Origin of the sequence: Streptomyces sp. NPDC004327 (genome assembly GCF_042873935.1) — a bacterium.
Lineage (GTDB): Bacteria > Actinomycetota > Actinomycetes > Streptomycetales > Streptomycetaceae > Streptomyces.
The window spans coordinates 618,397-676,067 of the sequence record NZ_JBIAME010000005.1 but is presented as its reverse complement, the minus strand read 5'-3'; the positions used below and the strand labels follow the sequence as shown (position 1 = coordinate 676,067).

34 protein-coding genes and 1 pseudogene (2 of these 35 only partly in view) are annotated in these 57,671 nt (G+C 69.6%); 16 read left to right on the top strand and 19 right to left on the bottom strand.

Annotated elements, in window-relative coordinates:
* Together ACFYU9_RS20650 and ACFYU9_RS20645 are read right to left on the bottom strand one after the other, a co-directional pair.
* Positions 1-87: the beginning of a UvrD-helicase domain-containing protein gene (locus ACFYU9_RS20650; protein ID WP_389345649.1), read on the bottom strand. The gene continues 2,082 nt to the left of window position 1, outside the view; 87 of the gene's 2,169 nt are visible here — the first part of the coding sequence; it begins with the start codon at positions 85-87; the stop codon falls past the left edge of the window.
* 38 nt (positions 88-125) lie between these two features.
* Complete coding sequence (locus ACFYU9_RS20645; protein ID WP_389345648.1) at positions 126-1,943, bottom strand: RNA polymerase sigma factor RpoD/SigA; 1,818 nt, start codon at positions 1,941-1,943, stop codon at positions 126-128.
* A 127-nt stretch (positions 1,944-2,070) separates the two neighbouring features.
* On the opposite strand from ACFYU9_RS20645, the gene ACFYU9_RS20640 reads away from it, so the two are divergent.
* The 3 genes from ACFYU9_RS20640 to ACFYU9_RS20630 are packed head-to-tail and all read left to right on the top strand — an operon-like array spanning position 2,071 to position 8,124.
* A complete protein-coding gene (locus ACFYU9_RS20640; RefSeq protein WP_389345647.1) occupies positions 2,071-5,190 on the top strand; it encodes a helicase-related protein in 3,120 nt (1,039 codons plus the stop codon).
* Positions 5,187-7,025, top strand: a complete 1,839-nt coding sequence (gene drmB / locus ACFYU9_RS20635) for a DrmB family protein (protein ID WP_389345646.1) — start codon at positions 5,187-5,189, stop codon at positions 7,023-7,025. The genes ACFYU9_RS20640 and drmB overlap by 4 nt, the downstream gene beginning before the upstream one ends.
* A 4-nt stretch (positions 7,026-7,029) precedes the next feature.
* Positions 7,030-8,124, top strand: coding sequence for an AAA family ATPase (locus tag ACFYU9_RS20630; RefSeq protein WP_389345645.1), 1,095 nt, complete (start codon positions 7,030-7,032; stop codon positions 8,122-8,124).
* 6 nt (positions 8,125-8,130) lie between these two features.
* Here ACFYU9_RS20630 and ACFYU9_RS20625 read toward each other — a convergent pair whose 3' ends face one another.
* Both ACFYU9_RS20625 and ACFYU9_RS20620 read right to left on the bottom strand, forming a co-directional pair.
* Positions 8,131-8,640: a hypothetical protein gene (locus ACFYU9_RS20625; RefSeq protein WP_389345644.1), complete on the bottom strand. Its 510-nt coding sequence runs from the start codon at positions 8,638-8,640 to the stop codon at positions 8,131-8,133.
* Between the two features lie 56 nt (positions 8,641-8,696).
* Entirely contained in the window at positions 8,697-9,089 is a 393-nt protein-coding gene (locus ACFYU9_RS20620) for a hypothetical protein (protein ID WP_389345643.1), read from the bottom strand.
* Positions 9,090-9,196: 107 nt separating this feature from the next.
* Here ACFYU9_RS20620 and ACFYU9_RS20615 point away from each other — a divergent pair, with 107 nt between their 5' ends.
* Positions 9,197-9,799: a hypothetical protein gene (locus ACFYU9_RS20615; RefSeq protein ID WP_389345642.1), complete on the top strand. Its 603-nt coding sequence runs from the start codon at positions 9,197-9,199 to the stop codon at positions 9,797-9,799.
* A 34-nt stretch (positions 9,800-9,833) separates the two neighbouring features.
* Here ACFYU9_RS20615 and ACFYU9_RS20610 read toward each other — a convergent pair whose 3' ends face one another.
* The 3 genes from ACFYU9_RS20610 to ACFYU9_RS20600 form a co-directional block, all read right to left on the bottom strand.
* A complete protein-coding gene (locus ACFYU9_RS20610) occupies positions 9,834-13,019 on the bottom strand; it encodes a DEAD/DEAH box helicase (protein ID WP_389345641.1) in 3,186 nt (1,061 codons plus the stop codon).
* Positions 13,012-13,830 carry a hypothetical protein gene (locus ACFYU9_RS20605; protein WP_389345640.1) on the bottom strand — a complete coding sequence of 273 codons (819 nt, stop codon included), beginning with the start codon at positions 13,828-13,830 and terminating at the stop codon, positions 13,012-13,014. The genes ACFYU9_RS20610 and ACFYU9_RS20605 overlap by 8 nt, the downstream gene beginning before the upstream one ends.
* A gap of 204 nt (positions 13,831-14,034) precedes the next feature.
* Positions 14,035-14,499 carry an ATP-binding protein gene (locus ACFYU9_RS20600; RefSeq protein ID WP_389345639.1) on the bottom strand — a complete coding sequence of 155 codons (465 nt, stop codon included), beginning with the start codon at positions 14,497-14,499 and terminating at the stop codon, positions 14,035-14,037.
* A gap of 120 nt (positions 14,500-14,619) precedes the next feature.
* Between ACFYU9_RS20600 and ACFYU9_RS20595 the strand changes: the two genes are divergently transcribed.
* From ACFYU9_RS20595 to ACFYU9_RS20585, 3 genes are read left to right on the top strand one after another with little or no spacing between them, the layout of a single operon-like run.
* A complete protein-coding gene (locus ACFYU9_RS20595) occupies positions 14,620-14,952 on the top strand; it encodes a helix-turn-helix domain-containing protein (protein WP_389345638.1) in 333 nt (110 codons plus the stop codon).
* A complete protein-coding gene (locus ACFYU9_RS20590; protein ID WP_389345664.1) occupies positions 14,906-15,469 on the top strand; it encodes a DUF5753 domain-containing protein in 564 nt (187 codons plus the stop codon). Before ACFYU9_RS20595 ends, ACFYU9_RS20590 begins: the two co-directional genes overlap by 47 nt.
* Complete coding sequence (locus tag ACFYU9_RS20585) at positions 15,466-15,660, top strand: DUF397 domain-containing protein (protein WP_389345637.1); 195 nt, start codon at positions 15,466-15,468, stop codon at positions 15,658-15,660. Before ACFYU9_RS20590 ends, ACFYU9_RS20585 begins: the two co-directional genes overlap by 4 nt.
* A 3-nt stretch (positions 15,661-15,663) precedes the next feature.
* Here ACFYU9_RS20585 and ACFYU9_RS20580 read toward each other — a convergent pair whose 3' ends face one another.
* From ACFYU9_RS20580 to ACFYU9_RS20565, 4 genes are all read right to left on the bottom strand, one after another.
* Positions 15,664-17,310 carry a hypothetical protein gene (locus tag ACFYU9_RS20580; RefSeq protein WP_389345636.1) on the bottom strand — a complete coding sequence of 549 codons (1,647 nt, stop codon included), beginning with the start codon at positions 17,308-17,310 and terminating at the stop codon, positions 15,664-15,666.
* Positions 17,311-17,414: 104 nt separating this feature from the next.
* Positions 17,415-21,566 carry an Eco57I restriction-modification methylase domain-containing protein gene (locus ACFYU9_RS20575; RefSeq protein WP_389345635.1) on the bottom strand — a complete coding sequence of 1,384 codons (4,152 nt, stop codon included), beginning with the start codon at positions 21,564-21,566 and terminating at the stop codon, positions 17,415-17,417.
* Positions 21,566-24,655 (bottom strand): helicase-related protein, encoded by a 3,090-nt coding sequence (locus tag ACFYU9_RS20570; RefSeq protein WP_389345634.1) that lies wholly within the window; start codon positions 24,653-24,655, stop codon positions 21,566-21,568. Before ACFYU9_RS20570 ends, ACFYU9_RS20575 begins: the two co-directional genes overlap by 1 nt.
* A 51-nt stretch (positions 24,656-24,706) precedes the next feature.
* The gene (locus ACFYU9_RS20565; RefSeq protein WP_389345632.1) at positions 24,707-29,929 is read right to left on the bottom strand and encodes a DEAD/DEAH box helicase; all 5,223 of its coding nucleotides are present in this window, start codon (positions 29,927-29,929) and stop codon (positions 24,707-24,709) included.
* Between the two features lie 201 nt (positions 29,930-30,130).
* Between ACFYU9_RS20565 and ACFYU9_RS20560 the strand changes: the two genes are divergently transcribed.
* Entirely contained in the window at positions 30,131-31,096 is a 966-nt protein-coding gene (locus ACFYU9_RS20560) for a serine/threonine-protein kinase (RefSeq protein ID WP_389345631.1), read from the top strand.
* A gap of 8 nt (positions 31,097-31,104) precedes the next feature.
* Here ACFYU9_RS20560 and ACFYU9_RS20555 read toward each other — a convergent pair whose 3' ends face one another.
* From ACFYU9_RS20555 to ACFYU9_RS20540, 4 genes are read right to left on the bottom strand one after another with little or no spacing between them, the layout of a single operon-like run.
* Entirely contained in the window at positions 31,105-34,077 is a 2,973-nt protein-coding gene (locus ACFYU9_RS20555; RefSeq protein ID WP_389345630.1) for a pPIWI_RE module domain-containing protein, read from the bottom strand.
* Between the two features lie 40 nt (positions 34,078-34,117).
* The gene (locus tag ACFYU9_RS20550; RefSeq protein WP_389345629.1) at positions 34,118-37,726 is read right to left on the bottom strand and encodes a hypothetical protein; all 3,609 of its coding nucleotides are present in this window, start codon (positions 37,724-37,726) and stop codon (positions 34,118-34,120) included.
* Entirely contained in the window at positions 37,719-38,897 is a 1,179-nt protein-coding gene (locus tag ACFYU9_RS20545) for a hypothetical protein (RefSeq protein WP_389345628.1), read from the bottom strand. The genes ACFYU9_RS20550 and ACFYU9_RS20545 overlap by 8 nt, the downstream gene beginning before the upstream one ends.
* The gene (locus tag ACFYU9_RS20540) at positions 38,894-40,519 is read right to left on the bottom strand and encodes a PD-(D/E)XK nuclease family protein (protein ID WP_389345627.1); all 1,626 of its coding nucleotides are present in this window, start codon (positions 40,517-40,519) and stop codon (positions 38,894-38,896) included. The genes ACFYU9_RS20545 and ACFYU9_RS20540 overlap by 4 nt, the downstream gene beginning before the upstream one ends.
* Positions 40,520-40,664: 145 nt before the next feature.
* Here ACFYU9_RS20540 and ACFYU9_RS20535 point away from each other — a divergent pair, with 145 nt between their 5' ends.
* Complete coding sequence (locus tag ACFYU9_RS20535; RefSeq protein ID WP_389345626.1) at positions 40,665-42,146, top strand: serine/threonine-protein kinase; 1,482 nt, start codon at positions 40,665-40,667, stop codon at positions 42,144-42,146.
* Positions 42,147-42,150: 4 nt separating this feature from the next.
* On the opposite strand, the gene ACFYU9_RS20530 is transcribed toward ACFYU9_RS20535, so the two are convergent.
* Positions 42,151-44,178 carry an N-6 DNA methylase gene (locus tag ACFYU9_RS20530; RefSeq protein ID WP_389345625.1) on the bottom strand — a complete coding sequence of 676 codons (2,028 nt, stop codon included), beginning with the start codon at positions 44,176-44,178 and terminating at the stop codon, positions 42,151-42,153.
* Between the two features lie 418 nt (positions 44,179-44,596).
* Here ACFYU9_RS20530 and ACFYU9_RS20525 point away from each other — a divergent pair, with 418 nt between their 5' ends.
* A complete protein-coding gene (locus tag ACFYU9_RS20525) occupies positions 44,597-45,667 on the top strand; it encodes an LLM class flavin-dependent oxidoreductase (protein WP_389345624.1) in 1,071 nt (356 codons plus the stop codon).
* A gap of 16 nt (positions 45,668-45,683) precedes the next feature.
* Positions 45,684-46,294 (top strand): annotated as a pseudogene (locus ACFYU9_RS20520) (LLM class flavin-dependent oxidoreductase).
* 63 nt (positions 46,295-46,357) lie between these two features.
* On the opposite strand, the gene ACFYU9_RS20515 reads toward ACFYU9_RS20520, so the two are convergent.
* Together ACFYU9_RS20515 and ACFYU9_RS20510 are read right to left on the bottom strand one after the other, a co-directional pair.
* Complete coding sequence (locus ACFYU9_RS20515; RefSeq protein ID WP_389345623.1) at positions 46,358-46,756, bottom strand: DNA-binding protein; 399 nt, start codon at positions 46,754-46,756, stop codon at positions 46,358-46,360.
* The gene (locus ACFYU9_RS20510) at positions 46,753-47,037 is read right to left on the bottom strand and encodes a hypothetical protein (protein ID WP_389345622.1); all 285 of its coding nucleotides are present in this window, start codon (positions 47,035-47,037) and stop codon (positions 46,753-46,755) included. Before ACFYU9_RS20510 ends, ACFYU9_RS20515 begins: the two co-directional genes overlap by 4 nt.
* A 724-nt stretch (positions 47,038-47,761) precedes the next feature.
* Between ACFYU9_RS20510 and ACFYU9_RS20505 the strand changes: the two genes are divergently transcribed.
* From ACFYU9_RS20505 to ACFYU9_RS20485, 5 genes are all read left to right on the top strand, one after another.
* Positions 47,762-49,348, top strand: coding sequence for a sigma-70 family RNA polymerase sigma factor (locus tag ACFYU9_RS20505; RefSeq protein ID WP_389345621.1), 1,587 nt, complete (start codon positions 47,762-47,764; stop codon positions 49,346-49,348).
* Positions 49,349-49,752: 404 nt separating this feature from the next.
* Positions 49,753-52,110, top strand: a complete 2,358-nt coding sequence (locus ACFYU9_RS20500; protein WP_389345620.1) for a non-reducing end alpha-L-arabinofuranosidase family hydrolase — start codon at positions 49,753-49,755, stop codon at positions 52,108-52,110.
* Between the two features lie 38 nt (positions 52,111-52,148).
* Positions 52,149-54,773 (top strand): RICIN domain-containing protein, encoded by a 2,625-nt coding sequence (locus tag ACFYU9_RS20495; RefSeq protein WP_389345619.1) that lies wholly within the window; start codon positions 52,149-52,151, stop codon positions 54,771-54,773.
* 408 nt (positions 54,774-55,181) lie between these two features.
* Complete coding sequence (locus ACFYU9_RS20490; protein WP_389345618.1) at positions 55,182-56,555, top strand: cryptochrome/photolyase family protein; 1,374 nt, start codon at positions 55,182-55,184, stop codon at positions 56,553-56,555.
* A gap of 202 nt (positions 56,556-56,757) precedes the next feature.
* Positions 56,758-57,405, top strand: a complete 648-nt coding sequence (locus ACFYU9_RS20485) for an RNA polymerase sigma factor (protein ID WP_389345617.1) — start codon at positions 56,758-56,760, stop codon at positions 57,403-57,405.
* 93 nt (positions 57,406-57,498) lie between these two features.
* Here ACFYU9_RS20485 and ACFYU9_RS20480 read toward each other — a convergent pair whose 3' ends face one another.
* Positions 57,499-57,671, bottom strand: the final stretch of a protein-coding gene (locus ACFYU9_RS20480) for a MerR family transcriptional regulator (RefSeq protein ID WP_389345616.1). It continues 1,006 nt past the right edge of the window; the window shows 173 of its 1,179 coding nt (coding positions 1,007-1,179); its start codon lies beyond the right edge, outside the window — the gene reads right to left on this strand; it ends in the stop codon at positions 57,499-57,501.

Below are 57,671 nucleotides of genomic sequence, written 5' to 3'. Positions count from 1 at the left end.
CATCGCCTTCCGTACGCCTGCGCGGACGGGTTTCTCCAACTGCTCGAACTTGTCCCAGAAGGTATTGGCGAACGCCAGCTGCGGCAACGGACCGTCCCTCCCCGTGCGGTACGACGCGGCCCACCCTACTCGTGAGGCGCGGGATCGTGCGGCTCGCTCTGCTCGGTGAGGCCGTGGCCCATGAGGATCTGGCGCAGTCGCGTGGACGCCGCCGATCCGGGCAGCCTTCCGTCCGCGATCGCGCGAATGATCCGGGCGCCCTGCGGTCCTGCACGGTGGTCGAGCGCTGCACGCCCGAGGCCGGCAACCATCCGCTGGGCGGCCAAGGCCAGTCCCCACGCGGAATGCTCGTCTTCGTTCTCGGTGGCGGACTGTTGGGCGGTCGGCCGGAGGACGTGGTGTGGGCGGGTGGGGCGAGGTGCGGTCGCCGCAGCTGAGTGTGCCTGCCGTTCCTCGACGAGCAGCTCCTTCACCCGGTTGCGGGCCTTGGTCTCGATCTGCCGGATGCGTTCTCTTGTGACTCCATAGTCCGATCCAATGGCTTCGAGGGTCTGGACTTGCTGATCGATCAGGCCGGAACGCCGCCGCAGGATGTCCGCCGACTTGGCGTCGAGCCTTGCCAGGAGACGCTGCTCGACATCGTCGCGCGACCACTGGAAGCGCAGCTGCTCCTCGGGACCTTCTGAGGGCAGTTCAAGGGAGAGGACATCCGCCAGATTCGCGCCCTCGAACAGTTCACGGTCGAGCGAGTCGGTCACCCTGCTGATGCGTCGGATCTCCTCGACTCGCGTCACCGTGAGCCCTGTGGCCAAGGCGACAGCCGCCGGCGACGCCGACTGTCCGCATGCGCGAAGCCGAGCTTCTGCGGCGGCTGCTTTGTGCATCTCCTCATGGAGATGTACGGGGATGCGAATCGCACTGCCGTAATCGGCGACGGCGCGGCTCATCGCCTGACGGATCCAATGGTAGGCGTAGGTGGAGAACTTGAATCCCCGGTTCAGATCGAATTTGCAAACGGCGTGCATCAGCCCCAGCACGCCGTAGTGCACCAGATCCTCGTCCTCCACACCTTGGCCCGTGTACTTCTTCCGTACCTCGTGGACGAGGCCCATGTTGTGTTCCACCATGGCGTCGTACGCTCGCCTGCGGACGTCCTCCCAGGAAAGAACGGCGAGATCCCGTTCGGTCAGTGGTGTCCGCGCCGCGTGACCGCGTTGCCCGCGCATCAGCAGGGCGAGGCCCACCTCCTCTTGGGCACTGAGGAGGCGTTTGGCCGGGCGACGGAGGAATCGACGCTGCTCCAGCAGGGCAGTTGCAGCGGCGATTTCCGCCGAGTACTTCCCCTTCAGGGTTGGGGAGGCCGGTGCGGGCAAGGGCGAGGGTGCCTCCTGCGCACGTTCCGCCCGACGCCCTTCGGGAGGATTCGTCAGGTCTTGCGCAGGCTGCGTACGAACGGTGGGAGGTTCCGGCTGCTGGGCTGTCATGGCCGTCGCCAGGAGCTGCGTCTCCCCGATGTCGAGCCCGCACAGACAGCCCACGCCCTGCGCCAAGCGGTCTGCTGCAAGCCCCGTGCCCATGTATCGCCGGGCCAGTTCAAGCGCGGTCGTCACTCTCGGGCTGAGGCGAACGGCACGCTGTTCGGAGGTGCCCGGTGGTCGGGTTGTGGTCGGAGGCGAGGGAGTTGGGTGCAGGGTGGTGCTGGTGACCCGTCGGGACGGGGCGGCTGTTTTGCCGGCGACCTTGAGGCCGAGTGACGTCAACTGCTGTGCCAAGCGATCGAGCTCTTCGTCGCGCAGTCCAAGTCTTGACGTCGCGGCAAGGAAGTCATCGCGCTTCACCACCCCATCCGTCGACAACTCGCGCAGCCGCCGTACGAGCGTCCCCAGCGCTGCCCTCAGTCCCTGTTCCCTGTCGTCACGGGACCCTGGTGTGATGCCTGCCATGGGACGACTGTGGCACGTGACTCGGACAATCGTCGGCTGATGGTTGCGAATGCGCGCTACGATCACGGGACTTGGGGTGTGGGTCCGGTGTCCTCGCACAGACACGGGCCGATGGGGAGGGCACGAGTTGGAGCCGCGTGACGAGCTGACCGCCTACCTGAGCCGACAGCTGATGGGGCCCGCGGAGGGGGAGCGCGAGGTTCTGCTGTTTCCTCCGGACCGGCAGTATCTGGTCGGCACTCTGTACCCCCAAGACGCCGACCTGCACCGTCAGCTTCATCAGTCCGGCGACATCGCGGACGATAGTCACGATACCGACCGAGCCCGCGAGGACAGCAGCCCGGCGGACGATCCGCTGCCGGCCGCCAACGCCTGGCTTCCCTCCTCGCTCGGCATCAGTTTCTACACCGACGTGAGCGCAGTGCGGATCGTGTGCTCAGCGGCCCGCTATGTGACCGAACAGGGCGAGCGAACCCGCCAATGGCGGCGAGATCCGCTGCCGGAAGAGACGAGGATTGTGCGGCCTAACGATGTGCGGCCGATCCCCATTTTTGGCGGAAGAGCGGAAATCCGGCCGGTCTGGCGCCCGTTCAAGGAAGGCCACCTCGTCACGATCGGTATCGTCAACGCGGCCCGCTCCGATGAGGGGCGCGACACCCCTGCCTGGGACCGGATGCTGTTCCAGGTCGGCCTGCACATCGCGGTTCCGGGCGGGCACATCCGCCAGTATCCGAGTTCCACCCTGACCAGCCGGGACGAGGAGGAGCAGGAGCTGCGCCTGCAGTACCGCCACGTTCGCACTCATGCCATCGGTCATGGTTGCGCGGTCCGCGAGCTGACCGTCGGCGACGAAGTGGTGGGGGTGAAAGCTGACGTACTGCCGGAAGTCGACGTGCCGGCGGTCCGGGCGGCCGGCCCCTCCGGCCTGCCCGTCCTCACTCTGGCGCACCTCTCTGACGAGCGGGTTCCGCTCGCTGCACTGCGAAAAGACCTGAAGGAGTTCGCTGCCGGCTACCGCACCTGGTACGAGCAGCAGCAGGCCGCCGATGTCCCGCCGTGGGGGCGGAAGGCAGCCGATCGGATCCTGAAACGCATTCACGCCGCCGTGATTCGTATCGAATCCGGGATCGAGACGCTCTGTGACGCCGACCGCCCCGAGATCCTCACCGCCTTCCGCATGGCCAACCGAGCGATGGCGCTTCAAATGCGGCACGGCAAGCGTGATCAGGCCGGCGAACGCCGGGAACGCCGGACGCCGATGTTCATCGAGCCGGAGCCGGACCCCGCGTACTCCTGGCGCCCGTTCCAGCTCGCCTTCTTCCTGCTGGCACTGGACGGCGCCGTGGACGAGCGCCATCCCGACCGGGACACCGTCGACCTGATCTGGTTCCCGACCGGCGGTGGCAAGACAGAGGCCTACCTGTTGCTTGCCGCCTTCGTCATGGTGCTGCGTCGCTTCCGGGCGGAAGGGGACGGCGGCGGCACGGCCGTCCTCAGCCGGTACACGCTGAGCCTGCTCACGACTCAGCAGTTCCAGCGCGCCGCCACGATGGTCTGCGCCCTCGAACGGCTTCGCCGTCCGGACCAGGAACGACTGGGCGGAGAACCGTTCTCCATCGGCCTGTGGGTCGGCGACACCACAGTCGCCAACAGCTATGCCGATGCGCACAAGCGGTTCCAGGACCTGCGTGACGCCGCCCATCCCGAGGAAGCCTTCATCCTCGATCGCTGCCCCTGGTGCGGGACGCGCATCCTGCCGCGGGCCAGGTCCGCCGACATCGGGGACTACGGCATCCGCGCCACCGAAGCCTCCTTCGCGTTCTACTGCCCGCGCGACGAGTGCGAATTCCACGACGTCCTTCCCGTCGCCGTCGTCGACGACCACCTCTACGAGCGCCCGCCGACGTTCGTCCTCGGCACGGTCGACAAGTTCGCCCGTCTCGCCTGGGAGCCTCGGGCGGGCGCTCTGTTCGGTGCAGGTACGGAGAACCGCCCGCCCAGCCTGGTCATCCAGGACGAACTGCACCTGCTCACCGGCCCGCTGGGCTCGTTGACCGGACTGTACGAGTCGGCCGTCCTCTCTTTGTGCTCGTCCGGAGGACGAGGGCCCAAGGTGGTGGCGTCCACGGCGACGATCCGCCGCTCGGGAGAACAGGTGCGCCGCCTGTACGGCAGGGACGTCCAGCTCTTTCCCTCTGCCGGGCTCGACGCACGCCATTCCTACTTCGCCGAACCGGACACGAGCCGGCCGGGCCGCCGCTACCTGGGTGTCATGGCTCAGGGACACACGGCGGGCCGTGCCGCAGTCGCCACCGGGGCGGCCATGCTGCAGGGGGCGTACGAACTCCCGGAGGAGCACCGCGACGCGTACTGGACCCTGGTCGCGTACCACCACAGTCTGCGGGAACTGGGCCGCACCGTCACCGCGGCAGGTGATGACATCCCCGCGCAGCTCACGGGACTTGCGGCGGGGAAGGGTGCCCGAGAGCTCACCGACCGACAGGTGCAGGAGCTGACCAGCAACCTGCCGCGCGCCGAACAGCCGGTCCTGCTGGACCGGTTGGAGAAGACGTGGGACCAGTCCGACGCCATCTCGTTCCTGGCCTGCACCAACATGCTGTCGGTCGGAGTCGACGTGAAGCGGCTGGCGCTCATGCTCATGCTCGGCCAGCCCAAGACGACCGCGGAGTACATCCAGGCCAGCAGCCGCGTAGGCCGTGACAAGGTACCCGGTCTCGTCGTCACGTTCTTCAACGCCACCCGTCCACGGGACCGCTCTCACTATGAGACCTTCGGCGTTTATCACCGTTCGCTGTACCGGCATGTCGAGCCGACCAGTGTCACTCCGTGGTCCGTTCCGGCCCGGCGCCGGGCGCTGCATGCCGCCCTGGTCGTGCTCATCCGGCACCGTCTCGGTCTGGCCGCCGAGAACCAGGCGGGCGAACTCCTCGATCACCTGCCCCGCGCCGTCGCGCTGGCGGAGGAACTCGTCGCGTGGGTGAAGGAGAGCGACCCGCGTGCCGAGGACGCTGTACGGGACGACCTGGACGAGCTGCTCGCCGCATGGCAGGAGCACGCCCAGCAGGCCCGTGACGCCGGTGCTCCGCTCTACTACCGCAGCCAGGGGAAGGGCCACCTGAACCTGCTGAAGAACTTCGAGCAGTACGGCGGGCTCTGGGAGACCCCGCATTCGCTGCGCACGGTGGACCGCGAGTGCCAGATCACGGTGAAGGGAGCCGACCGGTGACCCGCAAACTGCGCGTCCGCCAGGCCCAGACGGTTCTGCCCTTCGGGGTCGGCGCCGTTCTCGACATTCAGGGAGAGTCGTTCGTCGCCACAGGCATCGGGGACTGGCCGCACAAGCGTCAGCCCGTCGACTCGCCCCGGCTGGCCGCACGGCTGCGGGTGAGCGGCTTCTTCGCGGCTCCGGCGACACTCAACGACCGCTATGACAACCCCGACGCGCCCGGAGCCCCCTACATCCGCTTCCCCACCTGGCTGTTCTGCGGCACATGCCGTCGGATGCGACGCTGGCGTATCGCGGACGAGACCCCGGGTACGCCGCCGCGGTGCCCTCAGTGTGCGCCCAGGCGGCCGCTCGTCCCCATGCGGTTCGTGCAGATCTGCAAAGCGGGACATCTCTCCGACGTCGACTGGTGGTTCTGGGCGCACTCTCCGCTGGCTCCCGAAGAACGTCAGGCCTGCTCGTCCAGGGAACACCTGAGCTTCCGCGTCTCCGGGCGAGCCGCAGGCCTCGAAGCCCTCTCGATCGTGTGCACGGCGCCGAAGTGCCCTGGTGCCTCCAGGGACCTTCTCTCCGTCCTCGGCACGCATGGCCTGCGCTGCTCAGGCCGCAATCCCTGGCAACGAGCGTCGGAGAGCGCGGACTGCCGCGAAGCCGTGCAGGTCGTCCAGCGCACTGCGGGCAACCTCTACTACCCGGTGGTGCACTCCGCCCTCGACATCCCTGAAGCAGACGGAACGGCGGCTGTGGAGAGCGAGGCAGCGGAAAAGGTACGCGCCAGTGCTCTCTGGCTCGCCCTGTGCACCGCCCCGGACGGTCCCAACGCGCCGGCCCTGCGCGACATGATCAAGCAGGAGACCCAGGCCGAGGACGCCCTGATCGACACCCTCCTGGGCGAGGAGACCGGCGCCGCCGTCGCCCCCGGGGCCGCACTCGACCGCCCGGTGTACCCCGATCTCTCCAGTGAGGAGTGGGCCGCGCTCACCGCGCCCACTCCGGAGGCCACCCGCGACTTCGTGGTCCGACGCACCGACCTCGGGTTGGCAGGGGAGACCGAAGCCCCCTGGTCCACGCTGCGCGATCGGGTCGGCGAGGTGGTCCTCGTCGACCGACTGCGGGAGGTCCGAGCCCTCCAGGGCTTCACCCGGGTCGCCCCCGACGCGACCTTCGTCCCGGCCGACACCTCGCGCCGCCTGCGGTGGCTGCCGGCGGTGGAGGTGTACGGCGAGGGGGTCTTCCTCACGCTCGACGCGCGGCGCCTCGCGGCCTGGGAGCGTGAAGAGGCTGTTGTGAAGCGGGTCCGTGACATGCGGGGCGACCTGGAGCGCAGCTTCCAGAGGGACCGTCTTGAAGCGCACACCGGAACGGTCATGGCCCCCCGCTTCGTCCTGCTCCACACTCTCGCCCACCTCCTCATCCGCCAGATGTCCTTCGAGTCCGGCTATACGACGGCCAGCCTGCGCGAGCGGGTCTACGCCCGCGCCGACAGAGACCAGGCCGGTCTGCTCGTCTACACGGCGGCGGGCGATGCCGCCGGCACTCTCGGCGGCCTGGTCCAGCAGGGTGAAGCTCCGCACCTCGCCGAGACGCTGCTGCACATGATCGAGACGGCGGCCTGGTGCTCGGCCGACCCGTTGTGCGCCGAGCATTCCGGTCAGGGCTTCGGGAACCTCAACCGGGGCGCGTGCCACGCCTGCGCCCTGTTGCCCGAGACCAGCTGCGAAACAGGCAACACTCTCCTGGACCGCGTGCTCGTCGTCGGCGGAGGGGGCGTACCAGGCTACTTCGAGGACGTGATCAGTGCGGCCCGGGCGACCGCCGCGGGGATGGGGGATTGAACGGGTGACGCTGGACTTCCTGTCCCTCGCACCGGACCAGCGGGACCTGCTGTCCGGACTCCCGTTCGAGGGGTGTCACCTGGTCACCGGCCCGCCGGGGTCCGGCAAGAGCGTCCTCGCGGTGCAGCGCGCGGTCATGCTCGCGCTGACCGGTGAGCCGGTCGCCATGCTGACCCGCTCCAATCTCCTGCGCCAGTCGCTCGAACCGCTGGCGGCGGCCCTGGGCCCGGGCGAAGGCCTTCAGGTGTCGACGGTCCACCGCTGGCTGCACGCCTGGCACCGTGCTAGTACGGGCAGCGCCGCTCCTCAGGCCGACGACGGTTGGTTCGACTGGGCGGCAGTCATCCAGCAGGCCGCGTTGACGCCCACGACGACGCAGCCGTTCCTCGTGATCGACGAGGGGCAGGACATGCCGGTGGACTTCTACCGGCTGTGCCGTCTGATCGGTGCACGGACGACCGTCTTCGCCGACGAGTGTCAGCGCATCACGGACACGCAGTCCACACTGGCCGAGATCGGCACCATCCTCAGCGGCCCGAACCGTCACGACCTGACGGTCACGCACCGCACCACCCACCAGGTCGCCGGGCTGGCCGCCCGCTTCCACGTGGGCGGCTCCCCGCCTGCGCGACCGGACAGGCAGGGCCCGATGCCCTCGCTGCACCGCTATGACAGCGCCCAGCAGGTGGCCGCGCACATCGCCGAGTACGCCGGCACCCACCCAGCACACCGCGTCGGTGTGGTCCTGCGCCACACCCGCCACCAGATGGATCTGGTCGGCCGTCTGGAACGCCTTCTCCCGCCCGCGCGCCTCCAGGCATACGTGGGCGAGGCGACCGGCCGCTACCGCACCCTCGACCTCGATCGTCCGGGGGTGACGGTCCTGAACCGGGCGAGCGCCAAGGGTCTCGGATTCGACGCGGTCTTCGTGCCCGACACCCACCTGGACGCCGGCGAGGACCCCACCGCGGCCGACCTGCGGATGCGGTATTACGTCCTGATCACTCGCGCCGCCACCCACCTGTTCCTGGGGTACGCGGGAGAGGCGGAGCCTCCGATTCTCGCGACGGTCCCGCGTGCCGAGCTGGTCCGCTCGTAGCTCGCCTCACCGACGCGGGAGGGCGTAGTCCCCGACGACGTCCTTGTACGGCTTGAGCAGCGGCTGCAGTTCACGCTTGACGAGCGCCGCGTCGGCCTCGGGCAGCTTCAGGGAGGCCCTGCGCATCCGGATGCTCCAGTTGCGGGGCTCTGGAAACACCTGGAGGTGGTCGACCAGGTCCCTCAGCACCACGCCCTCCCTGAAGGGTGTCAGGCCGTGAACGCGGAGACGGCAGCCTTCCGTGAACCGGCGCTCGTGGAACGTCACCGGCCGGTCCAGTGTGCTCACTTCGCTGGTGAGCGTGGCCAGGCCGGCGACCCGGCCGAGGTCCCGGGTCGGGTTACCGAAACAGCCGCGGGTTGTGTAGAGCAACACCTCATCACCCTTGCTCACGGCGAGCGACTCGCGGGTCCGGCCTGCGGGGAAGGCCATGCGCTGGCTCTCCAGGACCCAGGCGAGGGGCTCGTGGTCGCTGATGATCAGCAGGTGGGTGGCGGGGGCGTCCTGTGGGGTCATGGGTGTGCGCATCCTTTCGGTGGATCGACGGGCGCGAGGTGCGGGAACGTGGCGGTTCACACGCTCCGCGGCGGCCTGCGCAGGGACTTCAGCTCCTCGCCGGTGCGCGTGACGCGCCAGAAGGACCAGCCGTTCACGCTCGGGTTGCGGTCGGGGTTGATGGCGTGGATCACGGCCATGGCCGCCGCACTGGGGGAGGAGTGGGTCTTTCCGGCACCGGGTCCGGCGGTGACCGTCAGCGCTCGGGTGGCCGGATCGAAGAGACCGGAGACGCGCTCCCCGCGGTATACGGCGTGCACACGGACCTCCTCCGGCTCGGTGCCGGCCTCCTCCGCCGAGCTCCACGACTCCACCAGCCGGCTGACCACCTCCGAGGGGCTGCATCCCATGACGCGGGCCGCGAAGATGACCTTGCTATGTGTGAGTTCATCCAGCTCAATAGTCGGCATAGTGCTATTTAGCGCTGAAGGCGTCTTCGTTGTCAACCTTTGGAAGCGTGTCGTGCGGAAGATCCCTAGGATTCCGTCAGAAGCATGCGGATCGCGGGGGTGGGGATGTGACGGAGACGGTCGAGACGTACGAGGACGACCTGGACCGGGGGCTGCGCAACGTCGAGCTGGCCGTACGAGCTGTGCAGCGGGCGTTCGGCGAGATCGGGCGCTGCAACGACCTGCTCGACCGGGCGCAGGAGACCGGTGGGGAAGTTGCTCGCGAACTCGAAGCCCTGCTACGGCAGCGTGACCGAGGCGCCGTTCTCGCTGTGCTCGACCGACTTGGCGTACTCGCCGCCGAAGTGGCTCGCTCGGAAGCCGATCGGGCCGTGGTGACCCGCATCCTCGACGGTGAGGACGACGGTATCGGCGACGACCTCGACGACTGGTCCGTTCCGACCCTGGCCGAACATGACCTGCCGCGTGTTCCTACGGTCCACGACGCGGAAAGCCCCCGGGACGTGACACTGGAGGACATGTGGGAGCGGGACCGCGCGCTCACCGCCGAACGGCAGCACGTCGGACAGGAGCGGATCCGGATCACCTCGGAGCACCTGCGCACGGTGGTGGGCCGGGCGGTGGAGTCCTTCGGGACGCCGGACGCCACCGCCGAGCTGCTCTCGGAGGCACGGCGCGCCTACATCTTGTGGGCCTCCTGCGTGCGGTGAGCGCCGGAAAGGTGGATTCCGGCACTCGGATTCCTCACTGCGCCCCGTCCAGGATGCGCCAGACCCTCCGGTAGGCGGGACCCTTCGGGCCCAGCACCGACCGCCAGGCCGCCGTGGGTAGTGCGCTCAGTCGGGCGCGGGCCTCGGCCAGAGCGACGTGACTCTCCTCGCCCGCGACCGCCACGGCCATACGCGCCGCCGCCGACCGGGGAACCCCCGCGAGACGCATGGCGATCGCGTCCTCTGTCCGCACGCCGTAGAAGGCATACGACGGGATGTTCCGCAGCTCGCGCTGCGTGTCCGCGTGCAGCTCGGCGAACTCCCGCCCCAGCGTGAGGGACTGGAGGGCGGACAGCCCCCAGGAGACCGTGGGCGCCAGGTCGCCGAAGAGTCGTTGGCAGCACTTGGTGATCGCCTTGAGGTTGTCGGACTCGCCGGCCTTCCGGAAATGGTCGGCGGCCAGCTGTGGCACGGACGCGCCGTTCACCCAGTCCTGTATGACCCGGGCGATGAAGTCGCCGGAGCGGCCCTCGTGTTCATCCGTGATCTCGGCCAGATGATTCCTGAGTTCGGGGACCTCCAGCATCACACCGACGAGCTGTGAGAGTGGTCGTCGATCCCCCTGGAAGAGCGGCAGCTCCCACACGTCGGGGGCGATCCTCGTCTCGCTCAACCGGCCGAGCGTGGCTGCCACGCTCTCCCAGGAGAAACCCGTACTGTCGACAAGCCCCAGGGCCTTCCCGGACAGCCGCTCCGCGTAGGCCCGCACGCTGCGCGTCAGCTCCGTCGCCCAGCCGCGGTTCCTGCGCCGCAGATCCTGGAAGCCCAGGGTGCCGCGGAGAATCTGCTCGGCTTCCTCGGCGAACTCCTCGTGGTCTCCGATCTGCCGGTACGTGTGGGCCAGATACTGGACGAAGGCGGACCACTGGGGGAGATGCGCCAGTGTGTGTAGGTCGAGGTGGCCGTACGTGGTCAGGGCGGATGACACCATGTCGATGAGGGTGGAGTTCAGGTCGTCCACCTTGCGGTCGACGAAGTCCCTCAGCTTTCCGGCCCTTGTCTCGTCCGTGGCGGCGAGTGCGATCAGACCCACTTCGCCTTGCTCGACCCGCCCCGCGCGCCCGGCCAGATTCCAGAAGTCCGGTGCCGGGATGTCGACCCCGTAAGGGAACTGGTGGGAGGCGAGGACGACATTCGCCACCGGGAAATTGACGCCCTGAGCGATGGTCGTGGTGGAGACCAGGTGGGTCAGGTCCCCTGCCTCCACCAGGTACTCGGTGAGGGTCCGGATGTCGTCCGGCAGCCCTCGATGATGGATGCCGATGCCTTTGGCGAGCAGTCCCGCCAGAGGGAAGTTCGCACCGAATTCCGCCCCGACGACATCCTGAACCGCTCGGAGGTCCTCGCCCACGTCCGTCAGGTCCGCACGCCCGCCGGCGATGGTCTTGGCGATCGACCAGGCATGGTCCGGTCGCTGCGCGAGCGTGATGGTCTGCCCCCGCTCGGCCAGGACCGTCGCAGTGGCCGCCGCGAGCTTCCCGGGGCTGCTCGCCTGCGACCACGAGAGCCCGAGCGGGCGGAATCCGTCCAGGGGCAGCATGTCCGAGACGCTGAGTGTCCTCCGGCTGGTGACGAGAGTTTCCAGAGCCACGCGGAAGCCGCCCGCCCCAGGAGTGTGCTCGCGCCGCGCCAGGGCCAGGATGCGGTCGTTGGGCGTCCAGTCCACCGAGAGGCCGACCGACTGCCGGCTCTCGCTGTCCAGCCACTCGGCGATCACGTCTCCGTTGTCGATGAAGGGCGTCAGGAGCAGGAAGCCCGCGTCCTGGGTCTCCCGGTTGACGGTGGCGAGCAGCAGCTCCAGCTTGATGCCCCGCTCGTCCACGCCCAGATGGTGGGCTTCGTCGGCGACGACCAGACACAACGGGCGCCCGATCTTCTCCTGCCACCCCGACCGCAACAGCAGGTCCAGCTTCTCAGGGGTGGACACCAGCACCCGGAAGCGCCGCTCGCTCCGGTCCGTGAGCATGTCCGCTTCCAGACCGTCGAACTCCAGGGCGGGGCTGACCCGCTCCACCCCAATTCCCAGACCGGTGAAGTCGCGGCGCAACCGACGGGTCACTTGGTTGACGAGCGCCCGGTTCGGTGCGATGTAGGCGACCCAGCCCTGCTGCTTGTCGTACGCGTTCAGGGCCTGGAGGATCCGGAACTGGGCGATCAGCGTCTTGCCGGCGCTCGTGGGCAGGCTTACCACCACGCTCCGGTGCGCCGACCTGATCAGGCCCTGTTCGGCGAGGGCCACGCGTTGCGGCGGCAGCACCTCGAAGATCGGGCGCGGCCGCCCCCGGTCGACGAGCGACGCCACGAAGGCATTCACCTCGGGGCTGACGGCCCGCGCCACCGTCCACAGACTGTTGTCGATGATCTGGTCGGCCGTGGCGGTCAGCAGTCGTACGAGTACTTCCAGATCGGGATCGGCCGATGCGGTGGCCGCTTCCAGCGCGCGGTCGCAGTGCGACTCGACGCGCTCGCGGACACCGTAGTGGCGGCTCTGCCGGCGCTGGCGCAGCAGACTGCCGGTCGCCAGGTACTCGGCGAGCAGCTCCGCCGTCTTCAGCAGGTGGTAGTGAGCGGCCAGTGCCCAGGCGGCGGGCCGGGCGTCGTCACCCGCTGCCGAGAGGTACGACTCCTCGGACCCCGCCTGCTCGCTCCGAAGCCGTGCCAGGAGCTGGTCCAAGGCGTCGAGGTCGTCCCACCCGCGCTTGCGCAGCAACAGCAGCCACGCGTCGGCTGTGCCACGCCGGACGTGTGACTCCCAGTCCTCCTCCGCATCCGGTACGGAGGGCAGCTCGATGTCCGCGAGCAGCCGGGCCGCGAGCGGTGTCTCGTCGGCGATCCAGCCCAGGCAGACCGTACGCAGCAGTTCGAACCGCGCCTCCAGGGAATGGGGCTCCCGAAGCCGGGCCCGCGCCAGCGCGAACATCTGCCCGCACAACCGCCGCGTGGAATCCGCCTTCGGATCCTCCGCGATCGCGTCCCACGCCAGCAGATCCAGGGCGTCCACGGCGAAGTCGACCGCTTCGCGCTCCTCCGGTGGGCCCTCTGGAACCTCACCGTGCACGGCCCGCAGCGCGGAATCGATGAGAACGCGGTGCGCCCGCTCGCCGGCCTCGTCCACGAGAGCGGGATCCAGGGCGTCTTCCAGCCAGCCGAGGTCAGCCAACGTCGAGCACCCCCACGTGCTGGGGCCACGTCGTCATGGCCACAGGGAGGTACCAGGCGGTCAGCAAGGCGTGCATCGGCTCCACGACCGTCTTCGCCAGGACCGCGGCACGGTCGCTCAGGTCCTTCGGTTCCGGTGTGGTGTCACGCACCAGACAGCCGAAGAGCTGGATGTCCTTGCCCTTCGACTTCACCCAGCGACCGGCCGCGGTCTGGTAGGCGGCCCTGTGCTCGGGGGTGCTGCAGCGGGAGCGCAGCCACTTCATGAGGGTGAGGTGGTCGTCCGGTCCGGACAACCGCTTGAGCTGCTCGATCATCCCGTCCGAGCCCGTCATCACACCGGGCGGGCTCGCCTCCTGGGACGAGGACTTGACCTCACCGAACAGCAGCCGCGCCGAGCCGTCCGCCACACACAGACCGACCAGATCGGCCCCAGGCAGGCTCGCTTTGCGCGTACGGCGGTCACGGGCCCCGTCCCACACCCACAGCGCCCCGTGCCAGTGTTCAAGCAGCACCTCGGCGAGGGCTTCGCCGACCTGCCAGGGCAGCGGCTGCGGCTCACTCTCCAGCAGGGTGCTGATGAACTCCGTCTCCATGTCCGTCGTGGCCAGGGAGCGCAGCTCCGTAACGAGGTCCCGGGTGGCCTCCAGGTCCCCGACCCGCTCAGCCCACGGCCCCGCACTCAGGCTCTGCATCACGGCGGGCGTCAACTCCACACCCCTCCATGACACGGCTTCGTGCGCGCCGCCGCCGTACATCTCGATCCCCTGCGGAATGTGCGGTACCGCGCCCATGGCGCTGCCTTCCCCCACCCGTACGTCCTTCCCCCACGCGGCACCCCTGTGCCGCCGCCCCACCACCGGCCGACGGCCGGCCCGGCCCGGATGCGGGCGGGCATCGGGCCGCGTGGTCCCACCACTTCCGGGCCTGACGGTGTGACCAGAATTCTCTCCACCTCCCCTGCGTGTTGTCCACGTGGCGTGTTCGCCTGTGGACGGACTGTCTCGTATGCGACCTCAGATGAGTGGGAGACATGCCCAAACCGTCTTGCCGGAGGGCGGGTACGGGGCGGCGCCCCAGCGGGTGGCGAGCGCGTCCACGAGCAGCAGTCCGCGGCCTGTCTCGGCGAGGGGTGCCGGGGGCGGGCCCAGGGGAGGGAGCTGGGGTGTCCGGTCGCCTCGCGGGTCGGTGACCTCGATACGGAGCGTGCCCGCGTCGGTCTCGGTCACGGCGAGCGTGAGCCGGAAGCCACGGCCCCTGATGCGGCCGTGAGTCACCGCGTTCGCGGCGAGTTCGGCGACGACCAGCGCGGCGGACTCGGCGGTCGCGCAGGCCGGCGGCCAGCCCCACGCGGTCAGTTGGTGGACGGCCAGCAGGCGGGCGAGGCGGGCGCCGCGCGGGGTGGCGCTGAGGAGTTGGGTGAAGTGGAGGGCGGACGAGGCGTGCGGGGTGGCTCGGTGGGTGGAGACCTGTGCATTCATGTCACCGAGCGTGGTCGGGCCGCTCTACCCTGACCAGAGGAGCCCTCGGTACGGAGGGTGGTTGTACGGGTGCGGGCCGTGTCCTGTACGGGGTGTCGGCCGTGACGTCAGGGGGTGCGGGTGCCGGAGCCGGCGGAGTCGTACGAGGAGGAAGAGCAGAGCAGTGCTCTGAACCGGGCGATCGGGAAACAGCTGAAGTTGCTGCGGGAGCGGGCTGGGCTGACGCAGAGGGAGTTGGGCGATCGGCTCGGGTACAGCAAGGACCTGATCTCGTCGGTCGAGAGGGGGAGGCGGACGCCGCAACGGGAGTTCCTGGAGGCGGCGGATGAGTTGTTGGGGGCCGGGGGGCTGCTGAAGGCCGCGATCGAGGACGTGGAGGAGGCCAAGGCGCAGGCGAGGGTGAGGCATCCGGCGTGGTTGGGGGTATGCGCGGCTGGAGCGAGAGGCTGTTGAGATCAACGACTACAACTGCCAGGACATCCCGGGGCTGTTTCAGACCATGCCGCGGATCCGAGCCCTGTACGAGATGCGTAAGCCACTCTTGGATGAGGAAACCATCGAGCAGCGGGTGGTCTCTCGACTGGCCCGGCAGGAGATCCTCTCGAAGTGGCCTCCGCCGATGATCTCTTCTGTCATCGAGGAGTCGGTTTTGCGGCGCCCTCTGGGAGGGCGGGATGTCCACCGGGAGCAGTTGGAGCAGTTGCTTCGGCTCGCCAGGATGCGCAACGTGGAACTCCAGGTGATGCCGAACGACCGCTCCGAGCACGCTGGGATGGGCGGATCCTTCATCTTGCTGACGCCGAAAGGGAAGTCTCAACTGGGCTATACCGAGGCGCAGAGCTCCAGCAAACTGATCACTGATCCGGAGGAAGTTCGCATCCTGGCCGCGCAGTACGGCAGCATCAGGGCGCAGGCACTTACGATGCAGGAGTCCCTCGCCTTGATCGAAAAGTTGGTGGCAGAACTATGAGCACTGCGGAACCCGCACACCTGGCTTGGTTCAAGAGCAGCTACAGCGGCAACGAGGGCGGCGCCTGCCTGGAGGCCGCTGTGGCGCCCGACACCATCCACGTCCGTGACTCCAAGGCGCCCGCCCGTGCCCAACTGGCGTTCGGCGCCTCGGAGTGGACCGCGTTCGTACGGTTCGCCGTCACACGCTGACGGTCACGTCTGCGTGTTGTCCGGGTGCGGGCCGATGTACCCTACGTACACGAGTCCCGTGCCCGGACCGTCGTCGTGGAAGTACAGCCGGGGTGACACAGTGTTGCCGCCACCGATGCGCAGGTGGGCCTGCATGAACAGCTTCCCCTCCCCGGCGACCGTCGTGGGCACGGGGAAGGTGCGCTGGCGGCGCCAGTCGGTGTTGTTCCCGACCGTCTCCGACTCCTTCATCTTCACCTTGCCGGACGGGAAGGGGTTCTCGCAGTCGTCGGGCAGGTTGTCGCACCAGTGGCGGAAGTCGCCGCCGGTGGTGCCGGAGGCGGATGCGGCGGCGTAGTCGTTCAGGGCGTGCAGGGCGTCCCAGGCGACGGTCACCCAGTTGCCGATGCACTGGGCGTCGAGGTCCTTGGTCTTCTTCACGTTCCCGGTGAACCGCAGGTGGGGGAACTCGTCCATACGGTTCAGGATCTCGGAGAACGCACCGGGCTGGTCGGTCGGCTCGGGAGCCGGGGTGTGCGCGAGGGCGTGGAGGCCGGCCTCTTCGAGCTGCTTCTGCAGGAAGCGGACCTTGCGCTGGGCGTCCTGGAGGTCGCCGTAGAGCTGGTCGTTCTCGACGATCTGGTCGAAGTCCCGGTCCTCCGCCTGCTTGAGCCGCTTCCGGAATTCCCGGAGTTCCACTGCCCGGGACTCCTCCTGCCCCTCGGCGTCCTTCAGCAGTCCGTTGGCGGCCTTGAGCTCCTTCTGGAGCTCTTGAAGGCTGGCACTGTCGGTGGCCGGCCGAGGCCGGGTGCGCTGGATGGGAAGGGTGTCCAACGGCTCGGGGAGGGGGTGGCTCAGAGCCAGCTGCTGAGGCAGGGAGGCGAGGATCGCCGCCGCGCGCCTGAGGTTCGCCTCGATGGTGGTCCGGGACATCACCGGGTGGCGCTGGGCGTCGGGCCGCCATGCCGGGTCGACGCCGGGACGGTAGGTGCGGATACCGCCGCCGAAGACGGGGTGGTGTTCGAGAGCGGTGTTGAAGGCCGCTTGGGCCTCCGGCCGGAGGACGTACGTGACGGCCAGGCCGGTGAGGTGCCGGAAGACCGGTTCGACGACCTGTGCCGTCCATGCCTCGGCGTCGCGCCCGTAGGGGACACTCGCGACGATGATCGGGAGCCTACGGTTCTGCTCGCAGAGTTCTTCGATGACCTCGTCCACGTCGTCCGGCTCGATGAACTTCGGCACCGTGCCGACGTCCGCGAGTCCGTCCTGGGCGGGGAGTGCGTCGAGCAGGAGCTTGGCTATGCCGGGCGTGTTGGCTCGGATGTACGGCTGGTCCGGCGCGGGCTGATGCTCGATGTCGACCTGGAGCCAGGTCCGGCGGGCTTCATGACGGCTGCCGGAGCGGACGACGACCGTGGACTGCCACGTGCCGTCCTTCTCGTTGCGGGTCTCGCGCAGACGCCAGCGCGAGTACGAGCCGTGTCGGCCGGCTGCGGCGTCGTGGTCGAGGGTGACGCCCTCGGCTATCTCGTTGCGGCCCTCGTCGAGTGCGGACGTGTCGTACCGCTTCATGTCACCTAACCAGAGGTGCAGCTGGCGGTCGGCCTCCGCGGAGACGGTGACGAAGTCCTTCTCGGTCGAGACGACCATGCGGTAGTTACGGGGGTTCATGGGCGGCTACCTGTGCGGGTGTCGTGGGCGGGCGAATGGCGAATGGAGACGGCGAGTACGCCGCGCTGCCCGTCCGGGTTCGCGGACGGGCAGCGCGGCGACGGCTACGCGGGGTGGCGGGGGCCCTGGCCGGGCGGCGGGTCGAGGAGGGTCTGGTAGGGAGTGCCGGTCCGCTGGGCCTCGGCCATACGGTCGTAGATGTCGAGGATGAGGTCCTTGGTGCGGTAGGTGCCGTGTGCGGCCTCGTCCGTGCGCTTGACGACCGGGAACGTTTCCATGACGTGGGCTGCCTCGTTGCGATCGAGGCCATAGAGATGGAAGAGGGCAGCATCCAGTTCTGCGCGCAGCCAGTTGCGGCGCTCCTCATCCCAGCGGAACGGGGCGCCGTGGTCACCTAGGTCCCTTGCCAGTGGGGCCATATCAGTGGCCGAGTAGCTGAGCTCCAGAACACGCGCGGTGAGCCAGTCGCCAATCTTCTGATCGGTCCGCCAGGGAACTGCCGATTCCCGCTGCTCTGGGCCAAGGATCGGCAGCTGACGCATCACAAAATACTTGAGGTGCGTGCCGCCCACCTTCTGGCGAGCGATGTAGTCCACGACGAACGAGGCCATTGCCGCCAGCAGCGCTACGGCTGCCGGAGCGCCGGCAACTGGCAGGGCCAGCAATGTACCTCCCTCGAATGCCGCCGTGATGCGTGTGGCAGTGGCGATTAGAGTGCGGGCATCCGTGCCTCTGCAGATGTCACGCCACCCGATGAACCACTCGTGATGCCAGTCCTTCTGCGCCAGCCGTGATGCCACTCCCGGTTCCTTGACTGGATCGCCCTTCCGGTCCTTCCTTCCCGCGTCCACATCGAACTCCGGCACCCAGTACCGAGGCATCGGCACAACCCCTGGATCGTCATGCTGTTCCGGCGTCAACCTCGGTAGGGTCCCCATGTTGGCTTGAGCCTCGGTCTGGCCCTCGTACGTGCCGAGGCGGTGGTCGAAGTGGTGGAGCATCTTCGCCTCGTACAGCGGGAGGTACCGCTGGCCGTTCCGCTCGAAGACGTTGCCATCCAGGGTCCACCCGTCGGCCGACAGCTGTTCCTGCGTACGGAACAGGTGGGAGTCGTTCGACATGTCGAACATTCTCATGAAGGACAACCCCCACGGGTTGCCGTCCGGATCGCCCTCCCTGATAAGGACCGGCACCCGCCGGTAGATCCCCAGCGTGATCTCCGCGTCCCGCCGCGACCGGAACACCGGCAACGTCCCCGTGTTCGGGTTGACCAGCAGGATCTCCTCTGGCGGCATCGCGAAGCGGCGGCTCGGCAGGTCCTCCATGTAGCGGGTGCCGAAGGCGAAGGACGCCTCCCGCACCCGCTCCTCGCGTCCCGCCACCGTCAGGAGGCAGAAGCGGACCCGGTGGTCTACGTCCCGGCTCAGCAGGAACGCCTCGTTCTCGAAGTCCAGGAAGGACGCAAGCCGCGTACTGCGCACCAGACTGGAGAAGAACGGGGCCGTCGTGGCGTCCGTCGCGATGCCGGTCGGCAGGACCAGGCCGAAGCGCCCGTGCGGGGCGATGCCCAGGGACGCCGTCTCGGCGAACACGGCGTACGTGTTCACGTCACCCCGGCCGGCCAACGGGAAACGCCCGGAGTCCCGCAGGAGGTGGCTCACGCCTTCGGACTGGCGCTTGGCCGCGGCGAAATCCTCGAACAGGGCGCGCTCGGTGGGCTCCTCGCTCGTGGCCAGCGCCTTGATCAGCCGCTCCCGCGCCGCCTTGTTCTTTGCCGTCGCGATTTTCTCGCTCCGCGTGGCGAAGAACTCCTGCTCCTGGAGCTTGACCCGCTCCCACGGCGGATTCCCCAGCACACAGCTGAAGCCCCCACCCCATCCGGTCCTCTCGTCCACCCCCACGGCCGAGCCGTCCGCGTCCTCCGGCACCGAGAACACCTCGGGGAACTCCAGGTGCCAGTGGAAGAACCGGTACTCCTCCCGCAGGCGTTCGACCTCGTCCTGCGTGCCCTGCGGCAGCTTGGCCCAGCCGCCCTCCCGCAGGTCGAGCAGGCCCTGGAGCGTCAGGGCCGGCGGGCGGGCCTCCTTCGTCTTCTCCCAGACGAACGCCGCGCACCACGCGTCCGCGAGGTCCCGCTCCCGTACGTACTCCGAGTCGGGGTCCTCGGTCAGCGACAGGTACGCGTCCCGCTGCCGGTGGACGTACTCCAGTGAGTCGTCCCGGGCGTTGGTGATGTCCGACGCGGCCCGTGCGATCGTCGCGTTCGACGCGGTCAGCGCGGTCGACGTCGAGAACAGTTCGACCTGGTCGATGCCCTTCTGCCGGTCCTCCCAGGCCTCCCGCTCCGTCTTGTTGCGCTTACGCAGCCCCGTCACGAACGTCTTGTCGTCGCCCTCGATCACCGTGAAGGCGCCGTCCGGCAGGCCCTCCGCCAGCAGCTTCGGCGTGGCGCCCACTAGCCCGTTGCCGTGCTTCAGGTGCGCGTCGAGGAAGCTGAGCGGCTTGCCGGGTTCCAGGGACTCGATCCAGAGGGAGACCTTGGCCAGCTCCACGGCCATCGGGTTGAGGTCGACGCCGTAGATGCATCGGCCGATGACATCGCGCAGCGCCGACCGGGTCGCCTCAGCGCTGGGCTCGGGTGAGTCCGTCTGTACCGCTGCGAGGCGCTTGGCGATGCGGCGGGCCGCCGCCACGAGGAAGTGGCCGGAGCCGCACGCCGGGTCGCAGACCGTCAGGCGGAGCAGTGCCGCCTCCTGCTCCTCCCTCGTCGTGCCCGACTTGACCGCGTCGTCTATCACCGGGTCGAGGGTGGAGTCGAGCAGGCAGTCGATGAGCGACGACGGGGTGTAGTACGAGCCGGTCGTCTTGCGCTCGTTGCCGGCGAGGGTGCGCAGCTCGAAGGTGTTCGCCGCCGGGTTGAAGCGCGGAACGAGTTCCAGCAGGGACTCGTAGATGGAGCCCAGTTCCTCCGCGCCCAGGTGGCGGTAGTCCACCCGGCGGGGGCGGTTCAGCTTCGGGTCGCGGACCACCGACAGCGCCTTGACGGCCGTGAACAGGGCCTCGTTGGACAGCTCCAGGCCGTCCAGGACCCTGTCCTCCTCCGTATGCTCGAAGAGGCCGCCGAGGCCCGGCAGGCCGAGCTCCGGGACGCCGCCCTCCGAGCCCAGGCCCTTCAGGACCAGGCTCAGCGCCTGCCACTGATCGCCGTGCGGTCCGCCGGTGCGGCGGATGGCCGTGCGGCGGAGGCGGGTGGTCGAGAAGTACTTCTCGTAGCGCTCGCGGACCTCGTCCTCGGCGTCGTCGGGGATCAACAGCCCCCGGTCCTCGGCGACGAAGAGGAAGAGCAACCTGTACACCAGGTGCAGCAGCGCCGGATGCATGGTCCGGACCGTGACCTCGGACTCGTGCAGTTTCTCGCGGAGCGCGGTGTTCGCCGGGTGGGCGATGAAGCCGCTGCCCAGGGTCACCAGCGCCTTCTCGACGCCCAGGCGGAGCTGGGCCAGCGCCCGGGTGCCGCTCGCGATCGCTTCCGTACGCCACTTCTCCAGCCAGCAGCCGGCCGGGCCCTGCTCGCCGTGCGGTTCGAAGCGGGAGCGGTGGGTCAGGCGCCACAGGAGGAGGAAGTCGGCGAAGCGGTCGCCCTCGAAGATCGCCTCCAGGTCGAACTCGACGTGCGCCGAGCCGACCATCGACGTCGAGTCGCGCAGCAACCGGAGCAGCCGCCCGTTGGAGATCAGACCCCACAAGGCCTGGTCACCGCTGCGGTTGAGGTACTCCTGGAGCAGAGACTGGGGGACGGGGCCGGGCAGGGACGCCGTCTTGCCGTCCAGCTCGACGTTCCAGCCCGCCAGATGGACCGGAACACCCTGCCAGACATGGCTGACGGCGAAGCTCTTCTCGCCGTCACCCGACGGCAGTCCGTCCGCGGGTGCGTCCGGCAGCCGCCCGTACCCCAGCTGCTCGAACAGCGGAAGCAGCCAGCGCTCGACGGTCACGCCCACCGCGGCGATGGACGCGCTGTCGAGCGCGCCGTCCCTGGCGAGAGCGTCCTGGTAGGCCGTCCACACGCCCTTCAGGTACGCCCACGAACGCTCGGCCGCGTCGCGGACCGTGTCGTTGGCCGCGAACAGGCCGTAGTCGGAGGGCCGGGCCCCCGGGATGTCCTTGCCGTCCCGGATCCGAGTCAGCATGTCCGGCGGAAGGAGGCCGCCGACTGTGAGGACGGAGTCGGTGACGATGGTCTTCGCGAGGCTCATCAGCGTGCTTCCCCGTTCGTGTCGGCGCCGTTCGTGCCGGCTCCGGTCGTGCTGGTGTCGCTCGCGGCCGTACCGTCCGTACTGCCGAGGGAGGCGACCGGCAGATAGTGGTACACGCCGAGTACGTCGGGACGGCCCTGGACCTCCACGCGCAGACCGCGCCGGGCCGGGCCGGTCGCGCCGCGTACGTCCCGGAAGGCGCCGCGTACCCGGCGGTGCGAGTCGAGGAGGCGGTCGGCCAGCTCCTCTCCGCGCTGCTCCAGGACAGGCATCAGGGACTCCAGCGAGCTCAGGATTCCCTCGATGCGCTCCTGCGCGAACTCCCTCTTGGTGTTCCCCGCGGCGCGCGTGTCCAGGAGGGCGATGGCCTCCTCCTCCGGCAGCCAGTCGGGGTTCGCGGCCCCGCCGCGGAACGCCATCAGGCGGGCGTCCTCGGCCAGTTGCTGACGATTCACGCCATCGCGGCCCGGCAGAGTGATCTGGAAGCGGTAGCGGACCAGGAGCAGGGTGGTGCGCTTGGGGACCGCGGTCGTACGGACCACGCCGCAGCGTCGGGCCGGACGCTGCCACACGGGCATCTGGTCGTCGAGCGCCGCGTCGAGGACGAAGCGGGCGACCGAGGCCACCACCGGGTCGGTGCGGGTGAGGGCCACCTCGCCGCGCGGGGCGGTCGGCGCGTCGTGGAAGACCACCGGGCGCGGGTGGCGCGGGCCCAGCGAGGAGCTGAACGCGTCCCGCAGCGGCGCCGGCAGCGCCTCGGAATTCATGGTGAAGCCGTCGGCCTGGCCGCGCAGCGGGCCCGCCACACCGCGCAGGGCGGTGAGCGCGTGGCGAGTGAAGCGGCGCACCTCGTCGCCGGTGCCGAGCGAGGCCCGCACCTCGGCGACCTCCTTCGCCACCTCGTCCTTCTTCACCGCGTTCTGCGCGTACCGGGAGCGGGAGGCCGTTTCCCGCTCAGCGGCGCTCTGCCAGGCGTCGTGCAGCTCGGCCGTCTGCTTGCCGGCCGCCGACTCCACCGTGAACAGGCCCTCCTGCTCGTACGCCGGCCGTTCGCCGCGCAGGATCAGGCCCTCCAGGACCGCCTGCATCACGTTCTCGGAAGAGTCCGGGACGGGGACGGAGATGCCGGTCGCCTTGCGGATGCGGGCGTGCTTGCGCAGCAGGACATCCAGGACGATGCCGTCGATCGCATTGTCGGAGCCGTACAGAGTGATCGCCTTGACGATGTCCCGGCGCTGGCCGAAGCGGTCGACGCGGCCCTCGCGCTGCTCGTGACGGGTGGGGTTCCAGGCGAGGTCGTAGTGGATGACCGCGTCGAAGCTCTCCTGGAGGTTCACGCCCTCGGAGAGGCAGTCGGTGGCCACGAGGACGCGACGCTCCGGGGGTGCCTGGCCGTCCTCGCTCTCCTCCGTCAGCTCGGCGATGCGGGTGACGCGCTGGTCCGGGGAGAGCTCACCGGTGACGGCCTCGATCGCGTACGTCGTCTGCTGGGCGCCCTTCTTGCCCTTGCCGCCCTTGTTCAGGGCGGCGTCGAGGTGAGTCTTGACGTACTCGGCGGTGGAGATGAAGCGGCAGAAGACGATCGGGTTGTAGCCCTCGTCCAGAAGTTCCTTCACCGCGGTGATCAGCTGCTTCAGCTTGCGGTCCCTGGCTGGGCCGGCGAGCTCCTTCGCGGCCTCGGCCATGGCCAGCAGTCGCGCCTGGTCCGCCTCGTCCAGGCCTTCGGCGCCCGGATCCGTGGCGCCCGGCGCGAGCAGCGCGCCGGGGACGGCGTCCGCCGACTCGGCGGACTCGTCGTCGGCGGGGTCGGTGACGGTCCGGATGCCGATCGCGTCGGCCTCGGTGACCGAGTCGGCGTCCTGCACGCCCGCCCGGGTGTGCAGGGTCTTGCGCAGGGCGGCGGGCGAGGAGCCCAGGGCGCGCAGGAGGGCGAGCGCCGACCACCAGCGGACGCGCTGCTGGAGGGCGCCGTCCGCGCTGCGGACCGTCTCCCGGGCGTAGGAGATGACCTGGTCCAGGAGCTGCCGGTAGTCGGCGTGCAGGGTGTAGTCGACCTCGGCGGAGAGGCGGTCGCTGGGGAAGTTCGCGTCGTCGCGGAAGTCGTCCCGGATGTCCGCGCGGCGGCGCTGCACGAAGTGCCGGGCCAGCAGGTCACGGCCCGCGTCGCGGTCGAGGCTCACCGATTCCAGCCGCTTGTCGAGCAGGCCGAGGAGGTTGCGGAACGGCTCTTCCTTGCCGCTGTGCGGGGTCGCAGTGACCAGCAGCAGATGGCGCTCCGGCTGGTCGGCGAGGGCACGCAGAAGGGTGTAGCGCTGCTGGCGCTGCTGCTTGCCGCCGCCCTGGGCCGCGGTGTCCGCGACGCACGTGTGGGCCTCGTCCACGATGACGAGGTCGGGACAGTTCTTGATGAAGTCGTCCCGGTGGCGCGGGGACTTGATGAAGTCGGTCGAGACGACGTAGTTGCGGTCCGGGCGGAACACCGAATGCCCGTACATCCGGCTGCGCTCCAGCCGTCCGATCGTCGAGGACAGCACCAGCTCGGACTCGATGCCGAACTTGCCACGCAGCTCCGCACGCCACTGTTCGGCCAGTGCCGGACTGCACAGGACGACAAGGCCGCGGGCGTCGCCCTGGGCCAGCAGCTCGGCCGCGATCAGGCCGGACTCGACCGTTTTGCCGATGCCGACGTCGTCGGCGATCAGCAGCCGCACGGTCTCCTGGCGCAGCGCCATCAGCAGCGGCACCAGTTGGTAGGGGCGCGGTTCCACGGAGATGCCGGCGAGGGAGCGGAACGGGCCCGCGCTGGAACGGAACCCGATCCGCAGGGCGCTGCGCAGCAGCCCGGCCGCCGACTGGTCGCCCAGGTCCGCCGGGCTGGGCGGGGCGAAGCGGGCGTGCTCCACCGGCTCCAGGGCGGTCAGCACGCCGGCGATGTCGTCATCGGTGCCGCCCAGCGGTCGCAGCACCAGCAGCTCGGGCGTCGACTCGGGCAGCACGACCCATTCGCGGCCGCGGGCGCGCACCAGCGAACCGACCGCGAATCGTGCTCCGGCCGCCTCCTCGCGCGCTGTGGTGGTGGGCGGCGTCATCGATGGGACCTTTCAGGCGAAGTGGTGGGGCGGGGGAGTGGGGTACGCGGCTCAGTCACCGGCACCGAACACCGAACCGTACCTGTGGACGACCTCGGACCAGTCGTCGTCGTGGCGGAAGCGGATGACCTCCCACCCGTCGTCGTACAAGCGCTCCTGGGCGTCCTCGTCACGCTGGGCCTGCAGTTCGTCGTCGTGGTGCGGACCGTCGATGAAGACCGCGACCGGGCCCATCTTCGTGTCGTACACGAAGTCCGGGCGGGAGAGCGCACTGGAGACGAAGAACTGCTGCTTGTCCGGCAGCCGCAGACCGTTGTCGGCCAGGAACGACACGAACCGCTTCTCCAGCCTGCTGTCGGCACCGTCGATCAGCGTCTGCGTGTGCTCGTTCCGCGTGATGCCGGGGCCGGCGTCGGTCACCCGGGACCCGGCGAAGCGCAGCAGCAGGTCCTTGACCAACTGGCGGTCGATGACCTGGTGGTGGCGCTGGTTGCCGAACGACAGCAGGCAGTCGTAGCAGCCCATCTCGCAGGCGGGACCGTCCTCGCGGCCCCCCGTGTCGCTGCCGTCCGGGCGGAAGTGCGCGATCTCCAGGGCGCGGGCGGCGGCCCGCCGCAGCGCGCCGGGTTCGGCCTGGAGGCGGCGTAGAACGCCTGCCCCGCCCTCGGCGCTCTCGATGAACAGAATGCGGTCGCGCGCCCCGTCCAGCGGCGGCAGTTGCTCGGTGTCCAGCTCGCCGTCCTCCAGCTGGAACTCGGCCTCGATGCCACGCTCCAGGGCGTACTGGAGTGTGATCGCCACATCCGGGGCGACCGGTTCGGCGAGCTTGAGCACCAGGATGTTGCGGGTGTCCTGGACGTACGGGATCACCGGGACCTTGCGGTCCGCCTTCTCCGCGCTCTCCAGGCCGTCCTGCTCCTCGGAGGTCAGCTTGCCCGGCTTGTCCTGGTCCTTCTTGGCGTCCAGCCACTTGCCCTCGATGGGGTCGAGCCAGAAGCCCGAGCGCTGCTTGCTGCGGCGGTAGCCGAGGTTGGTGAGGCGGACCGTGGCGCTGTCGCCGTACGTCAGCTCGGCGAGCGCGGCTCCCCCCGCTTCCGTGGCTGCCGCGCCCAGCGAGCCGTCACGGGAGCCGTGCTTGTTGAACTTGTACGACACCTCGACGAAGTAGCCCGTCCGCTGGCGCTCCTCCTCGTCGGATGAGATCCGGTCACGGCGCTTGGTGAAGACCGTGCGCAGTGGAAGGAGGTTGTAGCGCGCGTCGGAGAGTTCCGCCTTGCAGAAGTCGCAGGTGTTCTCCAGCTCCTCGCCCACGTGCAGATAGCCGCAGTGCTCGCACACCTTGGCCTCCTCGGTCTGCAGATCGCCCGAGGCGCTGGTGGGCAGCTGGACGCGGTCCACCTGGAAGCGGCTGCCCTCGTGGTAGATGAAGGCCCCGGGGCCGAATTCCCGGATCGCGATGAAACGCGAGCGCTGGAGGTAGTCGCCGTCACGGCCGCCCCGCGCGGCCCGGCCCGTGCCCGGGATGAACGCGGCCAGCGGCAGCCGGGGGAAGGAGTAGCCGGGCAGGAAGCCCTCGGAGGCCAGGTAGCGGTACGGCGTGAAGTCCGATAGCAGCGTGCTGCCGTTCCGGTCCTCGTTCTTCAGGAGCTTCAGCTGCGTCTCCGCCTGGTGGCGGCGGCGCTCGGCCTGAGCCGAGGCGTCCTTGCCCAGAGTGTTGTCGAGGATCCGCCGGTGCTGGGTCTCCCGCTCCTTCAGTGCCTTGCGCAGCAGCTCACGCCACCGGCCGAGCGCATGGTCGAATCCGCCCGGTGCCATCCGGACGGTCCGCTCCAGCCAATGCTCGTCCCACCAGGAGGTGGCGGTCAGCCGATCCATCGAATCCTTGAGTACGGCGGTGGCCCGGCGCAGCGCACGCCGCTGCGCTGCGGGGTCCTGGACCTTTTCGACGTACTGCGGGTAAATCCGCAGCGAGGGCGCGTCGCCGTCGGCGTCCACGAAGTGCGGAATGCGCCTGCCCAGCTCGACATTCGTCTCGGCCAGCCATATGGCGTGAATGTGCGAGCGCACCAGATCCTCGTTGGCGAGGTCCAATCGGGGCGGGGCGACCGCACCCGCAACCATCTGGTCCGAGCGGCGGAAGTAGTACTGGTCGTGGCTGTTGCCCGTGGCGCAGTACGTGGTCACCAGGGCGGGCTGCCCCGAGCGGCCCGCCCGGCCGCTGCGCTGGGCGTAGTTGGCGGGCGTGGGCGGAACGTTCCGCATCGCGACCGTGTTCAGGCTGGCGATGTCGACGCCCAGCTCCATCGTCGGGGAGCAGTAGAGCACCGGCAGGGGCGTACCGAGACGGAAGTCGGCCTCACGGTCCTCACGGACCGGCGCCGGCACCTGCGCGGTGTGCTCCTTGGCCACCAGTCCGGCCAGTGCGGAGCCGACGTTCTGATAGAGGTTCTTGAAGAACGGGTTCACACGCGGGCCCTGGCCCTTGCCGTATGTACGGCGCAGCCGGTCCACGGCACCGAACTCGTCGTCCCGAGCCGTCCACACCACGGTGGTGTGGTTGATGCGGTAACCGGGCGCCTCACCTCGTCCGGTGGGGACCTCGGTCAGGAGACCCGCCTCCGCCAGGACACCCGCCAGATCGACGATCAGCTCCTGCGCCTCTGCCATGTCCAGTGGCCGCCCCAGCGCCGGGAACTGGCCCGGCCTGCGCAAGAACCGGCCGAAGCCGGACCGGGCGGTCAGGTTGATCTCTCCACGCGGCCGCCCCGGCCGGCCGGGGCGAACGTACGCGGTACCGGGCGGGGGCGGGGTGCGCTCCGTCTCGGCGAGCCCCCACGTGTCGTTGAGCAGGTACGACAGCCTGCGCAGCTCGTCGTACTCGGACTGCTCGAAGTACGGGAAGTCCACGGCCCGCACGCGCCGAAGCTCGTCCAGGAGGATGCGGGAGAGCTCGGCCCGCTTGCCCGGATCTGCCGATCGCAGCGGGGAGCAGGCCCCGGCCCAGCGCTCCTCGTCCTCGGAGATCTCCTCCAGATCCGCGTACTCCAGGCGCAGCAGGCCGGTCTGCTCCAGGTTGGGCATGGTGACCCGCCAGCCGCGTTCCAGGTCCAGGTACAGCCGGTACTCGACGACCTTGGCCAGGGCCCGCAGGGTGCGTCCCGCCTGCCTGGACGGCTCCTTCGGGTTCTGTGAGTAATCCTGCGGCGTCAGGCCCAGCTTGGCGACCACCGCGGGAGCCACGTCCTCGTGCAGCAGTCCCTCTTCGCCGGCGTCGACCATGGCTTGGTAGAGCCCGCCGCGCAGCTGGGTGACGAGAACGAAGTCGTTGAAGTGGCCCGCCTGGAGGCTGGCGTCCTGACGGTTGTCGACGAAGGTGAGCAGCTTGCGCGCGTCCTCGTCGAGTTCGGAGGGCGGGAGCTCCTTGAGGTGGCGGACGATGCTGGAGCTGATGAGGGAGGTAGCAGTCGAGCGGCCCTCGCGGTCCATCGTCATCAGCTTGGCGAAGTCGTTTCCGCGCGCGGACTCGTAGCTCACGCCGCAGTTGAGGCAGAACATGAACGGCATCGGGATGTAGGCGGCGTACAGGCCTTGTCCGCGGTCGACCACCGATCCGTCGGGCTTCACCCAGACCTGCTGCGGGACGCGTTTGCGCCGGCTGTCGGCGAGTACCTGGACGCTCTTCTTGTCGTCCGTCACCACCCAGCTGTCCGGGAAGCGCTGCTCCTCGATGGCCTTGCCCGTCTCCTCGGGCCACGGGTTCTCGGCGCTGACGTACAGGTAGCCGTTGTCCTCGTCGTCCTCGGTACGGGGCCGGAAGGCGAACGAGCCGTCCTTGCGTTCCTCTCGGGCCACTGTCAGATACTCCTGGCCGCACTCGCGGCAGAAGGACAGCGGCAGCAGGATCTTCTCCTTGGCACCCGGTACGCGGAGCTGGTAGGTGCGGCTGATGTGCCGGGTGTTCTCGTCCTCCAGCGACACGTGCACCGAGTTGCCCTTGGACAGGAACTGGTGCAGCCGGAACGCGAACAGCGGCCGGCCCGCCTTGTTCTTGGCCTGCGAACCGGCGTGCAAGGTGTCGCGGATGGCGGTGACGCACGCCTCCTCCGGCTCGCCCGTGCGGGCGGCGAGCTTCTTGGAGGCGGCCTTGACGGTCGTGGGATCGGCTCGGACGAGAGCGCCCTTGTCCGGGCCCTCGGTGAGCGTGCGCAGACCGAACTCGGTCTCGATCCAGGAGGCGAGCGGGTCGTCCTTGAGTTCCGGGTAGGAGGTCGAGGGGGTGTTGGCCCGTACCCGGTCGGCGAGTTCGGCGTCGGTCGGCTCGTGCTCGGAGGTGGCGCGGACCAGGGTCTCGCCGACCACATGGTCCGGGGTGACGGGGGTGGAGAAGAGGGTGGTCGCCACCTCGGCGACGGCCTGGCGCCGGTCTTCCAGAGTGCCCTCGGTGGACATGGTGGCCGAGGTGCCCACGCACTGCAGGTCGTCCGCGGCCAGGGCGTCACGCACGCGGCGGACAAGGAGGCCCACGTCCGCGCCCTGGCGGCCGCGGTAGGTGTGCAGCTCGTCCAGGACCAGGAACTTCAGCCCCTTGGCAGCACGCATCAGCGCCTTGCGCTCGCGGGGCCGGGTGAGCATCAGCTCCAGCATGACGTAGTTGGTGAGGAGGATATCCGGCATGCTGTCCAGGATCCTGTCGCGCTCCTCCTCCTTCTCCTGGCCGGTGTAGCGCTCGAAGGTGACCGGTTCCCGGCCCTCGCCGTAACCGTGGCGCAGGAACTTCTCCAGCTCGAACTTCTGGCTGTTGGCCAGGGCGTTCATCGGGTAGACGATGATGGCCTTGACGCCGGAGGCCGCGCCCTCCTGATTGGCCCGCAGCACTCGGTCCACGATCGGGACGATGTAGCCGAGGCTCTTTCCGGAGCCCGTGCCCGTGGTCAGGACGTAGCTGCTGCCAGAGCGGGCGGCCTGCACGGCGTCCCGCTGGTGCCGGTGGAAGGTGATCGGCAGGCCCTGCTGCGGTGAGCCGTCCCTCTCCTTGCCGACGCGGAAGATCCGCTCGCACTCCGGGTGCAGCAGACCCTCCTGTACGAGCTGGGTCACCGTGCCGCCGGGCTCGAAACTGGGGTTGAGCGACAGCCACGGGTGGGGCCACTGGTCGCCCTGCACAAGAGCCTCGTCGACCGTGCTCTTGATCCGGTCGTTCTTCAGGACGACCGAACTTGTGGTGAAGGAGCGGTAGTCGGCGATCAGTTGCTCGTGCACCTTGAAGACGTCCACAAAACCCTCACTCGTTCCCGCGCCGACCTGCGACTTTCACCGTAACGGGTGGGGCGGGGCGGCGGGCTGGAATGGTCGAGTCTCCATCACATCACCGTCTGTGAACTAAGTCAATGCATTGAATGGGCTGGTGTGTTTTCACGCTGCGGGTTCTGGGGTGCGATTCCTCGCCGTGCATGACAGTGGCACACTCGGTCACCTATGGACATCGGAACACTCATCGCCAAGCGCTATCGCATCAAGAGCGCCATCGGTCGAGGCGGCATGGGACAGGTGTGGATGGCGGACGACGAACACCTGGGCCGAGGCGTCGCCGTCAAGACGATGACACCGCTCGTCGGCCTCACGGTCGCCCAGATCGCCCAGGACGCCGCGCGCTTCGAGCGAGAGGCCAAGGCGGTCGCCAAACTCGACCACACCGGGCTCGCGGCCGTGTACGACCTGGGTGTCGAAACCGGTACGCACTACCTGGTCATGCAGTATGTCCAAGGCCTTGACCTGGGGGACTACATCGCGGAGCGCGAGCCGCTCTCCGTGGCGGAAGCCGCTGCGGTGGGCGTGCAGATCTGTTCCACCCTGGCCGCGGCCCACGCCCGCGGCGTCGTCCACAGGGACCTCAAGCCAGGCAATGTCCGCATCCGCACAGACGGCGTCGTGAAGGTGCTCGACTTCGGTGTGGCCGCGATCCTCGACGCGGACACCAAGAAGCTCACCACGACCGGGGAACGGCTGGGCAGCTTTCTGTACATGGCCCCGGAACAGGTGATGGGTGAACCCGTCGACCGGCGCACCGACCTCTATGCCCTCGGCTGCCTCATCCACGAGATGCTCACCGGCAGGCCGGTGTTCGAGCACGAGTCCCCGCTTGTCGTGCCGAGTCTGCACACGGGGACCGAGCCGGAGCCGCTGAGATCCCTGCGACCGGACGTGCCGGAGGAGATCGAAACCCTGGTCCTGGACATGCTGGCGAAGAAGCCGGCCGACCGGCCTGCTCACGCGGGCGAGGTGTTCCGGCGCCTGGCCGCACACCTGCCCGCGCCGGGAACCCCGGAAGACGCCCTGGTGCCCTGGGCGGAGGCCGATCCCCGCCGGCCCTTCCTCCACCCCATGGCACCCGACGCGCGGCCCGTCCGGCAATGGGCGAGAGAGTCGGACGGGCCGCACTAGCCGACTTCTCAGCGCGGCTCGGCTCCCCTACTCTCCTCGGCAGGGCCCGGCTGCAGCGGGATGTCCAGGGTGAGCTGCTCCGGCCCGGGGGCGGTCTCGACCCCCGGCGCCGCCGCCGTGTCCGGATCGGCGTCGGCCGCCGCGTCGGCCCCGGAGCCGGCCGGGTCCTCGTCGTCCTCGTTGCGGGTCGGCAGCACGTACTCCTGGGCCAGACCGGCAAGGTGCAGGGGCAGCGGCAGGCTCAGTGCGTCCGGCAGATCGGGGGCCTGCCGGAGCTGATGGACGGCGACGGCCAGTGCCTCCGGTACGTCGCCGTCGCCGGGGTGACACCCGAGTACGGCCAGCTCCACCAGGCCGGGGTTCCACGCGGCCTTGTCGGTGTCCACGGTCACGTTGCCCTTGGAGTTGACGCGCGGAGCCAGCTTGTCGGCCGCCACCGACAGCTTGAAGGTGCGCGCCTTGGGCGTCGTCGACCAGAACACCCGGGCGGACTCGGCGTCCGCCGTCGGGTCCGTCCACAGATGGGCGGCCAGACCGTTCGCGCCGTCGGGGTTCATGGCCCACCACTGCGCGGTCTCCCGGTTGCGCGCCGTACGCACCCGCACGAGCCGCAGGTCCGGATCCAGGCGCCGCGCGGGGGCGTGACCGTCGCGGAACTTGTCCACCACTACGGTGCCGTCCTGCAGCCACGTCCAGTGAGAGCGCATGTTCTGCCCGTGAGCCAGCAGGAGGGTCGGCGTCCCCCGCAGCGTGCGGCGGACCCGCTGCAGCCATTCCTCGGTCGCCTGTCGCTGCTCGGTCATGTCCGCCCACCAGGACAGCCGGGCGACCGGGGCCTCCCCGTCACGCGGGACGGGCACCGTGCCGGTCGGCACCTCGGCCCGCTTGGTCAGCCGAAGGAGCATCACCGGGTACGGAACCCAGGCGCGCGCCTCGTCGTCCCAGCCCTCCACCCTCGCCAGACCCGTACCGGACGGGTCCGGCGTGACCAGCACGGCGACAGGCACGTACCCGGCCCACCTGGTGCGACTGCGCCGGTTCTTGCGCACCATCCACACCGCCGCGTACCGCATGCCCTCCGGCAGCTGGTCGCCCAGGCTATGCTCCGGGTGGACGCGCACACCCAGCTGGCGCAGCCCGTCGTCCCAGGCCTTCGCCGCGCGGAACTCCTTGTTCTTCTCGCTGTTGTAGCCCTTGGCCTTCTTGGGCACGGCCATGAACTGGGTCAGGATTCCCGCGTCGGCGCAGCCCAGCCGCAGTGCGAACTTGGCGTCGTGGTCGCCGGACGTGAAGTCCTTGGCCCGGTCGATCTCCACCAGCGCGAGCGTCGGCAGGGGCGCCGTTCCCGCGGGCGCCTGAGCGTCGTCCTTCGCGAGGAAGGCCGCCACCTCGCGGCGGCGGTCCCGGATCGCGGTGGTGACGGCTTCCCGCGAGTGCCGGCTGCCCTCCGGCAGGGCGAGGTCGTGGCCGAGGTCATGCGTCAGCCTGCGACAGCGCAGGCGCACGGTGAGTTCGGGGGACTGCCATTCCAGGTCCACGGTGCCGTTGTAGGCATCCGTCGAGGTCGGCATACCTCCGTCGCCCTTGAGGTCCAGGTGCGCGACCAGTGCGGCGATCGCGGTGTCCCGCATCTCCGCCGTCTGCCACAGCAGCCGCGTCTCCAGGATGGGCACCTCACCCGTGCCCAGCGGCTGGGACATCTGCCGCAGCGCGTATGCGGCGCCGACGCGGCGTGCCTCCGCGCGCACGCACTCCGCCTCGGTCTTGGCCGGCTCCTTCGACGGCTCCCTGCGCGGGTTCGCCGGCGCACTGCCGGACAGGCGGGTGCGCACCAGGGCGGGCACCGGTCGCAGCTGGTCCGGGAGGGCCTGCAGGGCCCACTCCACGATCTTCGACCGCTGGTCCGTCATCAGGCCGGGGCCGACCTCGTGCGAGCCCATGGCCGTGCTGTACAGGACGGCCGCCCGCATGTCGTCCTTCAGCCATGCCGCCGGGTCGGTCAGGATGGCCGCGGCGTCCGGGAACGCCTCCCGGAGGGACATGCCGCGCAGCATCCCGGCGGGACCGCCTCCGGCCCAGTCGTAACCGCCCTGGCTCCAGGCCAGCCGCGCCACCGCGAACCGGTCGCTCGCCGGGGCCCCCGGCAGCCAGGGCACCCGCGGCCGCAGCAGAACCGTGGTCTTGCGCCCGAACGGCAGGAACAGTCGGCCGGTCTTGGCGCTCACCCTGCTCGCGTACCGGCGGATGTGCGTGTGCACGTGGAAGCGGGGCAGCGGATCGAAGGGCACGGTGTGGAGCGTGATGTTGATGACGACGGAGTACCACTCGGTGCCCCGGAACCCCTCGAACTCCAGTGCCTGGGAGACCAGCTCGGCACCCCGGTCCATGGGGCCGCGAGGCATGGCGCGGAAGCGGAGTCGGCCACCCTCGTAGTCATAGGGCTCCAGGGCGAGGATCCTCCGGGCCAGCCAGTCGGTGGCCAGCTGGAACTGGCGGGAATCGGGCGCCGCCGTTCCGCCATCAGTGGGTCGCTCGTACCGCAGCAGTTCCACCGAGACGTCTTCCTGCCACCGGGGAGGCCGTTCCAGCAGCACCGACCGCGTTTCCGAGAGCAGGGCGCGGTACTCGGGCTCCGGGCGCAGATCCTTCAGCCACGCACCGAAGAGCCCCTTCAGAGCGGCATCGGGCAGCGGATCGGGGACGTCCTCGGGGACGTAGAGCCAGAAGTCCCGGCTGTCGCCGCGGGCCCGGTTCGGGCGAGGCCTCACCAGGACGTCCGGGGCGAGCGCCTGCACCACCTGGTCCATACGGAACGTGGGGACCGTCTCCAGCGGCTTGTCACGCCCCGCGTTGCAGAGCGTGAGCAGGGCGCTGGTCCACTCCTCGGGGAACGGCAGCGCACGGTACCTCTCGACGGCGGAGGCCTCGATGGAGACGGGGCGAGCGGCGGCGGTGCGGATGGAATCGTAGGGGCGTGCCAAGGCCGTGTCCTTTCGCGGGGTGTACTGCGGGTCGAGAGGTTCAGGAGGTGTGGTGGGTGATCTCGCGCAGCGCCTTGTACAGCGGCGTGTACAGGAGCCGGGCGACCACCGGGTCTGCCGGATCGGGGCAGTCAGAGGGTGGGGCGGCGTCATCGAAGTACGGGGCGAGAACGTCCCGAAGGCCGGTGAGCAGGCCGTCCTCATGGGGAACGGGCGCCGATGCGGCCGCCGGCGAGAGCAGCCTGGCCGTGCGCGGGGCGAACCGGGCGTCGACGAAGACCACCCGGGCCGGTACGCCACCGCGCACCAGACGGCCGATGACCTGCCAGAGCGTCACGAGCTGGTCCCAGGTGAAGGACGTCTTCTCCTTGCCGGACAGGCGGGAGTAGATGTACCGGCGCGACAACAGTCGCCGCCACTCACCTCGTGCCACATGCCGGAAGGCCAGGCCGGCCTCGTCCAGCTGCGCCGCCGCCATGGCCAGCTCGGTGAAGGTGCCCTGAGGCACCCCGGGTTCGTCGCGGGTGAAGCGTGCCGCCCAGTCGTTGATCGCGAACACCGCGAGGGAAAGATCGTCGGGGCGCGGGTGCGGCCGGGCGAGGAACAGTGCCGTGCCGAAGGCCGCGTTGCGCTGGGCGTTGAGAATGTTGTGTCCACGCTCCACGGCCATCAGCGGCGCGACGAGGATCTCCGCCGTGGGGTCCTGGGCGAAGGTGGCGAGGTCACCACGGCGCAGGACGGTGGCCCGCTCCTGCTCCGGCCGGACCGGTCCCGAGCCTCGTACGGCCTGCTCCAGGTCGGCATCGTCGGCGGCCAGGACGCGGACCCGACCCTGCCAGCGCTCGATGTCATGCAGGGCGTCCGCCGCGGTGTTCGCCTCCTTGTAGCTGCCGACCAGGAGAATCGCCCTGCGCCGACGGCTGTCGGTGACCTTGGCCAGCTCCTGCTCCAACGGGCTGGGGGCACCGCCCCGGCCGGGCAGGCCGAGCCGTCGGACCATGGCCCTGCAGGCCGCCGGCCGGGCCTTGGGCTCCGTACCGGACAGGCTGAGGGGCCGGCCTTCGTCGTCGTACAGGAAGTGCGTGGTGAAGACCGACTGCTTCACGGCCTCGAGCGAGCGGGCGGAGGGGGTCAGTACCGCGCCCACGGGCGCGACGAGGTGCGCGCGGGTGGAGGTGCCGGCCCAGCTGGTGCCGGACATCAGCACGACATGCGGCCCCCTCCTGCCTCGGCCCGGGTCGGCTCCCACGTCGGGGAGGGTGAGCAGGAGCTCACGGCCCACTCCGGCGCACCGGAAGAAGCGCAACGTGCCGCTGTGCCGCCCTTCGACGTCGCGCTCCCGCTCGTCGGGCAGGTACTGGAAGCCCAGGACGTTGCCCATGGGGGCCTCCGGCACCAGCGGGGCATAGTCGACAGGCGGGCGGCGGGAGAGCTCGTTGCCCGTCGAGTCGAGGTGCAGGGCGGCCTCGACCTGCGGCCACAGATAGACCAGCCGGTCCAGTCGCTGGTTGAGGGCGCTCAGGAGCAGGGTGAACTCCAGACGGCGGGCGGCCAGATCCAGCCACTCCTCGTCCTTGGCCCGATCCGCCGCGGGAGTGCTGGCCAGCAGGGGGCGCAGCACCGCGAGCACGCGCGCCCGCGTGTCGGACGAGGACAGCGTGGTGAGCAGGTCCTGAGAGAGACGCACGAGGTCGTCGGTCGTGTTGCCGTACGGGCCCTGGCCGCCGAGCGGGTCGTCGCGGAAGTCATCGAAGCGCTCGGTCAGTTCGGCGCGGCGCGCATCCGCTTCAGGGCCCGGGGACGCGGGCTCGGGCGCGTCGTCCTCGTACGCCTCGTACAGTTCCGATTCGTCGGGCACACCATCGGGCACGCCGGGGACCGCGTCCTGCGCGAACCATGAACGCAGCAGCTTCTCCTGCAGCGTCCACGGGCTGAAGTACTCGATGTCGGCCCACTCGCGCAGCTCCGCGTCGGAGATCAGCAGCTTGTAGAGGCGGTCCGTCGCGGCGTGGACCACGGTCAGGGACGCGGACCACCGTTCGACCTCCTGGTCGGTCAGTGGCAGTCGGCCCTGCCGGGAGAGCTCTTCGACGCGATGCGCCTGCACCTGGTCGAGCCACGACTCGGGGCCGGGGGAGACGAGTGTCGCCGAGGGAGCGAAGATCTCGTCCAGCTTCATCTGGACCGAGTCGGCCTCGTCCACGATGATGATGTCGCTGCGCAGGCAGGCCAGTTCCAGGTGGCGCAGGCGCTCGTCCCCGAGATGGCGGGGCACGGCGGACTGGACGAGGCTCGCCGGATTCGCCACCCAGATCAGGGAGTCGACGAGTTCGCGGGCGGTGCTGTGGCGGGGGCAGGCGGCCCAGGCCGGACAGCCGTGCGGGGTGCCCTTGGCCTCCGGGGCGCCGCCCTGATCCGATGCGGAGCGCCGCTGTCCCGGCTGATACGGCTCGGGCAGCCCGTCGGACGCGGGTGGCGTCTCGCCTTCCTTCCTCGGCTTCTCCGGGTAGAGCGAGGTACACGGCGCGTCCGCGAACCGCAGCGGTTGGGCGGCTTCCGTACCCCGCAGAGCATCCACGACGCACACCGTGCTGAGGTGATCGAAGCCGGGGTCGTCGTGGTCCAGGAGGTTGTGCAGGCCGCGGGAGCCGAGCCGGCGGTGCAGCCGCTGGACATGGGTCTCCCGTGTGGTCAGCCCCAGCACGGGGGCCGCCGTCAGACCGAGATCGCGCAGAAGAGCGGTGATCCGGAGCTGCTCGGCGACGTCGCCCACCATCAGTGTGATGCGCAGCTGGGGAGTGCGACGAGTCCCCCAGACCGCGAGCAGGGTCATGAGAGTCGACTTGCCCGCTCCGACCATGCCGACGAGGTGCAGAAGCCCGTCGAGGCGGAGATCACCTTCCTCGGAGAATCCGAGTCCGTCGGCGTCGCGCGGGAAGACGTGCAGCTCGGCGAGGCGATCCTCCCAGTGGCCCGGACTCGCCACCTCGTTCTGCTGCTCGGTCGCGTCCATCCAGCGTGCGGTTTCGGCCAGCTCGGCCCGGCTGATCACGAGAGGAGCGCCGTCCCCGGGCCGCCCGTCCTCGGGTGCGTGGCCGGCAGCCGGCTCCGGCCGGAGCCAGGCCGGCAAGGTGACGGACGTCGGCCGTCGCCGTTCGACGAAGGTGGCGCGGCCCGCGGGGGCGAGGGGGAGGGGCTTGCGAGCGAGCGGGGGCAATGCGGCGAGGGCGGTGTCGTAGACCATGAAGCGATCGGACGCGACTACTGCTTCACGACGCCGCGCGGACCGGTGGAACTCGGGAACGTCGTAGGCGCGAAGCCGGTCGGGGAGGGACAGATAGGTCTCCAGCGCCTGCTGCCAGGTACGCCGCCGACGCAGATGCCACAGCAGGTGGCGACCGGAGGCGAGCATCACCTCGTGGGTTGGGGAGGTGACACAGCCGCGGGAGCGGGCGAATTCGTAACCCCCGAACAGGGTGTACGCGCCGGATGCGGGCTCCTCGGGGGCGATGCGCTCCAGGAGCCGCAGAGCCAGCTCCACCTGGCACAGCAGGCTCGGTTTCACCGTGCCCAGCTCGGGCGGCACCTCGCCCCACAGCCGCGCGAGTTCCTTGCTGACGGGCTTGTGCCAGCTCTCGCGGTCACGCATCGCCGGCCTCCTTTCGACGCGTGGTCTTCCCCGTGCGCGTGAGCCGTTCCCGCGCGCGGGCGATCAGTTCCGTGTCGGTGAGCAAGGGCACGTGCCGCGCTGCGGCCGGACGGTGGCGCTCGAACACGGCGACGTACCCGGGCCGGTCGTCGACCCGGTCCTGCGGGACCACCCAGAAGGCCTCGTCGTACGGGGGCTGCTGCGGCACCGAGCGGGCCGCCCGCCCGAGGAACGCGGGATGAGCCCAGTCCTTGACGTCGACGGCCCATACGTGGTCGTCGGGGAAGGTGATGTGCACGTCGTAGGCGTCGTACGCCGGCCACATCCGTACCTTCAGCCCCAGCGCGGTCAGTCGCGCCTCCAGGTCGGCCTCGGCCCGTCCGGGGCCGGTGACGAACTGACGCAGCGGACGAGCCAGCTGCAGAAGCTCGCCGACCTCCTCCCGCGGGTAGCGGCGGCCTACCGGAGGCTTGCCCCGACGGCGGCACCGATCCCGCTCGCACCACCAGCCTCCGTCGCGCAGTGGGGTGAGCAACGTCAGGCAGCGGCCACACGCGGCGTACCCGCCACCCCGGAGATAGCTGTCCGGGACGGGGCGGTAGATCCTGCTGAGCAGCTCCTTCACCGGGTCGAGCACGTGATCCATCGAGAGGGCGAAGTCCTCGGCGGAGGTGAGCACGGGCCGTGTGACGAGGAGCCGGCGGAATTCGGTGTACGCGTCCTCTTCCCCGTACTCACGGCAGAGCCGGAGAGCGGTACGGATGACCTCGCGGTCGTACAGGACCAGCGCGCTGTCCGACGACTGCTCGGCCCACTCGTAGCAGAGTTCGGTGGGCCGGGAGGAGTCGGGATCGAGCAGCAGGTCGTGCGGGCCCACGGTCTCGGGCGGCAGATCGATCGGCCAATCGGCCACCGGCCGCTCGCGGCACCAGAACAGCAGGTCGGGCAGGCACGCCGGGGGCTCGGCGCCGCGTTCCAGACACGCGAGCACCGTCCGGTCCAGCGCACGCTGGACCTCAGGGGGATAGGGCAGGATGAAGACTTCGGGTCCGGTCGATGCATCCAGCACCGTGAGCGCGGTGGCCAGGGTGCGCATCAAAGGGACGCCGCGGTGAGCGGACCAGTCGTCGCCCGGGGAGGGTGGCCTGCCGGGGGCCGGCGTGGTGTTCATCGGGGCTCCAGGTGGGTGCGGCCCGCCGCGCAGTGCGCCAGTACGTCGCAGCCGTCGCAGTGCTCGTCAGGGCGGGGGGCGTACGTCTCGTCGACGGCCCACGGTCCGGCGAGGCCGGCGATGATGCGGCGGGCTTCAGCCTGGGTGTCCGGATCGCCGGGGTCGATCTCCTCGCAGCGCGATCCGTCGTCGTACAGCACTTCGAGTTCGATCAGGGAACGGCGCGGATCTCCGTCGAGGACCCCCGCGGCCATCATCAGCACCGCGAAGGCGAGCTGCGGGTACGACTCCATCAGGGCCCGTCCCTCCCAGGGACGCTTCGCGGCCGTCTTCGTCTCGTGCCAGATCCAGCCACCAGCGCGGGTGTAGAGGAGGTCTGGGTCGGCGATCAGGACGACGTCGAGCTCCGGATCGTACGCCGTGAGCCGGTGCTGCACTCGAACGTGCTCCGAGGGCGGGAGCCCGTCGAGCGGGCATGCTCGCTGGTGCTCGGACAGCATGGCCAGCGCTGTCGGCGACTCGGATGCGGTCAGCCCGGGGAGGACGTCCGGCATTGGGGCGTCACGGCAGCATCCCTCCTCGTGACGGAGGTTGAGCCACTCGTCCACGGCGCGCCCCCTGCGGATCGGCAGGCTCTCGGGCGCTCCGGATTTCAGGTGGAGGACACGGGTGAGGTGGAATTGAGCCGGGCACCGGCTGTGGACGCGGAGATCTGTCGCCGAGACCGAACGCCGTGCCCGGGGGCGGCGCGAGGCGGGCACGCCGAGAATGCCAGGAGTGCGGTGGGGCAGTTCGCAGCCCGTCAGCCCCTCGCAGCGGACACAACTGGAACCGGGCGTGAGCCGGTCGGCCTCGACCACTCGGGCCAGCACGGGCTTGGCGTGCGCGGCGAACCGTCGATCGGCCTCATCGGCGTCCCAGTCGGCCAGCACCTCGTGCTCGCCGGATCCGCAGCCGATGCCGATGATCCGGACGCGCCTCGGCCGGACGTGGTCCGCGACGGGGCGGAAGACATCCCGAGGTGCCGACTGCGAGGGGACACCGCTCACCATCACGGCGGCTGCCTCCGCGATCTCGGCCGGCGGCCGGTCCGACTTGACAGAGTTGATGGACAGCAGCCAGAGCTCTCGCTCCGCGCCGTCGGCGGACGCGTAACGCCGACCCCATGCGGTGCGCTCGTAGCGAGTCGCTCCCCGTGGGTCCGGGGACTCGCTCCAGGTGATGGCGGTCCACTGAGCACCTACCGGCAGGGTCGCAGGGCGCCCGAGCGCATGCCGCTGCGCCTCGTGGGCGGCGCGTGCCGAGACATAGGCGCGCACCGCCTTCTCGGCCCAACTCGAGTGACCGACGTGGTTCTTGCGGCTCGCCCGGAGCTGTGACAGCGCGCTCTCCAGGTCCGTCTTGTCGTGCTCGATCGCATCTAGAGCCTTCATGACAGGGCCGAGGGCGAACTCCTCGAGGGGTGTCCACCGAGAACGCGGTGGAGCCTGCCGGACGAACGGCCGGGCGCGCAGAGCGTTGCCGCGGGGGCAGTCCTCGGGGCTCTCGCGCAGCAGCGGCAGGGATGTGCGGATGAGCCGGATGTCGCCGTCCGTTCCGGGCGGAGGCAGATGGAGCGACACGATGCACCCCCTTGTGGGCGTGATGATGGGATCGCTGGCAGCCTCAGAGAAGCGCAGATCTGTGAACTAAGTCAAGCGATTCTCTTCATGTGGCGCGTGAACGACTACAGTGTGGCGCGCGCAGTGTCATCGAAGGGGGTGAGGTGTGGACGCAGGGGAAGACCTCGACGGTCGCTTCCGCGTCGAGGAGGCGCTTGACCAGGGCGGCATGGGAAGCATCTGGTCGGCGACCGAACGAGGGACCGGTCGCAAGGTCGCTGTGAAGGTGCTCCGCCTCGATGCCTACACGCAGGGCGGATTCAGCCCGGCCGAGCGGGCGCGGCGACACGTCGAACTGCTGAAGCGGTTCGAACGTGAGGGCGTCATCCTTGAAGAGCTCGATCATCCCGGCATTCCACGCCTGCTGCACCGTGGCTACGTGAACGAGGAGCCCTACCTCGTCATGGAGTACGTCGACGGGATCGACCTGCGTGAATTCCTTGACCTGCGCCGCCCCTTCCCGCCCGACGCGGCGATGGCCATCGCCGTGCGGATTGCCGAAGCCCTCGAACACGCGCATGCGTGCGGCGTCGTGCACCGGGACCTTAAGCCCGGCAATGTGGTGGTGTCGTGGGTCGGTGGTGTGGTGAAGCTGCTCGACTTCGGTATCGCCCACCTCACCGACCCGGACGCGACCCGTTACACGGCCCTCGGAGCCACACCGGGCAGTTCCGGCTATATGGCTCCCGAACAGCTGCGTGGCCGCCAGGATATTTCCGCCTCGGCGGACCTTTACGCGTTCGGCTGTCTTCTCTTCGAACTGCTCACAGGTGAGAAGCCGTTCGAAGATCTGCCTGACAGGAACAAGGACGCCCAACACCTCGAAGATCTACCCCCGCGCCTGCGAAGCATCAACATCGGCATTCCCGAGGAGCTCGACGAGCTCGTCTGGGATCTGCTGGCAAAGGTGCCGGCCGATCGGCCAAGGTCCATCACGGACGTCCTTGCGGTACTGCGGCCCTTCCTGCCGAAGCCCGGAGCTCCGGCTCCGGACCCGGAGCTGACCCCTGACCCGACAGCGTCCTACCGCCGGTGCGATTCGGCCGCCGAGAAGCAGGGCATGTCTCCCGTCCGGCCCCCCGCGCCCCGTCGGCCGGCCCGCCGCAGTGGTGGCTGGCTGCGGCGGGATCAATTCGCCGAGCGAGTCGATCTGGCCCAGGCGGAGCTGCTTGCCGACGGGCCGGGCGAACGGTGTGCGGACCTTGTCGACCTGTTGCCCAAGGCGGTGTCGGACTGGGGCGCCCGCGAACCGATCATCCTGAAGGCGAGGTTGCGGTGCGCCGATGCCGCTCGGCTGGACGGTCGTACGCGCGATGCCGTGGAGCAGTACGCCGAAGTGGCCCAAGGTGGAGCGCCACTGGATTTCCTCGTGTGGGAAGCCAGCCTCGGTCTCGCGGAATGTCTGATGCCCGAGGGAGATGTTGACGAGGCGTTCCGTGGCTGGAGCGCGGTGATGCGCGGACTTCTCGGCCTCACGCCCATTCCGGCCGAGTTGATGGGGCGATGCCGTGAGGTCGCCCTTGAACTGAGCGAATCAGGTTATGAGGCGGAAGTAGCCGAACTCCTGAACCGGCTGACCGGGTCCTGATTGGTCAACTGCGAGGGAGCTGCCCCGCAGCCAGCAGGTCTCCCAGGGACCGGCTCAGCTCGGCGCCCACTTGCTTCATGTCCTGCAATGCATTTTCAAAAGTGAGGATCGTTCGGTAGATCTTCCCGTAATGCTGTTGATCCACGAGGGAAAGCCGGGGAATCTGTAGGCGACGCACATCAATGCGCGACGTCGTCGATGCATGTGTGCCTGCCTGCTGCACATTGGCCGGGGCGCGAAGACAGCCGGCCAAGAACCAGGGGTCGAGGATGGCGGGGTTCACCCGGAGTGCTGAGAGCTGGGGCCCAAGGACGGAGGAGGCCTCGCCCTCAACTCGTACGTCGAAGGCGCGGGCCAGCACCGAGACGATCACGTCGTGAGTCGCTGTGACGGTGAGGGAACCGTCCCGCTCACCCGCTGTGACGGCGGAGGCCGGAAGCCAGAACCGTTCCGGTCCAGGCGTGGGCGTACCTGTCAGGACACGAACCTCGCCCGCGGGGCGCTCCCCGCGGCGTACCAGATCATCAGGGATCCCTTGCCCGGGCCGGATCTCCAGTGCTCCGGCCCGTTCCAGTTCACCAATGCCGATCAGTGACACGGATCCGTCAAGGCTGCTGAGATCTAGGTTTGACAAGGCAGTGGCGGCACGCCGCGTGTCACTCGCATGGGCGTCGAACTGAACCCACATACGTTGGAGGTCGGTGGCAGTCGCGGCTTGTGTGCGGGGAATGTGGCGTGCTGGTGTGAGGTCCACCTGGTCGTCCAGCAAGTCAACCACAGGAAGGGACACGCTCCCCATGGTGCTCCTGCCACTGAGAACATCCAGAACGTGCGTGGTGACCGTCGGCCAGTCGATCCCATTCCTCTCGACAGTCGTGGGCGACGTGTCGTGTGCGGCGTCCACGAGCACGAGCTCGATTTGCCCGGGCCCACTGGGCTGCGTAGCCCCCTCGGCCTGAAGAACCCAAAGATGCAGTCCGACCCCGTAAGGGGGAGCGGCACCCGGAGGCAGGGCGATCACCGCGCGGAGTACTCCGGCGCGCAGCAGCCCAGCCCGGATCCGGCGGCCGGCACGGCGTGCCGCCACCGCGGGCGGGAGTACCAGCACCGCCACTCCTCCGGGAGCCAGAGCCGCCACGGCGTGCTGAACCCAGGCCAGCTCCGGTTCGGTGCGCGGCGGTTGTCCGTAAAGCCAGCGAGGGTCCGTGGCCAGCTCGGCATGGCCCCAGTCACGTTCATTGGACGGAGGGTTACACAGGACGGCATCCGCCCGGACATCAGGGTGGGCATCGGCACGCAGGGTGTCACCGGCTACGGACGAGACATTCGACAGGCCCGCCTCCGAGAACCCGCTGATCGCCAGGCGTGCCCGGGTCAGTTCTGCCAGGGCCGGGTCGGCGTCCTGGCCCAGGAATCGGATGAACGATCGTTGCCCGGCACCCCACCGCCGTCCGGCGGCGAGGAGCAACGTTCCCGCACCGCACGCGGGATCGAGTACGGATCGCATCTCGCCCGGATGCAGGGCGGCCGTGATTTGGGCCATGAGGTCAGCCAGGGGAGGTGGCGTAGTCGCCACTTGCCGAACGTGGGTTCGGAGCCATCGTTCCAGAAGGAATTGGAACACGGCCCGGCGATCCCCGCTGGAGGCCAGCTCGAGAGTGGTCTCCATGAGCTGGGCCTGACGTCGATCGACAGCAGGATCGTGTTGTGCTCCGACCGCCTGCTCACCGCTGAGCCGCAGTCCCACATGGGCGATGAAGAGCCCTGTCGCTTCCCTGTCGCCCAGGGATTCGTACTCGGGCCACAGTCGATCGAGTGGGTTCGCCTTGTCGTTGAGCTTGTCCTCTCGCTCGAGCCAGGCCTCGACCTCGGACAGCGAGAACTGTGGGCTGGTATCCGTACCTCCGATAGGTGACGGAAAGTTGCCGTATCGACGCCGCCAGTTGCTGACAGCGGCGCGCCCGACTCCTGCGATGCGGGCGATCTCGGCCAGAGTGACTCCAACACGGGCCGCCCCTGTATTCGCGGGCATGATCTCCTCCGGAGCTTGCGGTGGTCTTCGCTCGGCGCGGATCGATCGGGTGTGCCTCGTTGATCTCACCGTTCATCGCTTAACTGAGTTTACGTATGCATTGACTCGTCGACTACCTGCATACTCTGAAGCCGTCGCTGTGCTGCTCGGACGCGCCCATCAGTTCGCGGCGTGTGTCGCCGCCCCGGCTTGCCGGCTGGAAAACCACGCGGAACGCTGTGCCGTTGGTGTCGATCGCTGCTGCGGGCGACTGTCGGGCCTGGTCCCCTTCGGCTCCGCCGCTTCCGTGCCGCTTGGGTCAGACCTATATGACGCAGGAACCACGCTCCGCGACCACCTCGGCCTGGCCCACCCCGACGCACCCGGACGCCCGCCCCGATGCCCGTGCGGAGCGGCCGGAGATCCGGCGGGTGGCGTCGTGAAGTTCCTGGCCATCACCCTCATCGTGCATGCCCCCGATCCGGTGACGGGCGTACGGAAGTCCACCAACGAGCGCTTTCGCGAGGTGATCGACAACGCGCTGCTGGCCGAGGAACTCGGCTTCGGCGTCGGCGAGTGCCATGAGCGGCCGTTCATCTCCTCCTCGCCGCCGGTCGTGCTCAGCCACATCGCCGCGCTCACCTCGCGCATCCGGCTCTTCACCGCCGTCACCACCCTCAGCCTGCTCGACCCGGTGCGGGCGTACGAGGACTACGCGACCCTGGACCACCTGTCCGCGGGCCGCCTCGATCTGATCATCGGCAAGGGCAACGGCGCCGCCCAGCGCGAGCTGTTCCACGTCACGCCCGAGGACCAATGGGACCGCAACGCCGAGAGCTACGAGCTGTTCCGCCGCATCTGGCGGCAGGACAAGGTGAGCGCCTCCCCGCGCTTCCGCCCCGGGCTGACCGACGCGGAGGTGTGGCCGAGGCCGCTTCAGCAGCCCGTACGGGTGTGGCACGGCAGCGCGACCAGCCGGGAGTCGGTCGATCTCGCCGCCCGCTACGGAGACCCCCTCTTCTCGGCCAACGTCACCCACCCGATCGAGCCGTACGCCGAACTCATCCGCTACTACTGGGAGTGCTGGGAGCACTACGGCCACGACCCGGCCCGGGCCGTCGTCGGCGCGGGAACGGCCGGCTACTACGCGGCCCGCACCTCACAGGAAGCCGTCGCCGCGTACCGGCCGGTGTTCGAGGGCCAACTCGCCTTCCAGAAGAGCCTGGGCCTGGAACCGGTGTTCACCACCCTGGAGGACTTCGTCGAACGCAGCTCGGCGCTGATCGGTAGCCCGCAGCAGATCATCGACAAGGTGCACCGCTACCACGAGCGGTTCGGGCACAGCGTGCTCCACCTGCAGGCCGACGCGAGCGGACTCCTCCCCGCCCAGCACCGGGCCTCGCTCGAATTGTTCCAGTCCGAGATCGCGCCGGTGCTGCGACGCGAGGTCCCCGACCCGCCGTTCCCCTGGGCCCCGGTCATCGCGGCACCCGCGCCCGCCAACCGCTGAGGAGCACCACCCGACCATGTCCGGCATACCTCTCGGGGTCCTCGACCTCGTACCGATCCCGTCCGGTTCGAGCGCCGCCCAAGCGCTGCGCAACACCATCGACCTGGCCCAGCAGACCGAGCGTTTCGGCTACGTCCGCTACTGGTTCGCCGAGCACCACCTCAACCCGGGTGTGGCCGGGGCCTCTCCCGCCGTGGTGCTGGCCCTGACCACCTCCGCGACGTCCACCATCAGAATCGGCTCCGGCGCCGTACAGCTCGGTCACCGCACGGCCCTGTCCACCGTCGAGGAGTTCGGCCTGATCGACGCCCTGCATCCAGGGCGACTCGACCTGGGCCTCGGCCGGCGGCCCGTGGTTCCGCAGCATCCGCACCGCCGAGGGCGCCATCCCCTTCCCGACCTCGGTCCAGGCCCGCGCCCACGCCTGGACCGAAGCGGACCGCGCCCTGGTCCGCCGACCGCGTCGACACCCAGTTCATCGGCTCGCCCGGGCGGGTCGCGGACCAGCTCGAACAACTTCAGGAGGCCACCGGTGCCGACGAACTGATCATCACCACCATCACCCACGACCACGCCGACCGGGTCCGCTCCTACCAACTCCTCGCGGAGGAGTGGCAACGCCGATGAGCCGATCGGGGAGTATCGGGACACTCTCGACGGCTGCGGGAGAGGCCGATGCGGTGGCGCGGGTCAGATCCACTCGGCGGTGACGCGTGGATGGTCGGTGGTGAGCAGGGTGATGTCCTCGACGTCAGACGTCAGGATCGTGATCCGGCCCGGCTGAGCGAGGGCGATGGCGCAGAGCATGGCGTCGATGGCGTACTTGTGGCCGTGCAGCCCGGCCGTACGCAGCAAGGTGGCGGCGGACTGGGCGAGGGCCTGGGTGACCGGCTCGACGCGAAGCCGGGACAGCGTCCATTTGAACGCAGCGTCGTTGATCCGGGGGTGGATCACCTCGACGAGAACTGCGGCCGAGGTGATCACCGGAAGGTCGGCGTCGCGGGCGGCGGTGAGCCACTCATGGACCTCGCGGTCGCGTTGCACGGCTTTGGCCAGACCCTCGCTGTCCAGGATGAGCGCGCCGCTCACGTGGCCGCCCCGGCTCCGGAGGAGGGGCGACCGGTGAGCTTGGCCCGCTTGGCGGCCACAGCCTCGGGGTCGGCGGGGCCGTGGGTCTTGTCGAAGTCGGCGATCAGCTCGTCCAGGTTGTCGCGCTCGATCTGCCGCTGCGCGGCCTTCTCCAGGTACGCGGAGACGCCTCGCTTGCCGACCCGGTCGCGGATTGCTTGCAGGGTGCCGGCGGTCAGGGAGACGGAGATGCCGCTGGTGGGGCCATCGCCGGGCGAGAAGTCGGTGTCGTCGTCAGCCACGACATGAGTATGGCATTTCGAATGCCATACAGTGACCCCTTGCCTGTGGAGGCCTGGCGTCGCTCCCGAAGTGCGTCAGAGGTCGCACGTAGCGCCCATAGCGCACACAACGCACATTGATCTTGAGTCCGTTTTGTGTCTCACGCGCCGCTGGCCTGCGGTTCTCTTTGACCTGTTTTGGCTCTACATGTTTCCGATGACGCACCACGTGGAGTGCGTGGCGATTCTGGAGCCGGTGAAGAAGGACGCCTGACCTGCGGTTTCGACCGTGCGCATGATGTGCGGTGTGGGCGTTACGGGCGATGACGCTCATGTGACGCTCGTTCTGATAGGTCGTCAACTGTCGGATCGTGCAGGTCATGCTGGGTGGGAGGCGCGCTCCTGAGGGCTGGTTTTGCCGGAACTCGGAGAAAAATTCGGCCGGGTTCCGGCGCCGCTGATTGCGGCGGCAGGCGCGCTGCCGCCGTACTTCGGCGGGCCGGACGTCCGGCGCAGCAGGTGCTCAGTAGGTGGGGCCGTAGGCTTGCACGGGCCGTCCACGAGTCGGCCGCCTGCCACCCGAACGCACCTGTGGTACCGGGCCCTTCGAGCCGGCACGGGCCGGCCCGCCCACCCAGGGCGCAGGCTTTGGCCGTACACCTTTGCCGACGCTAGGGTGTGCCGCCGTACTCGGCGGAACGCTCCCCTGGGGAAGGTGGGAATGGGGCTCATTGATGCAGACCACGTGGGGCTGGTTCTCGCGGCGCAGGCCGGTGACGATCGGGCGCGCGAGGAGCTGATCGCCGCGTACCTGCCGTTGGTCTACAACATCGTCGGGCGAGCGCTGAGCGGACATGCCGACGTCGACGACGTCGTCCAGGAGACCCTGCTGCGCGTGGTGCGTGACCTGCCCGCCCTGCGTGCCCCGGAGAGTTTCCGGTCCTGGCTGGTGTCGATCACGCTCCGCCAGATCAACACCCACAGGCACCGGCAGCACGCCCTCGCCGACCGGACCACGGTCATCGACGAGGCGCGCCGGATACCGGACGCCGGCGCCGAGCCCGTGGACGTGACGATCCTGCGGCTGCACGTGTCGGACGAGCGGCGCCGGGTCGTCGAAGCCGGCCGGTGGCTCGACCCGGACCACCGGGTGCTGCTGTCGCTGTGGTGGCAGGAATGCGCCGGCCTGCTCAGCCGGGAGGACATGGCCGCCGCGACGGGGCTCACGGTCGCGCACGTCGGAGTGCGCCTGCAACGCATGCGCGAGCAGCTGGAATTGTGCCGGACGATCGTCGCCGCGTTGGAGGCCGACCCGCGCTGTCCGCAGCTGGACGGGACAGTCGTCGGCTGGAACGGTGACCATGCATCGGTGTGGCGCAAGCGGATCGCGCGGCACACACGTGACTGCCCGGTCTGCATGGCGACGTCGGCAGAACGGGTTCCGGCCGAACTGCTGCCCCTCAGCCTCACGACGCTGGCCGTCCCGGCCGCACTGCTCGCCGCGCTGGCCGCCAAGGGCTTGCTGTCGGGTACGGCAGTGAGCGCCGCCGGGCTGGCCGCGGCCCCCGTCGCCGTCGGCACGGCGACGGGGGGAAGTGGACTGCACGGCGCTCTGATCGGCAAACTCCAGACGGTGACCGCTCATCCGCTGCTGAGCCTCGCGACCGGCGCGGTGCTCATCGCCGGGACCGTCACCTACGCGACCTGGCCCGAACCGGCGCCTCGAGTGCCCGGCGCCACCGCCGCTCCCACGGTCGGCACTCCCACGCCCCTTCCCTCGCGCACCACCACCTCGGCCGGACCCTCGCCGGTGAGCCCGTCCCCGGTGAGTCCGTCCCCGGTGAGTCCGTCCCGGGTGAGCCCGCCCTCGGTCGGCCCGTCCGCCGTCGCGGGCACCGTTCCGCTGGGCGCACAGTCGCTGGAGTCCGCGGACAGTCCCGGCCTGTTCGTCACTTACACGGGCGATTTCGCGACGCTCGGCCCAATCGCCGCGTCCAGCAGCGCGCAGGCACGTCAGCGGGTCACCTTCACGGTCGTCGGGGGACTGGCCGACATGCGGTGCGTCACCTTCCGCGCCGCGGACGGCCGGTATCTTCGCCACCAGTACCTGCGGCTGCGGCTGAGCACCGACGACGGCAGCGCACTGTTCCGTGAAGACGCCACCTTCTGTCCCCGTCCCGGGGCGGTCGCCGGGTCCGTAACCCTGCACGCGCACAACTATCCGGGATCGGTCCTCCGCCACCGCGACGGCGACATTTGGCTCGACGGCTCCGACGGCACGCGGGCCTTCGCCGGCCAGGCTTCTTTCATCGTGCGCAGCCCCCGGGCCTGAGCACCGCTCCTCGGGCGATCCCGACCGAGTCGCACCGTCGCAGCTGGTGTCCTCCAGCCTGATCCCCCACGGTTCCTGTCCCACGCCGTGACCGGCGTTCACCGCAGATCGGTGCGGCGCCCCTCTTCCACGGGCGCGACCAGGCCACGGCGTCCGGCATAACGCTTTCTGCCTGCGAGATGCCTCACTGGGCGATCCTGCGGACGGCGCGACTTTTCTGTTACGAGACCGCGAGCTCGGAAGCCTCCACTTCAGGGGTGTCCTTCCCGCCGCCCGTCATGACGTGCCGGCGCGGCAGGGTCCCGACTTCCCCCACTGACGCATCCCCTGAAGAAAGCCCCTCACATGACGCAACACACCTACGAACCCAGGGCGACCGGTACGCAGGGCCCCCGAGGAGAATCATGAAGGGCCTCCACCGGCTCCGCCGGCGACGCCGGACATGGGCGATAGGACTGTCGGCCACAGCGCTGGTGGCCGGCGTCGTGACGCTCCTCCCCAGCTCCGCCGGAGCCGCGGGCCTGGGCACCCAGGCCGCCCCTTCGGGCAGGTACTTCGGCACGGCCGTGGCCGCCGGCAGGCTCGGCGACTCCGCGTACACCGCGATCGCGGACCGGGAGTTCAACATGGTCACCCCGGAGAACGAGATGAAGTGGGACGCCATCGAACCGTCCCGCGGCCGTTTCGACTTCGGCCCCGCAGACCGGATCGTCGATCGTGCCCTGGCGCGCGGCCAGCGCCTGCGCGGCCACACCACGGTCTGGCACTCGCAGCTCCCCTCCTGGGTCGGCTCCATCCGCGACGCGAGCACACTGCGCGGCGTGATGAACCACCACATCACCACCGAGATGACCCACTACCAGGGCAAGATCTACGCCTGGGACGTGGTCAACGAGGCGTTCGCCGACGGCGGCAGCGGCCGGCTCCGCGACTCGGTCTTCCAGCAGGTGCTGGGCAACGGCTTCATCGAGGAAGCGTTCCGCACCGCCCACGCGGCCGACCCCTCGGCCAAGCTCTGCTACAACGACTACAACATCGAGAACTGGTCGGACGCCAAGACCCAGGGCGTCTACCGCATGGTCAGGGACTTCAAGTCCCGCGGCGTGCCCATCGACTGCGTCGGGTTCCAGAGCCACTTCGGGGCGGGCGGCCCGCCGGCGAGCTTCAAGACCACCTTGGCCGGCTTCGCCGCCCTGGGCGTCGACGTCCAGATCACCGAGCTGGACATCGCCCAGGCGTCACCCGTCCAGTACGCGAACGCGGTCAGCACCTGCCTGTCCGTGGCCCGGTGCACCGGCATCACGGTGTGGGGCGTCCGTGACAGCGACTCCTGGCGCAGCGGCGAGAGCCCGCTGTTGTTCGACAGCGGTGGCAAGCCCAAGCCCGCGTACACCGCCGTCATGAGCGCTCTCCATTCCAGCTCCGGTACCACCCCGGGCAAGCCGACCGACGGTACGGGGGAGATCAAGGGCGTCGCCTCCGGCCGCTGTGTCGGCATCCCCGACTCCGCCACCGCCAACGGCACCCGGGCCCGATTGTGGGACTGCAGCGGACAGACCGACCAGCGCTGGACCTACACCGCCGCCAAGCAGCTGAAGGTCCACGACCACAAGTGCCTGGACGCCAAGGGCAAGGGCACCACCAACGGCACCCCGGTGGTCATCTGGGACTGCAACGGCGGCGCCAACCAGCAGTGGACCCTCAACACCGACGGCTCGATCACCGGCGTCCAGTCCGGGCTGTGCCTCGACGCCGTTGGCGCCGCCACCGCGAACGGCACCACGATCCAGCTGTACGCCTGCGCGTCCGTCGGCAACCAGAAGTGGGCCGGCCCCTCCCTGACGGGCAGCGGCACGTGCGCCCTTCCGTCGACGTACAAGTGGAGTTCGACGGGTCCCCTCGCACAGCCGTCGAACGGGTGGGACGCGGTGAAGGACTTCACCCACGTGGTGCTGGGCGGCAAGCACCTGGTCTACGCGTCGAGCGCGTCGGGAACCTCGTACGGCTCGATGGCGTTCAGCCCCTTCACGGACTGGTCGGACATGGCGTCGGCCGGCCAGACCAGGATGAGCCAGAACGCGGTGGCGCCGACGCTGTTCTACTTCGCGCCCAAGAAGATCTGGGTCCTTGCGTACCAGTGGGGTGCATCGCCCTTCAGCTACCGCACGTCGAGCGACCCCATCAACCCCAACGGCTGGTCCGCGCCGCAGCCGCTGTTCACCGGAAGCCTCCCCGACTCCGGCACCGGCCCGATCGACCAGACCCTGATCGCCGACGAGAAGAACATGTACCTGTTCTTCGCCGGTGACAACGGCAAGATCTACCGGGCGAGCATGCCGATCGGGAACTTCCCGGGCAACTTCGGCTCGTCGTACACGACGGTCATGAGCGACACGGCGAAGAACCTCTTCGAGGCGCCGCAGGTCTACAAGGTCCAGGGCCGGAACCAGTACCTCATGATCGTCGAGGCTCGGGGCGCGAACGAGCAGCGTTACTTCCGCTCGTTCACGGCCTCCAGCCTGAGCGGTGCGTGGACCCCGCAGGCCGGCAGCGAGAGCAGCCCCTTCGCGGGCAAGGCCAACAGCGGTGCCACCTGGACCAACGACATCAGCCACGGTGATCTGGTCCGCGACAACCCCGACCAGACCATGACCATCGACCCCTGCAACCTGCAGTTCCTGTACCAGGGCAGGTCCCCCACCGCGGGCGGACCCTACGACCGACTGCCGTACCGGCCGGGTGTCCTCACCCTGCAGCGCTGACCCGCCCGATCCACGGTTACGCAAGGAGAACACCCCCCATGAAGAACCCCACGAACGGCGGGCGCCGCGGGCGTCACCGCCGTCGCCACACCGCGACCGGACTGCTGCTCGGTGTGCCCGCCGTCCTCGTGCCGTATCTCCTGTTCGTGCAGGATGACTCCCAGGCCGCGACGGTCGACGGCAATGCCTACTACCGGTTGGTCTCCGTACGCAGCGGCAAGGCGCTGGACGTCAACGCCTTCTCCACCGCCGACGGCACCCGCATCCAGCAGTGGACCGACCAGAACACCGCCAACCAGCAGTGGCGGCTGCGACCCACCGGCGACGGCTACTACGAGCTGGTGAACCGCAACAGCGGCAAAGTGCTGGGCATAGCGGGCGATTCGACCGCCCAGGCGGCTGCCGCCGAGCAGCAGACCGACAGCTCCTCCACCTCCCAGGAGTGGCGGATCGACGACGTGAGCGGTTCCGGCGCCGTCACCTTCACCTCCCGCAGGAGTGGCCAGGTCCTCGACGTCTCCGGAGGCTCCACGGCCGACGGCGCGGTCGTCATCCAGTATCCCGGCCACGGCAGCACCAACCAGCAGTGGAAGCTGGTGAGGACGGACGGGACCCAGGCACCCGGGACCGGGCCGTATGCGTGGAACAACGCCCAGGTGGTGGGCGGTGGTTACGTCACCGGGCTGGTGTTCAACCCGCGGGAGAAGGGGTTGCTGTACGCGCGTACCGACATGGGCGGCGCCTACCGCTGGGACAGCGCGGCCGAGCAGTGGATTCCGCTGACCGACTGGCTCGGCGAGAAGGATTGGAACCTGCTGGGCATCGACGCGCTGGCCACCGACCCCGTCGACCCCGACCGGCTCTACCTTGCGGCCGGCACCTACACCAACGACTGGGCCGGCAACGGCGCGATCCTGCGCTCCGCCGACCGGGGCCGCACCTTCCAGCGCACCGATCTGCCGTTCAAGCTGGGCGGCAACGAACCGGGCCGGGGGGCGGGCGAGCGGCTCGTGATCGACCCCGCCGACCACGCCACCCTGCTGCTGGGGACCCGCAAGAACGGCCTGTGGCGCAGCACCGACTACGGTGTGACATGGCGTCAGGTCTCGTCGTTCCCCGTCAGGGACGGGGCGGGCAGTGGCGCGGGCATCTCCTTCGTGACGTACGGCCCGGCCGGCAGCAACACGGTCTACGTCGGCGTCAACGACAAGTCCACGTCTTTGTACCGCTCCACCGATGGCGGCAGCAGCTGGCAAGCGGTTTCCGGGCAGCCCACCGGCCAGATGCCGCAGCACGGTGTGGTCACCGTTGACGGGTCGCTGTACCTGTCCTACAGCAACAGCATCGGCCCCATGGACGCGACGGCGGGCTCGGTGTGGAAGTACGCCCCGGCCGGCCGCGCGTGGAAGAACGTCTCCCCCTCGCAGGGCGGTTACGGGTTCTCCGGTCTGGCCGTCGATCCGCAGAAGCCGTCCACGGTGATGGTCACCACCTTGGACCGGTGGTGGCCCGAGGACGAGATCTACCGGACCACCGACGGCGGCACGACCTGGAAGGCCCTGGCCGACAAGTCGCAGCGTGATGCCTCCGGCGCTCCGTATGCCGGCACCCACACCGGGCACTGGATGACCGCGCTGGCCATCGACCCCTTCGACTCCGGGCACGTGCTGTACGGCACCGGCAACGCCATCTGGCGCAGCAAGGACGCCAATGCCTCCGACAGCGGTGGCACCAGCCACTGGGCCTCCGGGGCCCGCGGGCTGGAGGAGACCTCGCTGGCGGACGCGATCGCCCCTCCCGGCGGTGCCACCGTCATCACCTCCATGGGCGACCAGGGCGGCTTCCGCCACGACTCCCTGACCCACGTGCCCGCCGGACGGCTGACGAACCCGCTGATGAGCAGCAGCACCGACATCGACTTCGCCCAGTCCGCTCCTGCGGTGATGGTCCGTGTCGGCACCGGCGGCGCGCAGGACGGCGCCTACTCCACCGACGGCGGCAGCAGCTGGAACGGCTTCACCGCAGAACCGGTCCCCAGCGCGAACAGTGGCCATGTCGCCCTCTCGGCGGACGGCTCCACCATCGTATGGGCCGAAGCAGGCCAGGCCCCTTATCGCTCGACCGACAAGGGAGCGCACTGGTCGAAGGTCAGCGGCCTGGGCACCGACGCCGTGGTCGTCGCCGACCGCTCCTCGGCCGGCACCTTCTACTCACTCACCGGCGGCACGCTCCACGCCAGCACCGACGGCGGCGCGACCTTCACCCCCCGCGCCACCAGCCTCCCCGGCGGCCGACTCACCGCCGTCCCCGGCATCAACGGGGACCTGTGGATCGCCGGCGGCGGCAACGGGCTGCTGCACTCCACCGACGGCGGCCGCACCTTCACCACACTCAAGACAGTGCAGTCCGCCTCCGCCCTCGGCTTCGGCAAGGCCGCACCCGGCGCCAACTACCAGGCCCTCTACCTGATCGGCACCGTCGACAACGTCACCGGAGCCTTCCGCTCCACCGACAAGGGCACCACCTGGCTCCGCATCAACGATGTCGCCCACCAGTGGGGCGCCATCGGCAGCCTCGGCGTCATCACCGGAGACCCCGACACCTACGGACGCGTCTACATCGGCACCAACGGACGCGGCCTCCAGTACGGCGACCCGTCCTGACCCCGACACCGGAGCGGACGTACGTCCGCGCATGAGCCGGCGTGTCGTCAGCAAGAGAAGTCGCCCTCCTGACCGGTGAGACATCTTGGTCGGAGGGCGGCTTTCCACTCTCTCCTCAGTGCTTACGTGCGGCTTCCACTGCGCAAGTCCCCGGCCTCCGTCCAGGCGTCCCCGCCACCTCCTTCACCGGCTTCGTTGTTCTGGTCGCACTGCGTGCGGGCAGCTCCAGCCACTTGGCGGGGGTGCACCCGACGATCGCCGGATGGCCGACGGAGCGCCCGAGACGCTGAGGCGGCTGGCCGCCTTTGGTGCATCCGGGGCGTGGTGTGTCGGGGAACTGGTGGTGCAGGAGCGTGGCTCCTGCGTGCCGGTGACGTACGCGCCGGCCGGCCGAGCAGGGAGGGCGCGATGACCGTCTCCGTCGTTCTGTACACCGCTGATCTCAGGGTTCACGACCACCCGCCGCTGAGGGCGGCGCTCGAAGCGGCGGAGGAGGTGGTGCCGGTGTTCGTCCGGGACCCGGCCGTGGACCGGGCCGGGTTCGTGGTGCCGAATCGGTTGGCGTTTCTCGCCGACTGCCTCGTCGATCTGGACCGGGGGCTGAGGGAGCGTGGCGGCCGGCTGGTGGTGCGCGAAGGGGACACCGTGGCCGAGGTGCGGGCCCTGGTGCGGCAGGCCGGGGCGGATGAGGTGCACATGGCCGCGGGGGCGACGGGTTTCGCCAGGGCGCGGGAGGCGCGGCTGCGCAAGGCGCTGGAGGCGGACGGCTGCCGGCTGTACGTGCACGACGGCGTGGTCGACGTCGTGGCGCCCGGCGACGTCACCCCGTACGGATCGGATCACTTCGCCGTGTTCACGCCCTACTACAAGCGCTGGGCCGGTGAGCCCGTCCGCGCACCGCTGGCCGCTCCGAGGGCGGTGCGCGTGCCGTCGGGGGTGCGGTCGGAGCGGATCCCGCGGCGCCCGGGGATCGCGGACGTGTCGCCGGGGCTCGCGACGGGAGGGGAGAGCGAGGGGCGCAGGCGGCTCGTCTCCTGGCTGTCGGACCGGGTCGACGCGTACGAGGAGAGCCACGACGACCTGGCGGGGGACGGCACGTCCCGGCTCTCGCCGTATCTCCACTTCGGTGCCGTCTCCGCCGTCGAGGCCGTGTTCCTGGCGAGGGAGCGTGGCGGCGCCGGGGCCGAGGCGTTCGTGCGGCAGCTGTGCTGGCGCGACTTCCACCATCAGGTGCTGGCCGCCCGGCCGGAGGCGGCCACGGCCGACTACCGCCCTCGGCACGACCGCTGGCGTCGCGGCGCCGACGCCGAGGAGGACCTCGCGGCCTGGCGGGAGGGCCGTACCGGCTACCCCGTGGTGGACGCCGCCATGCGGCAGCTCGCCCACGAGGGCTGGATGCACAATCGCGGCCGGATGATCGCCGCCTCCTTCCTCACCAAGACGCTCTACATCGACTGGCGCGAGGGCGCCCGCCACTTCCTCGGTCTGCTCGTGGACGGCGACGTGGCGAACAACCAGCTCAACTGGCAGTGGGTCGCCGGCACGGGCACGGACACCCGGCCGCAACGCGTCCTGAACCCGGTGCGGCAGGGCAAGCGGTACGACCCCGACGGCAGCTACGTACGGCGCTGGGTCCCGGAACTCGCCGGCCTCGACGGACCGGCGATCCACGAGCCGTGGCGGCTCACCGGGCTCGACCGGGCGGCCTTCGACTACCCCGACCCGCTGATCGAGCTCTCCGACGGCCTGGCGCGTTTCCGCCGGGCTCGGGGCATCGTCTGAACCCCTCTGAACCCGTCTGAGCCTTCTCCTCTGCTGTGCGCGCCTGGGACGTCGGCTCATTTCAATGCGCAAGCGATGCGACTTGCTCCATCGGGCTCGTCGGCCGGACGGTGAGGTGTGGGGAACGCGGGATCACCGCTCTTCTCACCGTGGTCGACAGGCTCGGTGGGTGCCCGCGCCGGCACCCGGAGGAGGAACCGTCATGAGCACGCGCATGATGACCGGAGGCCTTCACCGTGCTCCGCTCGACGACGCTACGGAAGGCCGCGACGGCGACGACGACCGCGACGACCGGATCGCCCGCGGACTCGCCCAGGGCGACGAGCGCTGCCTCGACGCGGCGTACCGGCGCTGGGGCCCGCTGGTCCACACCCTCGCCGCCCGAACGCTCGGGGACCCCCGCGAGGCGGAGGACGTCACCCAGCAGGTGTTCGTCGCCGCGTGGCGCGGGAGGGCCACCTACCGCTCCGAGCGGGGCAGCCTGCCGGCGTGGCTCACCGGCATCACCTGCCGGAAGGTCGCCGACGCGCTGACCGCCCGCACCCGCCGTACCGAACTCGCCTCGGCGCTCCGTTCCGGCCTGGAACACGAAGGCGCGACGATCGGCGAGCCCGAGCGGGCCCTGGACCGCATCCTCGACCGGATCGTCGTCACCGAGGAACTCGCGAGGCTGCCCCGTGTCCAGCGCGACGTCCTGGAACTCGCCTACTTCGGCGATCTGACCCAGACACAGATCGCCGACCACACCGGCATGCCGCTCGGCACCGTCAAGAGCCACGCCCGCCGCGGGCTGCAGCGCCTGCGGCACAATCTCGACCACGATGCGGCGATGGCCCCGACCGGTGGGTGATCCGGGCCTTCCTGCCTCTCCGCACAACCCGTCCGGCCTGTCCCCCTGCGCGGTTCGCACGAGCGCTCGGTCCCGTGCCCGCTGTCCGTCGTCTCAGCTCTCGGTGGACGGCGCCCGGTCCCCGTAGAAGCGCGAGATCACGTCAATGGCCTCGCGCAGTCCGGCAGGCCGGACCATGCCCGGATCCGGCGTCCGGCCGAGCCAGCCGGGACCGGCGAGCAGGACGAGTGGAGCGGTGCGCGCGCCCCGCATCCCGAACGCCGTCC

Bases quoted from the DNA above. Each gene is read 5' to 3' on its own strand.
- ACFYU9_RS20645 (WP_389345648.1), bottom strand. From the start codon at position 1,943: ATGGCAGGCATCACACCAGGGTCCCGTGACGACAGGGAACAGGGACTG.
- ACFYU9_RS20625 (WP_389345644.1), bottom strand. From the start codon at position 8,640: ATGACCCCACAGGACGCCCCCGCCACCCACCTGCTGATCATCAGCGAC.
- ACFYU9_RS20620 (WP_389345643.1), bottom strand. From the start codon at position 9,089: ATGCCGACTATTGAGCTGGATGAACTCACACATAGCAAGGTCATCTTC.
- ACFYU9_RS20600 (WP_389345639.1), bottom strand. From the start codon at position 14,499: ATGAATGCACAGGTCTCCACCCACCGAGCCACCCCGCACGCCTCGTCC.
- ACFYU9_RS20585 (WP_389345637.1), top strand. From the start codon at position 15,466: ATGAGCACTGCGGAACCCGCACACCTGGCTTGGTTCAAGAGCAGCTAC.
- ACFYU9_RS20580 (WP_389345636.1), bottom strand. From the start codon at position 17,310: ATGAACCCCCGTAACTACCGCATGGTCGTCTCGACCGAGAAGGACTTC.
- ACFYU9_RS20575 (WP_389345635.1), bottom strand. From the start codon at position 21,566: ATGAGCCTCGCGAAGACCATCGTCACCGACTCCGTCCTCACAGTCGGC.
- ACFYU9_RS20570 (WP_389345634.1), bottom strand. From the start codon at position 24,655: ATGACGCCGCCCACCACCACAGCGCGCGAGGAGGCGGCCGGAGCACGA.
- ACFYU9_RS20560 (WP_389345631.1), top strand. From the start codon at position 30,131: ATGGACATCGGAACACTCATCGCCAAGCGCTATCGCATCAAGAGCGCC.
- ACFYU9_RS20550 (WP_389345629.1), bottom strand. From the start codon at position 37,726: ATGCGTGACCGCGAGAGCTGGCACAAGCCCGTCAGCAAGGAACTCGCG.
- ACFYU9_RS20545 (WP_389345628.1), bottom strand. From the start codon at position 38,897: ATGAACACCACGCCGGCCCCCGGCAGGCCACCCTCCCCGGGCGACGAC.
- ACFYU9_RS20530 (WP_389345625.1), bottom strand. From the start codon at position 44,178: ATGCCCGCGAATACAGGGGCGGCCCGTGTTGGAGTCACTCTGGCCGAG.
- ACFYU9_RS20500 (WP_389345620.1), top strand. From the start codon at position 49,753: ATGAAGGGCCTCCACCGGCTCCGCCGGCGACGCCGGACATGGGCGATA.
- ACFYU9_RS20495 (WP_389345619.1), top strand. From the start codon at position 52,149: ATGAAGAACCCCACGAACGGCGGGCGCCGCGGGCGTCACCGCCGTCGC.
- ACFYU9_RS20490 (WP_389345618.1), top strand. From the start codon at position 55,182: ATGACCGTCTCCGTCGTTCTGTACACCGCTGATCTCAGGGTTCACGAC.
- ACFYU9_RS20485 (WP_389345617.1), top strand. From the start codon at position 56,758: ATGAGCACGCGCATGATGACCGGAGGCCTTCACCGTGCTCCGCTCGAC.